Raw genomic sequence first — 50420 nt, 5'->3', positions numbered from 1 at the left:
GGAGCGCGTCGGCGGTCTTGGGCGTCGCCGCCCGCTTGTCGCGCCAGCCCAAGAGGAACGGCCGGGCCTTGCGACTCTCCAGCGCCTTCACCTCCATGTTGCCCAGTTCCGTCCTGACGGTGTCGAGGTGGGCGCGTCTGTCCTTCTTCGTGCGATCGGCCAGCTTCTGGTTCTGGGCCATGGCGTCGAGATAGCGGGTGATCAGGCCATAGATCGTCACGCTGTCCGAGCCCTTGCGGGTCTTCTCGCGGTAGGCCTCCAAGGCCGCCGGAGCCAGGCGCCCGACCTCTCGGGCCAGCGCCTTCTCATTCGCCGCGGAGGCCGACAGGATCTGGGGACCTCCCCTCCACGCGTACCAATACTCGTAGACCCGAGCGCCGGCCGATCGGCGGATCCTATGCAGACCGGGCAGGTTCATCGCGAAGGAAGCGGTCAAAGGCGGCGTCCGGGGTGTCGTCGTTGGCGGATTGGGAGGCCAGGCCACTGAGCGCGTCAAGGTGCGCGTCGAGGGCCCGGCGGTCGTAGCGGACGTAGCGGCCGAAGGGGACGCGGCCGATGCCCTGGCGGACGATCTCGGCCTTCGGGATGCCGAGATACTCGGCGGCCTGGTCCTCGCTCAGCAGGCGGGGCGGTATCGCTCGAGGTTCAGCCATCCGCTGCCTCCTGGCGAGAACTGCCGGCGGCCTCGGGCTCGGTAGGTACGGAGGCCGCAGGCCGTAGTGCACCCCCTCCCCCAACTATAGAGAGGGCTGCTAGAGCGCGGGACAGTAGTTCGCGAGCATGGCCGGGGATGCGGTGCGACGGGTTCTCGATGGCCAGCAGCGCTGTGATCTGGTCGATCAGCGCCCCATCCCGGCTATCTGAGGCTGGGTGATCGTAGAGGGGCTTGGCGTAGTCGTCGTCGCGTCCGATTTGGACGAGGGCGCGGACCTCCGGCTTGCCGAGCGCCAGCAGTTCGAGACCCTTCGGCGAAATCCAGCATGCGGGCTCCCCGCTACCCCCCTCACCGGGTTGGGGGGAGGCGGACAGGGCGGCGAGGATGGCTTCCAGATCGGAAACCGACACGTCGATCGTCCATTGGGACGGGTCAGACGCCCCCACCATGACTTCGTGTTCAGCCCGAAGATCGGTGATGTCGCCTCGGATGCGCTCCAGGACCTCCCTATCCACTCCTACCGGAGCCGTGGGGGCTGACAGGGCGGTTGCCATCTGCTCAAGGAGCCCGGCCAGATTGCTGCCCTCGTGCATGGCTGCGGCGTTGGCGCGGGCGCACCGGATCAGGTCGGCGACGGTCATGGTCTCGCGGTGCATGATCTCTCCGACCGAGACGCCAGCTACAGGAGCCGTGGGGGCCGACAGGTCCGCTTCCATGTCGCCGAGCATCCGCCGCACGTCATGCGGAGCGATCTCGGGGCAGTCGTCCCAATAGCCGCGCTGGCGCATCTCCTTGACGAACTCGTCAACGACGGCCTGGGCTTCTCCCTCACAGGGAGCGGTTTGGTTGGTCATTGAAGGGCTCCAGAGACAGAGGCCGCGTAGGCTTCCCATGTTGGCTTTGGGGCTCGAAACACGCCCGCTTCATCGACATACGAGGTCACGACGCGGCAGATGCGCTCTGCTTCTGACGGAGTCAGGTCGTGGGGCAGGTAAAGTTCAACTCGGCAGTCCGAGCGAAGAAGGATCGGAACCAGGATCACGACGCTCTCCCTGCTTTTGTTTCGAGGGCTTGGCGGGCTGAGGCGTGGAGGCCTTCGGCCCACTCGGCGAACATGATGAAGGTGTTTCGACCGTCGCTTGCCTCGGGGTAGAAGCCAGCCCACTGACGCGCCTTCGGGCCAACCTGGGACAGCGCCGCATCCTTCCGGGCGAGATCAGCGCGAGCGGTGTCGAGTTCGGCTTGCTGTTCTGCCGACCACTCATGAACCTGCCGCTCTTCCAGCAGGAACTTGACGCATTGCTCGACGGACACCGTAGCGGCCACGCCGGGCACATCCTCGCCGCCCAAGATCGCAAGCCGAAGCGCATCCCGTTCAGCTTCGGGGGTTGTTTGCACTCCCTCGCCTGACGGCTCGTCCGTACCCACCTGCTCGGCGGGACTGATGGCGGCCAGCCTCGGCGACCAGTCGAAGGCGCGGTAACGGAGTGACCCAGCGCCGTCCGGGCCGGTTCGTAGCTGATAGACCGTCCGCCCGTGGGACAGAAAATAGACGTCCTTGCCCGAGGCCCGCGCGTGTTCGATCTCGCGCGCGGTGCTGGCTCCGATGTAGCCGCCGGGATTGATGACGACGACGGCGTGAGAAGCGTCGATCTTGGCGAGATGGATTTGGTCGAGGCGCGATTTCTCCTCGTCGGTGAACACGTCTCCCGAGTGACCAAAGCCGCTCACGGAGTAGACTAGGAACCCGGCCAAGGTCAGCCGCTTGTTCCAGAGCTCGTATTCGTCGCGAAAGCGGGTAGAGCCGCACAGCGTGATCCGCATAACCTCGACGGTCTCGCGGACGGCGCAAACCAGGGGCTCGTGGTGAAGGGCGAGAACCGGCTTCCCGGCCTGCTCGGTGGGTAAAGCCGAAGGCTTTGAACCAAGCCCTTCTCCATCAGGGGCGGAGTCTTCCCGGCAGTCGCACTCTTTGAACCCGCGCGAACACGGCAGGCAAAGCTCAGGGGCGGAGTCTTGTTGAATGGTCATGCCGCTGCTCCAAAGAGGTCTTGTTGATCGGCCGGCGCGCCCCGCTCTTTCAGCCAGGCATCCAGATCCACAGCCGCGCAGTCTCCGCAGACGCCCTCTCTCCAGTCCTTGAAACCAGAGGAACGGGCGCGTTGCTGGGCGATATGGCAGGGGGCGCAGGTCATGCGGCCACGCTGACGTTGGCGAACATGCCCTGCTCGCTGGCGATGCGGTTGCGCGCGATCTCGGCGTACTCGGGGTTCAGTTCGATGATCGTGCAGTCGAGGCCCATGCGGTCGGCGACCAGGGCCGTGGTTCCGGCGCCGCCAAAGGGATCGAGGACAGTTCCGCCGGCAGGACAGCCAGCCTTCAGGCAGCGCTCGGCAAGCTCTGGCGGGAAGGTGGCGAAGTGGGCCTCCGAGAATGGGCGGGTCGCCATCACCCAGACCTCGACCGGCGCAGGCTCATAGTTGCGCAGGCTCCGTCCATTGGACTGCTGCTCGGCGCGGGTCATGCCGTCCCAGCGGCCCGTGAGGCCTTCGTGCTCGCGAGCGTGGCCGCGCAGGCGCTTATTGCCGCGGACCGTCCGCTTGCCGGTCGTGCCGTTGTCCGTCTCGCCGCCGACGTAGGACCCGCCGCGGAAGATCACGGCGTCCTCGTCTGACGTGCGCTGCTGGCGGACGGACGCAGCGTCGTAGGCGTAGCGGGGAGCCTTCGACAGCAGGAAGATCTTCTCATGGCTCGTCGCTGGCCGGTCCGTGATGCTCTCCGGCATCGGGTTCGGCTTTGCCCAGATGATCTCGCTGCGGACCCACCAGCCCGCCTCCTGCAGGGCGATGGCTAGCCTGTTCGGGACCATGCAGAGGTCCTTGGGCTTCAGCAGCCCCTGGATCGTGCTGAAGGGCTTGTCGCGGAAGGTTCGGTCATCGGTGCCCGCGGCCTTCGTATCGGCCGCTGAGCGTCCGTTGGGGCTGGTCGCATAGCAGTCGCCGTAGTTGACCCAGAGGGTGCCGCTCGGCTTCAGGACGCGGCGGACCTCCTCGAACACGTCCACCATGACGGCGAGGTGTTCGGCCAGCGTCGGCTCAAGGCCGATCTGCCCGGCCACACCGTAGTCGCGCAGGCCCCAGTACGGCGGCGAGGTGACGACGCAGTCCACGGAGTCCGCGGGCATGTCCCGCAGACGGTCCCGCACGTCTCCGATCAGGATGGAAACGCTCATCGCCCACCCTCCCCGCTGTCGGGTTGGGGGCGGTCCTTTGGTGCATTCGCCTTCGGCTCATACCCAGCCAGCTTGTCGCATCCGCCCTCGGCTTGCCTTCTGGCGGCCTTGGTCAGCGAAACCTCGCCGTTGAACTTGCGCGTCCGGTCGCCGAAGCCGCGGCCCTGCAGCTTGCGGGCGGGTTCGCCGGCGCAGGTCTCGCCGCGGAGGCGTCGGACCTTGTCGTTGGCGGAGCGGTCCCACTTGGTCTTGTCCTGGGCGCAGGGCTTCCGCCACAGGGCGCGGTTGGCGAGGTCGTTCGTCCCGCCCAGCGTGAGAGCGAGGACGTGTTCGTCGATCACGCCCTCGGAAAGGGCGTCGAGCCTGAACCCGCAGCCGCAGCCGCACCGGCCGCCCTGGCGAACGGCAAGCTCGATGGTCTCGCGGCGGGTCAGGGGCCGGCGGGCCTCGATCTCCACGTCGGGGCGCTCGGGCATGGCGGAGACGGGCGGATTCATGCTGCAGCCCTCTCGGCGAGGACGACGGCGAACGGGCGCGGGTCGGCGGCTTCCAGCGGCGTCGCACCGGACTTCTTGCGCCAGTACAGCCGGGTAGTCTCCAGCGAGCTGTCGACCAGCTGGTTTGCCATCAGGCCGACGTGGCTTTCGAGAAGGGGGCGGAGGTTCACGCGGCCCTCCGCTCGAGCTCACGGCGGGCGTTCCACTTCAGGTCCGCTTCCATGTCGGGGACGCCGAGCATCCAGTTGAGGAAGCCGGCCTCGACCTCAGCCCAGGCCTTTCCGCGGAACTTGCCGATCGGGCAGGTCGGCAGGAGGCGGGGCTCCTTCGTCCAGGCGACCATGTCCTTGCCGGTCGCGCCGGCGGCGAAGAGCGCCTTGAGGATGTGGGCGGTGACGTAGGCGTCCGGGCCCGCGCGGTGCGGCGGCATGGCCGTCGCGTGGTCGAGGGTCAGGAGGCCCTGATCCTCCAGCCAGTAACGCAGGACGCTGTTCGAGTGGCCCGGCGCGTCCGGCCAGACCCGGAGGGCGGCCTTGTAGGTGCAGAGCATCGGCGCCGCGCCCTCGACCTGCAGCCATTTCGCCTCGAACTCCATGTTGTGAGCGGCGAGGACGGCGCAGTGGAAGGCGCTCTCAAGCAGGGCGATGGGGTCATAGGCCGGCTGGCCGGCGCAATCGGCGACGGTGATGTGGTGGACGGCGCGGGTCTCCGGCGGGATCGCGGCGACCCCGCACAGGTAGGCCGACGGGCGACCGACCGACCATGCGCCGGTGTCGTCGCGCGTCAGGTCGCAGAACCCGACCTCGACCACTTCGGCAGGCGGCTCGATCCCGGTCGTTTCGAAGTCGATGACGCGGATGACGGTCATTGGGTGCCGTCCTTGGCGCTGTTGATCGCCTTCTCCAGCTCCTTGGCCTTCGCCAGGTCCGTGGCGCGCAGGACGGCGAACTTCGCCAGCTCCTTGCGGTTGGTCTCCAGCGCCGCGACGGCGTCAGGAGTCACGAACGGCAGGTCGCGGATCAGCGCATCCGCCCACGCGATGACGTCCACAGCCAGGCCCGACCCTTCATCGGCGTTGGCCTCAGCGGGCCCGGCTGTGGTTCCTCCATCACCGGGGAAGTCACCCTCCCCTGCCGGGGCATCCTGTTCGGCAAGGGAGGGCTCATCCGACGCGGCCGGAGAACCAGCGTCGAATTCGAGGATGTCGTCGTCGCCCAGCGCGTTGTGGACGGAGAAGCCCTCGGCCGGCGCGTCCTCAGCCTTCGGCGCGGCGAGGCGGGCGGCGAGGTTCGGGGCCTGGCGCGGGGTGACATCGCGGACCGGCTGATAGTCCTCGACCTCCTCGCGGACCTGGAAGCCCCGGAGCATGTCGGCGCAGCCATCGCGGAGAGCCCAGGCGCGAGCGCGCATCTGGAGCATGCGGCGGGGGTACTGCTGCCACGGGCCGGTCTTGTTCCAGAGGCCAGCCTTGCGGGCGTCCGCGACGGAGAACTGGCGGTCGATCTGCTCGCCCGTGTCGGGGCGCACGACGGTGCAGTAGGCGATCATGTCGTCGCCCTCCCCTTCGATCGTCTCGTGGGCCTTGATCCCCTGAGCGCGAGCCACAGCCATCAGGCCGTCGCCCCAGAGGGTCGGGCGTCCGTTCACGACGGCGAAGGACTGCAGCGCCTGGAATGGCGCGAGGCCCAGCTCAGCGCCGGCCATGATGGCGACCATGATCTGCTCAGGCTTGTCGAGGCCGCGGGGAGCCAGTCCCGAAGAGGCGATGGCCTGCGAGACCCGAAAGGCTTCGTCGAGCGACTGCGGAACCAGGGCGGCGACCTGACCGCCCGCCATGATCGGAGGCTTCGGCGAGGTGGTCGTGACAGCGTTGCTCATGATCAGGCAGCCTTCGGATGGGAGTGATTGTCGTTGGCCTCGGCGGCCTGCAGTTCGAGCTCGCGGTCGATGCGCGTCGCGGCCCAGGCCGGGAGCTCGAGGTATTCGGCGTCGGCGCGGTCGCCGCCGGGGCCCGGCCAGCGCCCGGTGTCGAGGCAGCGGGCGAACTGATCGATGGCGGAGCGCAGCTGCATGCGGCCGCGCTCGATGTCGGCGCCCGTCAGCACTGTCACACGGACGCAGTGCGGCGGAGCCTTCTCCACCCAGACGAGGGCGAACTCCTCCATCGGGCGACCGAGGACGGCCTCGGAGGCCATGCCCACCAGGGCGGCCTGCATGTGGTAGCCGTAGGAGGCCAGCGACCGGGCCAACTCGTCGTCAGCCACGCTCGCCGTGGTCTTGAGGTCAGCGAACAGGCCCGAGGAGTTCGGGATGACGTCCGGGCGGCTCTTGAGCCACACGCCTGTCTTGGCGTCCTGCCAGAGCAGCGACCGCTCGACGAATCCGTCCAGGATGCCCTGCTCGACCAGAGGATGCGTGGCGAGGCTCTCGGCCATGCCCGTGACGGCGGCGAGGTCGGCGTCGGTGATGACGGTCTTGCCGGCGAGGACTTGCTCGTCGCGCCAGACGCGGGCTTCCTTCGTCCGCCAGTCCGACCACTGCTCCGGCCGGGTCACGAACTCCTCGGCCAGGCCGTCGGTGCCTTCCAAGAGCAGCTTGTGCGCCAGTCGGCCGACCGCGAACGCAGGCCGGTCCTCCCCCGGAGCGCGGTTCGGGTTCAGGGCGCTGTCGACGTAGTAGTGCGCCGGGCTCTGCTGCCAGATGGTGCGCAGCCCGCTGGAACTGATCGACGGGCCGACCGTCGGCTGGCCGTGATACACCTCGATCGGCAGAGCGTAGACGCCGGGCTGGTTGATCTTGCCGGAAGTCGGCATCGGGAGCGGTTGGTGAAGGGTCACGGCTTCCTCCGAAGCGGGATGGAGAAGATGGCCAGCAGGCCGACGGCGATCGCGAGAAGGCTCAGGCCCATCAGGCGGCGCAGGGCGGGATGCCGAACTCGTCGTTGGCGGCGATCAGGACGAGGCCGTCCTCCGAGAGGACCGGGCGCTCGGCGTGGTCGATGCGGAAGGCCTTCGCCTCGCCCGACAGTTTCATCGACTTGGCGCGGCCCCAGGCCATTTCCGTCGCCCGGCGAGCTGACCAAGCGGCGTGTCGCTCGGATTGCTCATTGCCGGCGGCGTCGACCCAGCGAAGGCGGGCGGTGTGTTTGATCAGACCTTGGGCGATCATTGCGGCGCCTCCGGCCAAACCGGCAGAGCATCGTCAGCCGGGTTGTCGAGCATCGACTGGATGGCGGCGATAGCGTCGGCACGGGTGTAGCCGCCGTCCTCGAAGCCGGCGGGCTCGAAGAGCTCAAGGCCCTGAATTTCGCTCAGGTCGAGCGCTTCCATCGCGCTGCCGCTGTCGAACCCGCCCCAGATCGAGTTCGCCCATCCGGCGATGCATGCGGCCGTGCCACAGCGCCCGAGGAAGGACTGTGCATCCTTCCGCAAGCCCTCGTTCTGACCATCCTCGTTGGTCAGCAGGTGTCGAATGTCGAAGCGCTCATCCGAAACTTCGGACAGGCGGCGACGCAGGATGCTCAGCCGATCGCGGTTCATTTCTCGCTCCTCTTCAGCCAGGCCGCGACACCAAGGACGACGGCCGGCACGGCGCAGACGGTGGCGAGGCTCTGAATGAGGACCGCCAGCTCGGTGTTGGGGATGGCGCTCATGCTGCGAGGTCCTGCTCGACCCGGGCGGCCTCGACCTCCCGGATGTGCTTCACCTCGCCCTCGCGGACGGAGATCTGGACCTCGTTGGCCTGCAGCTCGATCAGGGTCCCGAGGATGCGCTGCGTCTTGGCGTACTCTTCGGGGTCGTTGACCTTCATGTGCGGACCCCACCGGTCGACCCACTCGCGGATCTCCTCGATGGCGGTGTCGACGGCGCTCATGGCCGTGCACTCACGAAGCTCGTTGATGCAGGAGAGCCGGGACGCGACGCCCTCAAGGGCGCGGGCCAGCGGTGCTGAGACGTGTTCCATCTCAAGCCGCCTTCTTCATCGAGAGGGCAGCGAGAGCTTCGTCCCGGCGCATCGTGTTCAGGTGGGTGACGACGTCGCGGTCGAACGCGTCGTTGTGGCCCGGCTGGTTCACCACCTCCAAGGCGGCGGCGGCCGAACCGAAATGCGCGGCGTAATAGCGGGCGCGGTCAGCGGCGGCGGCGTTCACAGCGCGCCCCGCGACAGGGCGGCCAGAGCCATCAAGCGCTGCGCTTCGGCAGCGACGGCCAGGTCACGCACAGCAGCCTCAAAGGCGGCGGCGCGGTCACGCTGGGTTTTGGACTTGAGCGACATGCGGTCTCTCCGGTTGATGGAGAGAGTATGTGCAGATCATACTTTTGGACGCAAGGGAAAATATGTTGACAGCATACTTTCCCGCCAAGCCATGCGTCAGTTTTGGTCGCACCCCTCAGTAGCGGGACTCGACTCCGGGCCACCTACCGATGATTCGTTAACGCGAGAGGAGACGAACGATTGGCTCGAAAGACGATCTTTTGCGCACAGGCTTTCTGGATCCGCCGCGGGCGGCTTCAGGGCGGCCAGGTGCATCAATTCCTAAACGAGGAGCGGGCGCGTGAGGGCGCGGAGGTACTGATCGCCGGTGCGGACGGCGTCGCGGTGTTCTCGGTCGAGGGGCATCCCGACGAGGATCTATGGGAAGAGCCGCGACTGATCGCGACTTTCGGGCAGACGCCGACGCCCACAGAAGAGGCTGCAGACCCCTGGGTCGACGACGCCGCGTAGAATGTGGACCGTTCCGCCCCCGTGCGTTGAGCGAGGCGCCCAACCCGCTACGGTGCGCAGATGGACGTCGGTGAATGGAAACGATTCCTCCAGAGCGGACAGCGATCGGAACGGGTCGTTGGCCGAATCTCGGCCTACCTCAACGGCTACCTAAATGCGTCGTCCCGTGAGATCAGAATGGCCCACGAGTACGCCCGCAAGGCGCTCGACAAGCATGGCCTCGAGGTCCCCCATCTTGAGATCGTTGGAATCGCCATCCGCAACGGCGAGGCTTTCCACGACCGGGCGCGGCACATGACCTTTCTGTACTGGTCAGAACAGTTCCAGCGCTGGTTTCAGCTGACCGTGAAGTGCTGTGCGGAACGGCGGCGGCTGTTCGTTGTGACCTTCCACGCGCTCGGCTCGGACGACGTGAAGCGGAAGCGGAAGCGATTTCAGCGCGTGTGGCCGCTCGAATGAAAAAGGGGCGGTCTCCCGCCCCTTCTTGCGCGGTGGGGACTCCGTTTTCCCCCACATTGCACCCGTCCACTTGCCTTAAAACGAACTGGCTACGGCCCGGAGATTCACCGTGTCGCGCGCAGTTGCATAATGCACGAGTCGGCCATTTAGGTCCAGTTAACAGGCCCCGCCGCCCCGAACCGCGCTCGCTGGCCTAGTCAAATGTCCGAAGGATGCGATACCGGATCTCGGTGTTGTCGGCGCTCAGCACCTCGATCCGAGCGCCGCGGAAGCCAATGGTAGTCCCGTCCGCGAGATCGTAGGTCGCTACCTGGGTGAACGCCGGCCGCGCCATGTCGCCGGAGAACTCCCGATACTCGAGGGAGACAACCCCGCGCGAAATGCCGGTGAAGGCGAGCTGCCGTGTCAGGCTGTCACGCGGAACTGAGACGCATTCCGTGGGCGCGGTGCGGAAGACGCCCTGAGTAATCTGATGGCGCTCCTTGACCCAGCCCCAGGACACCCTGGCGACCGGGTTGCCGCTGCCGTCAGGCTCGAAATGGACCGCGGTGGGCTTAGGGCCTTGACCGTTGAAGACGTACCCCCTCGCGCTATACCCGGCCGGCTCTTCGACGATCCCGGTGCCTACAGGGATGATCAACGTAAAGGGTGCCCGGCTCGTCGTGCCAGAGATCACCAGCGGCTCGCTAAGAGTCAGTCCGGCATCACGAACCTCGTAGCGCGACGCGACCAGGATCGGATCACCGACGTCCGATGCGCGCTCTTCACCGATGGCGGGCGCCGAAGACTCGCCGCGCCGGACCAGGCGCTCGTGATAGGCAATGCATACCGGGATATCCCTCGGCAGCTCCGCGCTCTGGACGAGCAAAGCAAGAGCGAGCGTGATCATCCGTCGGTCCCCGTGCGGCGGAAGCCCCACAGCGCGCGAATGGCTGCTGGCCGGTCTTCTTCGCTGATGTCGCCCCAAATCTCCATGACGTCGGACGGACCCGTCGATTGGATCGCCAGGGCGGCGATGTAGGCAAGCATGCGGCTCTCCCCCGAAAGGCCGGTTAGTTTTCTGCCGGCAGCTTGAAGGCTTCCGGATAGTCCAGCGTGAGGTCGGCACAGCCCTTTCCGAAGTACTCAGCAGCCTGATCTTCCCGCTGTCGGCGACGCGCGGACCCGTCGTCGGGCCCGAGGTCCATCATGAGCGCGACTGCTTCCTTCTCGCGCTGGATACCGGACTGCAGAGCGCCGTCTAGGACAGGGCCGTCGGTTCGCGCGATCGTGGCACGGCGTATGAAATCGTCAGCCAGGTCCTGCAGAGCGCCCTCGTCGGTCTCCACGATGCCCATGCCGGCGCACACGCCGCCCAGGTAAGCCGCGCGGCCAAGCGCTTCGGCCTCCTCCATGAACTGAAGGTACGGAGGCGCTGATTGGAGGGCCAGCGCCGCGAGGATAGCGATCATCCGTCCGTGCCCGTTCTCTTGAAGGCCTTCAGCACTTCCAGGGCCTTCGGCTGATCTTCCGACGGGATCGAGGCCCAGGTCTCGAGGACGCTGGTGGGAAGATCGTTCGGATCGTGGTCGAGCAGCATGCCTGGCGTCGTGCCGAGGACGGGCGCGATCTTGATCAGCCACTTCTGCGACAGCGACATGCGGCCGACCTCGAGCTGTTGAACAGTGGCCTTGGTCGAGCCGATCGCCGCCGCGACCTCGTCGAGCGTCAAATGGCGGAACTTTCGCCAGGCGCGAAGGTGGTTGTGCTCCATCCATACATTGTGCGCGTTCGCGCCAACGCTGTCGTTTCGCTGAGAGCATACTTTTTCGCTTGCCGAGAAGTATGTCATTCGCATACCTTCGGCGTCATGAAAGCCGCTCTCGACATCAAGGCCGCCGATCTCCAGCGCCTCGGAGTAAGCAAGCCCTACTCCCATCAGCTGCTCGCCGGAGGCAAATCGCCTTCGCTCGCGCTGGCCCTGAAGCTGGAGCGAGAGCTCGGCATTCCGGTGAGCTCCTGGCCCCTCCCCGCCAAGCGCGCGGCCAACGACGACAACTCCCATGACGAGGCTGCCTGAATGTCAGCCTCCACGACATCGCGCCGCGGTTCCCCCCAAGCCCGCGTCGTGACCCCCGGCGGGGTTGACCCCCATTCCTCACGCCCCGCCGGGGCCGTTCTCTTCACCGGAGGCTTCCGTGGCTGCTGATCAGGCGCAGGTGATCGCGGTCGCGCGCCGGCTCCAGCGTCGGGGCGCTGTCCTGGGCTCCCAGCGCGTCCTCTTCAACGCCGCGGTCGCCGCCCAGCGTGAGGCCGCAGAGCGTCCGGACCTCCCGCAGCGCCCAGCCTTCGGCCTCCGTGTCGAAGCCGCTGAACATCCTGCACCCGCGAACGACCACGCCCCCGCCTCCCCCGAACTTCCAGCCTCCCCAATCCTCTGAACGCTCGCCCCGGTCATCCGGAAACGCCCGAGAGACATCCAGTGAACAAGCTCAGCCATCGCGAACACTCCCGCCTCGCTGGCGAACTGATCGAGGCCTGCGGGGGCCTGGAGGAGGCTGCGCGCGCCTGCCGGGTGAAGAAGTCGGCGCTCTCCGGCTATCAGAACCCGCACGACGCCTCGACCATGCCGGCGGACGTGATCGCGGACCTTGAGGCGTACATCGCCCGCCCGATCTACAGCGCCGCCCTGTTCGATCTCTGCAAGGCCAAGCCGATCACCGGCTGCCTCAAAGAGCTCGCCTTCGACCTGGCCCAGGAGAGCATGGACGTCGTCTCGACTGTCCGCGAGGCCCTGGCCGACGGTCGCCTCTCCCCCAACGACATGGACCTGATCGCTGCCGCCGAGCGCGACGCCGAAGAAGCGCTTGAGCGCGTCCGCGGTGTCCGCCGGGCGATCGAGGCCGCCACCCCTTCGCCGCTTCGCGCGGCGTGACCGGACGGGACCGACCGCCCCGCTGAGCGGTCAGCAAGGAGGCCAGCATGGCCCGACAGTTGAAGAGTGAGCCGGAGACTCCGGAAGCCGGGTCGTCGCCGCAGATCCCGAACGCGAACGAGGAAGCCAACTTCCTCTCGCACCTGAACAAGCTACGGACCCAGCAGAACCGGGTGGCGATCAAGAAGGCCGAGCTCGACGCCGAGCGCTCAGTCATGAACGACATGTTCAACGAGGCGAAGGGCGACGGCTTCAAGCGCAAGGAGCTGCAGGCCATCCTGGACGACGGCAAGGCCAGCGTCCGTGACCTAGTCGCCGAGGAGGAGCGCCGCGCCAAGCTCCGCCGCTGGGCTGGCCTGCCCGCCGGCGCGCAACCCGATCTGTTCGGCCTGGGCGATGGCGCCCGGGATGCCGTCGACGCGGATGCTGAAGGCTACGCCATGGGTCGCCGCGGTGAAGACGAGGTCCCGCCGGACTGGGTCTCGCCGGCCCATCATCCCGACTTCTCGCAAGGCTGGCGTCGGGCTCAGACCGAGATGGCCGCCGCGTATGCCAAGACGCCTGATGCGGCCAACGACGCCTCCGAGCAAGAGGCCGCCGCCTGATGTTGCTGGCGCTCGACCTCGCGACCCAGACCGGCTTCTGCTTCGGGCCCGCCGACACCGGCGAGGTTCCGACGCTCGGTCATGTCGTCATGCCTTCGACCGGTCCCGACGTGGGTCGGTTCCTGTGTGCCTGGCAGGACTGGCTGGAGCCCAAGGTTCGCGAGGTCGGGCCCACTCTCATCGTCATCGAGGCCCCGATCCTCGCTGGGCAGACCCAGATCGCCACCACCCGCAAACTGCAGGGGATGGCGGGCGTCACTGAGATGATCGGGCACCGCCTGGGCATCGAGGTCGCTGAGGTCGCCACCAGCCAAGTGAAGAAGGCCCTGACCGGCGACGGACGGGCCGACAAGCAGCTCATGATGGCTGCGGCCCGTCACTACAGCCTCACCCCCATCGTCTCAGACGAAGCCGACGCCTTCGGTGTCTGGCTCTGCGCCCTGCGCCTGCGCTTCCCGAAGGAGGCCGGCCGCTGGGACCCCATGAATTTCAGGAGCGCAGCATGACCACCACCAAGCCTGTCCGTCCCTGGCCCGAGCGGGACGTCGAACTGCGCAAGCACCACGCTCAGTTCAAGACGAGCGGCCAGATTGCGGAGGCTATGAGCCTCACGCGAAACCAGATCATCGGACGTCTGTCGCGGCTGGGACTGAAGCACTCGCCCGAAGTCATTCAGGCTAACCTGGCCTGGGCGAACCGGATGAACGCCGCTGCCAGGCAGAGGTCGATTGAGGCGTTGCAACGTGCGAACGCGGCCCGCAGCGCCCGTGCTCTCGCCAACCCGCACCCAAAGACCAAGCGTCAGCCGGCAAAGCAGGGCCCGCACTTGAAGCCCGCCGCGGTGTTCGGGAAGGTGGGGACGGTCAACGCCGCTGAGGCCCAGCGGCGCTCAGAGGAACACGCCATCTACGGCAGGAGCGTCCTCGCTCGCTTCGCCGCGCCCGCCAACGACGATGCCGTGCTGTTGATCGCTCGGCCCTTCGGTCGTTGCTCCTGGCCCGTTGGCGAGCCCGATCGGCCGGCGAACCAGCTCTGCTGCGGCCAACCTGTCCCCGAGGTCTCGAACAAGGCCGTCGAGACCTACTGCGCTGAGCATGCGCGCCGCGCTGTCTCGCGGTCACTCCTCGGCAACAAGCCCGACCCCAAGGCCTATGAACGCTCATTGCGGAGATACGCCGCATGAACGCCGCCGCTGCTTTCGAGGCCGCCGCTCGGGGCATCCAGCGGGCCGACAACATCGCGATCGCCCGCGCCCGGCTCGCTGGGGCCATGCGGACGATACGAGACCTAGGCGGCATGGACGCTGTCCGCGCCATCACCGCCACCGAGATCGAGCGCCTGACGCTCTCCGCCAACGACAATGGGAGCTGGATCGGATGACGATGGGGCTCACACGGCGGCAGGCTGACTGCCTGAAGGCGATCGAAGATCTGACCGTGGACGGCGTGTCGCCGACCTACAGCGAGATCGCCGATCGTCTCGACATCGAGGGCAAGAGCAGCATCCACCGCCTCATCACCGCCTTGGAAGAGCGCGGCCTCGTTCGGCGGCTGGCGAACCGTAGGCGCTCGCTGGAGGTGATCAGGCCCGCGCCCTCCCCTCTGCGGGCCTCTGAAGTCGCCGACGGCATCTGCGCCTCACTGATCCGCGCCAAGGCCCTCGAAGGCGATCTCCCCTGGCCGCGCGTCCGTCAACTTGTCCTGGAGTGCCTGCGTTGAGCCGCAACGAACGAGTCATCGTCGAGAAGATCGACCGCCGGCGGGAACGTGAGCAGTCTCGCGTCGACCGGACCGCTCGACAGAAGGCACTGGACGCTCGCGCCGCCTCCCTGGTCGCCTGTGAGATCATCGACCTGCCGGAGGAAGACCGCGCGGACTTCGCGCAGTCACTCGCTGGAGCCGTTCGGGTTCAGCTCATGGCCTTGCACGGCAACCCAACCGCTTCCTCGATCCTGAGCCGCGAAGCCTACGAGGCCGGCCGCGACATCCTCCCGCGCAAGGTTGCTGCGGCCGAGGCAGAGCGCCTGTTCGCTCGCCTGCCGAAGGCCGCCAACGACGGGGACGAGGCATGAACCGCAACGACATCGTCGACACCGAACTCCACTACGCCCGCCTGATGCGCCGTGAGGCCAAGTCGCGCGAGAAGCGCTACCCAGCCGTCGCCGAACAACTGCATCGGTTCGCCGACGCCGCCCTATCCCGCGTCGAGGCCATCAAGTGCGGCCCTCTCTTCGATCAGGAGAAGGCGGCGTGATGGACCCGCGAGACTCGCAGCCCGCGCTCCCGGTCAACATCGAGGCCGAGCAGTCCCTCCTGGGCGCGCTGCTGTACGACAACGCCGTGTTCGAACGGCTGCCCGAGAAGCTGCGCGGAGCCCACTTCTACGAGCCGTTCCACCAGCGCCTGTTCGACGCGATCACTGCGGCGGCGGCCGGCGGGCGCTCGGCTGACCCGACCCTGCTCGCCGACAACTTCGCGAGCGACCCGGGCTTCACCGATTTCGGAGGGCTGGCCTACCTCTACCGCCTGGTCGACGCGGCGCCGCCGCCATCTCGGGCCCCTGAGTATGCCCGGGCCGTCTATGACCTCGCAGTCCGTCGCGACCTGATCCGCATCGGAGGCGAGATCGTCGCCGAGGCTGCCGACCCAGCCATGAGCGCCGAGGAGCACGTCTCCAAGGCCGAGGGAGCCCTATTCGGCCTCGCCGAGGCCGGTGAGCAGGCCAAGGGGGTCGCCACCTTCGCCGAAGCCCTGGACGGGGCCCTTGCCCAGGCCGAGGCCGCCTACAAGCGCGACGGCCAGCTGACTGGCCTTGCCACCGACCTGAGCGACCTCGATCAGAAGCTTGGCGGCCTGCATCCCTCCGATCTGCTTATCCTCGCCGGCCGTCCGTCGATGGGGAAGACGGCGCTGGCGACCAACATCGCCTTCAACGTGGCCCGCTCCTACAAGGCCGTGGTTGATCCCGAGACCCAGGAGCGCCGCACCGTCGCCGGCGGCCGGGTGTTCTTCGGCTCGCTCGAGATGTCGAAGGAGCAACTGGCGCTCCGCATCGTCTCCGACCGCGCCGGCGTCTCCAACGACAAGATCCGCAAGGGCCTGATCAACGAGACCGAGTTCCGACGCCTGAAGGACGCCCAGGCCGAGCTTCGGGACATCCCCCTGCACATCGACGAGACCGGCGGCATCAACATCGCCCGGCTCTGCGCCAAGGCCCGCCGCCATGCCCGTAAGCATGGCCTGGACCTCATCGTCGTCGACTACCTGCAGCTGATCACCACGGACCACTCCAAGGGCGGAAACCGGGTTCAGGAGGTCAGCCAGATCACCGGCGCCCTTAAGGCCCTGGCCAAGGAGTTGAACGTCCCGATCATCGCCCTGTCACAGCTCTCCCGCCAGGTCGAGAGCCGCGACGACAAGCGCCCCATGCTGTCGGACCTTCGGGAATCCGGCTCGATCGAGCAGGACGCCGACTGCGTCATGTTCGTGTACCGCGAGGAATACTACCTCAGCCGCTCGGAGCCCAAGGAAGGCACCGACGCCCACATGAAGTGGATCGAGGCCCTGGACCAGTGCCGCAACCAGGCCGAGGTCATCGTCGGCAAGCAGCGCCACGGCCCCATCGGCACCGTTCGCCTGTCCTTCGACAGCGACACGACCCGCTTCGGAAACCTCGCCCGCGAGCAGGACTATCCCCGCGGCGAGCGCTTCTCGTTCGGCGGTGACGCATGAGCGCCCCCTTCATGCAGCTCTACGTCGCCGACTACCTGGGCGACACCCGCCACCTGACCACGGAGCAGCACGGGGCTTATCTGCTCCTCCTGATGACCATGTGGCGGTCTGACGGACGCTTGCCCAACGACCCGAAGAAGCTCGCCCGCATCGCCGGCTGCTCCCCTTCGCGGTGGGCCAAGATCGCCGACGAGGTGCTGGAGTTCTTCACCGTCGAGGGTGCCGAACTGACCAACCATAGGCTGACGATCGAGCTCGAAAAGTCTTCCGAAAAGTCGATCAAACGTGCCGTTTCCGGTTCACGAGGTGGGAAGGCTAAGGCGCTGAAAACAAACAAGACGGACGTAGCAAATGCTACCGTTTTGCCAGAGCATTCTTCAGATATCAGATATCAAACCCCCTCTAGTCCCCCAGGGGGGACGAAGAGTCCGAAGGCGACTTCGGATCAGGTTGAGGCGATCTGGTCGCAGTGCCCACCGAAGGCCCGTGAGCGATCGAGCCGCGCCGACGTCGAGCTCGAGCTGAACTCGGCGCTTCGTCGAGGGAAGTCGGTCGACCAGGTGCTCGCTGGCCTCCTCGCCGCCTACCGCTCCGACACCTACGCCGGCGACCGGGCCAAGGGCATCCACCGCCTGATCATGAAAGATCGTTGGGCCAGCTTCACCGAAGCGGCGGGAAGCCCCTCGGACGCCCCAGCCCGGACCTTCGACGGCCCCCCGGAGCTCCGCGCCGCCGTCGTCCGCGAGCGAGACGAGGACTACGCCCGCCGGTGGATCGACCACTACTGCCGCTGGCGCCCGGCGGATCGGACCCTGCTGGCCAGGTCAGCGACCGTGGCCGCCGCCATCACCCGCGACCTCTCCGCCTGGCTCGATCGGGCCAAGGTTCGGGTCGAGGTCGACGCCGCCAACACCGACACCCCCCTGGTCGCCCAAGGAGACGCAGCGTGACCGAACCAACCGCAGGAGAAATCGAGCGCGTGGCGGTGGCCATCGCCTCTGCGGAGATGCGTATCGCTGGCTTCAGTGAGGTGGCGGTGAGTATCGCCGAAACCTACGCCCGGGACGTAGCTGTCGATACTTACGGGCCGGCCGCCCGAGCCGCCATCATCGCCATCAGGGAGACCGTTCAGTGAGCAAGGCCGACCGTCAGAAGAAGCGCGACCAGCGCCGCCACCGCTACGGCAAGCCGTCGCTCCCTCGCGCGATCGGAGCCAACGACAACGTCGAGACGGCCAACGACAACGCCGTGCCGCTGACCATCCGCGGCGTGACCCTGACCGAGGGCCAGGCCTATCGCTTCGCTGATGCTGAGCAGAAGCTGGCTTCGCGCGATCTCGCCGCGCGCCGCGCCGGCCACGCCATCCTGGATGCTCTGGATCGGGAAATCCAAGCCCGCCTCAACAGCAGGGAGGCCGAGGCCAACCTCAAGGAACTTTCAGCCCTAGAGGCCCTGCGCGGCCGGATCATCGGGACCTCGAACTTCCCAGGAGCCAAGGACGCACCGCGCGCCGACCGGGATGGCCTCGAGACACTGATGACCGCTGGGTCGCTGACGACCACGCAGCATGCGGCCGGCCTCCGCTTCCGGGCCGACTACGAGCTGTTGGACCCAGAGAAAGGCCTGACCCCTCCCCCGATCGACCAGACCCGCAAGATCGTCCGGGGTGGCGAGGGCTTCGCAGAGAAGAGGGCGGAGCGCGAGATGTTCATGCGCGACTTAGAAGCCATGATCCAGGAGGAGGACCGGAGCTTCCGCGGCGCCCTCGGACGGAGCGAGGTCGAGAAGGTAGGCCGGGCCGTCTGGGTCCTGCGCGAGGTGGCCGGAAAGGGCTCCAACCTCTCCAGCCTGTCCAACAGCGGCTCTGTCCAGAAGCGCCTGTCCGACGCCTTGCTCGTCGGGCTCGACTGTGCAGCTATCGCGTACGGGCTGGAGTGACGTTTGTGACGATGACGGATCTTTTCAAAGAAAAGGCGGCCCGACTTGAGGGCATCAACGCCGAGGCGCGGCTAAAGTGGGTCACGACGTTAGCGGTCGGCAACGGCGCCGCCCTCTTCGCTGCATTCAGCCTCGGCCTGAAGGACGGAGATCTCCTGTTTCCGGCAGCTACACTAATCTCAGCTTGGCTGTTTCTAGTGGGCGTTGGAGCAGCTTCCTTCGCGCACCTGTGCGAGGCAGCGCTAATGCACCACATGGAGATGTACTGGCGCTGGTCTTCCACCGAGAAGGTGTACGAAGGCCTGAATGACGTCGATGAGCTCGCGTCAGTCCGAGCCGACCTGAAAAAGGCTGATGAGCAAGGAGACCATGCAGAAATCGGGGTAGCGTGGGCATCCGGAATTTCCAGCCTGGCGTTCGTTCTGGGGGTTGCCGTGCCCCTTGTGATGCTTACCGCAAGGCACCTGTCTTGACAGCGGAGAGGTAATCCCGGACACACGTCATAGGTGCTCTTGCGCCCGGGAGGCCCCAGACCTTGTGTCTCGGGGCCTTTTTCGTGCCCCGATCCATGTCTGCGCTGCGGCAATGGCTGGCTTCGGGAGGGCGCGGAAGCCCCGCCACCGCTAAGCCGGGAGGCCGAATGCCTGCCCTTGAAAATGCTCGCCACGAACGGTTCGCCCAAGAACTGGCGAAGGGCGAGCCAGCCTCGACCGCGTACGTCACCGCCGGCTACGAAGCCAACGACGGGAACGCGATCCGGCTGAAAGGAAATGAAAAGGTCGAGGCGCGCGTCGCTGAGATCCTTTCCAGAGCCGCCACCCGGGCCGAAATCACGGTCGCCGACATCTCCGAGCGCCTGCTCAAGATCGCCGAAAAGTGCGAGCGGACTAGCGAGGCGAACAAGCTCGGCGTCGCCCGCCAGACCCTAATGGACGTCGCCAAGTTGAACGGCCTCGTGGTCGACAAGCGCGAGATGTTCGGCAAGGGCGGCGGGCCGATTGAATACGCCAACCTGACGGAGGCCGAGATTGATGCTCGCCTCGCCGCTCTCTCCGGAGAGGTTGAAGAGCCTCCCCCTTCCCCAGAGGCGTGAAGCCCTCGCTCTCCTTGAGCAGAAGGCCCGCCTGAAGCGGGAGCGGGAGGAACGGGAGCGCATCGAGGCTGAGGCCGGCGGGTGGGAGGCCGAGAAGGCCCGCTGCGCAGCCGACCCGCTCTACTGGTTCGACAAGTACGCATGGACCTACGACCCCCGCCTCGTCGGCAAGCCCGGCGGCGCGTTCGTCCGGTTCCTGCTATGGCCCAAGCAACGCGAGTTCATCACTTGGCTGCTGGCCCGGGTTGAAGCCAGCGAGGAAGGGCTCGGGGAGAAGAGCCGGGACGTCGGGGTCACCTACCTGTGCGGCGGCTTCGCTCTCTGGGCGTGGCTGTTCCGCCCCGGGTTCAAGTCGACCTTCGGCTCCCGCAAGGTGGACTACGTCGACAAGAAGGACGACCCGGACAGCATCTTCGCGAAGATCCGGATCATGCTCTACCGGCAGCCGTCGCAGTTCATGCCGGAGGGCTTCAACCGGTCTTCGCACGACAACTACATGCGGATCACCAACCCCGAGACGGGTTCGGTCATCACGGGTGAAGGCGGGGAGGACATGGGCCGGGGCGGACGCTCCTCCATGTACGTGGTCGATGAGGCGGCCTTCGTCGCCAACGCCGAGACAGTCGAGAAGGCCCTGTCCGGTAACACCGACTGCGTGATCTGGGTCTCCTCGGTCAACGGCATGGGCAACCTCTTCGCCCGCAAGCGCCACTCGATCCTGAAGCCCCACCAGATTTTCCGCCTCCACTGGCGCGACGACCCTCGCAAGACCGAAGAGTGGGCCGCGGCCAAGGAAGCCAGCTTCTCCGACCCGACGACCTGGGCCTCGGAATACGACATCGACTACTCGGCCTCGGTCGAAGGTATCTGCATCCCGGCCGTGTGGGTCGAGAGCGCCAAGAGGCTGGCTCAACTGGAGCCAAGGCTCGCCCCATCCAACCAAGGCGTCACCGGCCTCGACGTCGGCGCCGGCAAGTCCAAGTCGGTCGCCATCACCCGTCGGGGCCCGATCGTCGCCAAGCCGCAGTCACGCGGCGAGCCGGACACGACCGAGACCGCGCATTGGGGCCTCAGCGTCGCGAAGGAGCACGGGGCAGCGTTCCTCAACTTCGATGCTCCGGGCGTGGGCGCCGGCGTCGCGTCGACGCTGAAGCACAACCAGGTCGCCGGGCTGACGGTCTCCGCGGTCAACACGGGCCTGCCGCCCAGCCAACGCCGCTGGCCTGATGGACGGACCTCCGAGGAGATGTTCGGCAACTCTAAGGCCGAGGTCTGGTGGCTCTGCCGCACCGCCCTGCAGCGCACCCATGAACACGTCGCGTTTCTGGAAGGCCGCGAAGGCGGCATCGAGCACCAGGTGACCGACCTCCTCGCCCTGCCGTCCGGCGACAAGGACAGCGACGCCCTCTGCCTCCAGCTCTCGCTGGTGAAGTGGGGCCGGAACGAGAAGGGCAAGATCGTGATCGAGACGAAGGAAGCCCTGAAACGCCGCGGCATCGCCTCGCCTGACTACGCGGACGCCCTGATGCTCAACTACGTCGACCCGCCCGAGGGGCCCAAGGTCGCGATGTTCCTGAAGCGCCGCCGCTGATGAGCGCCCGTCAAAGCCTGCTCAACACGGTCACCCGCTCTCTGGCGACCATGTTCCCGGGCTACTTCAGCACCGCGAAGCACAACCACTACTCGGACTTCGGCTTCCCCGAGGAGGTCACCTTCGAGCTGGCCTTCCACGCTTACACCCGCAACGGCATCGCCCGGGCCGGCGTGGACAAGACGGTAGGAAAGACCTGGCAGGACAATCCGTGGCTTCAGGAGTTCGCCCGGGACGACGGCGACGACACGCCGGAGACCAAGGTTGAGAAGGACATCCGGGAGCGCTTCGCCGATCTTCGCGTCTGGCAGCAGCTGGCCGAGGCTGACCGCCGCGGACTCGTCGGGGCCTATGCCGGCGTCATCCTCCGTCTGGCGGACAGCAAGCGCTTCGACGAGCCGGTCGATCGGGTCTCCGGAGGCCTCCTCGGTCTCGTCGAGGTCATCCCCGCCTGGGAAGGCCAGCTGGAAGTCAGCGAGTGGGAAACCGACCAGACCTCCGAGCGCTACGGCCAACCGAAGATGTTCCGCTTCAACGAGGCGTCGGTCGATCGGTCCAAGACCCAGCCCCGTCAGTTCCAGATCCACCCTGACCGGGTCCTGATCTGGTCGAAGGACGGGACGGTCAACGGGCGCTCCCTCCTGGAGCCCGGCTACAACGACCTCCTGACGCTGGAGAAGATCAGCGGCGCCGGCGGCGAGGGCTTCTGGAAGAACGCCAAGTCCGGCCTCAGCCTGGAGATCGACAAGGACGCCAAGATCGAGGACATGGCCCGCGCCATGGGCGTCCCGGTCGGCGAGGTCGTCGATCGCATGGACGAGCAGGTCGAGAACTTCAACCGCGGCTTCGACAAGTCGATGCTGCTGCAGGGCATCACCGCCAAGCCCATGCAGGTCTCCCTGCCCTCGCCCGAGCACTTCTTCGCCGTGGCCCTTCAGTCGTTCGCCGCCTCGATCCAGATGCCGATGAAGATCCTCGTTGGCTCCCAGACGGGCGAGCGAGCCAGCACCGAAGACGCCGAGGAGTGGGCCAAGACGGCCATGTCCCGCCGCACCGGCGAGGTGATCCCCAACACGATGGACCTGGTTCGCCGGCTGGAGCGCTTCGGCATCCTGCCCGAAAGGGACTGGAACCTCGACTGGTCCGACCTCACCGAGACCTCGATGTCCGACAAGGTCGCCCTGGCCGACAAGATGGCCGACGTGAACGTGAAGATGAAGGACACCGGGGAGTTCGTCTTCACCCCGGAAGAGCTGCGCTCGGTCGTGGGCAAGGAGCCCCTGACTGACGCCGACAAGTTCCGCGAGCCGGCCGACGAGGAAGACGACGAGGGCGCGCTGACGCCCGAGGAACCCGCCGAGGCCTAGGGTCCGGCGCAGCACCACAGGACAGCCATGAACGCCAACACTCGCCGCCCCCAGGCCGCGACCGCACTCGCGCGCGTCCCGCTGGTCAACAACGCCGTCGAAGATGCCTCGCAGGTTCGGATCAACATCCGTTCGGTCGCGAATGCCTCCAAGGTTCGCCGGGAAAAGCGCAACGGCCGCGATGTGATCATCGTCCCGGCCGCCACGCTCCCCGACAACGTCGTGATGAACGGGATCCTCTACCCGGCCGACGAGATCGAAAAGTCCTACGCCGGGCTGGAGCGCACACCGGCGCCGCTGGGCCACCCCACCCTGAACGGCAAGTTCGTCTCGGCCCGCGATCCCGAAGGCATCAACATCGGGTACATCGGAGCCTGGAACGAGAACGTCCGTCGCGAGGGCGGGCGCGTTCTGATGGACAAGGTGATCGACGTCGAGGTCGCCAACCGCTGCGCCGGCGGGAAGAAGGTTCTCGCGGCCATCGAGGCCGGAGGCCCGATCCACACCTCGACCGGCCTGCTCGCCAAGCTGTCGCCGGTCGCCAACGCGACGACCCACAAGCAGATCGCCCGCGACTACGCCTTCGACCACGACGCCATCCTGCTCGACGAGCCGGGCGCGGCGACCCCTGACCAGGGCGTCGGCATGCTGGTCAACGCCGAGGGCGAAGAACAGGAAATCACGGTCATCAACTCGTCGCTGACGGAGATGGCCGACCAAGAGATCGACTTTGCGGGAACCCGCTTGGTCGAGGCACTGGCGCGCAGGGAAAACCTGGGCCGCTGGGAACGTCTGAAGTCCGCGATCATCGAGGCCGTCGTCGGCACCGAGCGGGAAACCTCACTCAACAACCAGGAGAACGACATGTCTGTCTCGAAAGAGCAGTTCGATGCGCTGTCCGCAGAGGTGAAGACCCTCTCGGAGAGCATGAAGCCCGATGCGCTGGCCACGGCCATCGGCAACGTCTTCGACGCGAAGATGAAGCCGCTGACCGACCAGCTGACCGCCAACGCGGCCGAGCAGAAGGCCAAGGACGAAACCGAGCTGACGAACCTTCGCCAGAAGATCGTTGCCGCCAACCTGATGGACAAGGCCACGGCCGGCGAGCTGACGCTCAACGCCGCTCGCGCCCTCGCGCCGAAGACCGAGCCGGGCAAGGCCGCCCCCCTCGCCAACAGCGGCTTCAAGCTGCCGGGCTCCGGCGACAAGCCCACGTTCCAACTCCCGAAGGCGGAGGTGAAGTAAGATGGCCCGCGCCAACAAGATCTACGCCGGCCCGGTGACCGAGGTCACCCCGCAGGTTCGCGAGGCTCCGGCCGCCGACGGCAACATCAAGCCCGGCAACCTGATCGTCCTCTCCTCGGGCAACTTCACCCGCGCCGCGGCCACGACCGTCGGCAAGGTCTGGATCGCCCAGGACAACTACCTCGCCGGCAAGGGTGTCGAAGACGCCTACGCCTCGGGCGACGTGGTGATCGGGATGGAGCTGCTCGATGAGCAGTTCTTCAACGGCCGCGTCGCCACCGGCGTCAACATCTCGGCCGTGGGCACCGCCCTGACGCCGGGCGCCAACGGCACCCTCGCCATCGCCGCCCTGTCGGACCTGGTCATCGGGTACGCCGAGGAAATCTACAACAACACTTCGGGCGCTGATCAGCTCGTGCGGTTCCGTGCCGCCACGAACGGCCAGCTGACCGCGGCCTCGTAAGGGAGCACCAACGATGCGCTATTTCGACGAACAGCTCGTCGCCAACTCCCGCCCGCACCAGCAATGGTGGGGCGAGGTGTCGATGGCCCGCGAGCACTTCCACCGCAGCGAAGACGTTCACGCCAACCTCTACGGAGAGCTGAACGGCATCGCCAACGCCTCGGCCGTCCTGCCGCGCGACGCCTGGCTGGACCTGGACACCATCACCCGCACCGTCCTGCGTGACGACGGCGGCGAGGTGTACATGAACGACCTGATGGCGCTGGCAAAGCCGGTGCACATCGGCAAGCTCGTGCACCTGAGCCGCGTTGCCTCGGACTCCGCCAACCCTGTCATCCGCTCGATGACCGGCCAGGTCGCGGTTCCGATGGACAAGGTGGTCTACGACTACCGCGGCGCTCCGGTCCCGATCTTCTCGGCCGGCTACGGTCGCGAATGGCGGGAGTGGAACACCCTGCAGTCGGAGAACTTCGACGCCCTGGCCGACGATCAGGAAGCCGCCGTCGACAAGCTGAAGCGTGACCAGGCGGCCTTCGTCCTCGACGGTGACGCCACGATCACCTTCCAGGGCTACGGCGCGAAGGGTATCCGCACCTCGACCCTGTCCAAGGCCATCAACCTGGGCTCGGCCGTCGGCGGCGCGAACATCGACCTGACGGCTTCGGCCACCACGGCCGACGCGATCGACACCTTCTTCACCCAGACCCTCGGCGCCATGCTCGACGCCAACCTGATCACCGGGCCGGTGAACATCTACGTGTCGCCGGAGATCGCCCGGAATCTCGACCGCTCCTACTCCTCGGCGGCGGGCTACAAGGACGGCTCGCTCCTCGACCAACTGCTGAAGAACCCCCGGATCAACAAGATCGTCCGGACCTTCAAGCTGACGGGCAACCAGTTCTTCGGGTTCGTGCCCAAGGCTGAGTTCATCCGTCCGCTGGTCGGCATGGCGGTCAACACGACCGCGATGGCCCGCCCCAACCCCACGGACAACTACCAGTTCCTGGTGATGGGCGCGCTCGGCATCGAAATCCGGGCCGACTACAACAACAAGTCGGGCGTCTTCTACTCGACCGACGTCGACTAACCCGGCGGGGCCTCGGCTTCGGTCGGGGCCCTTCCCCTTTCACGGAAGGAAGCGCGATGCGCATCAGAATCTCGCACCCGGGCATCTTCGATGGCGCCGGCAAGGAAATCGAAGTCGGCACTGAGGTCGACGTCACGACCGAACCGAAGGGCTGGGAAGGCCGCTACGAGGTCGTCTCGGGCAAGATGCCGCCGCCGAAGGACGCCAAGACGGCCGTCACGAACCCGGCCAAGGCCAAGACGGCGGACACCACCCTGAAGGCCGAGCACCACGGCGGCGGCAAGTTCCGCATCACTCAGGGCGAAGAAGTCCTGCTGAGCGACCTGTCCAAGGCCGACGCCGACGCCTTCAACGGCCTGTCGGACGAGGACAAGGCCGCGTTCGTGGCCGACCAGAAGAAGGCCTGATCCATGGCGGGCTACGGGGACGACGCGGGCTTTGAGGCGTGGCTGACCGAGAACGGCTACACCCTGCCTGATGGCGCTCCCGAGCCCGCCGTGCTTCGCCAGCGCGGGGCCGGCTACATCGACGGGGAATACGGGGCGCTGTTCACCGGCGTTCCGACCGGCGGTTTCGCCCAGGAGCGGGCCTGGCCGCGCACCGGCGCCACCTACTACGGCTCGGCCATCCCAGATGACGTCGTTCCTGACCAGGTCATCAAGTCCAGCTACGTCGCCGCCCTGCACGAGGCCGACAACCCGGGCTCGCTAGCGGTCGCCACGACCCAAGCAGCAGCCGTGAAGCGTGAGAAGGTGGACGTGCTCGAGGTCGAGTATTTCGCAGGCTCGGGCGACGCCGTGAAGGACGCCACCGTCGTCCTGTCGCCCGTCGAGGGTCTGCTCGCTCCCTTCCTGATCGTCGAGACCATGGGCGGTCTCGGCCTCTGGGCCATCGGATGAGCACCTTCAACTACGCCGCCTCCGTCGCCACGGCGAACCGGCTGATCGAGAAGTTCGGGCAGGACGGGGCGATCCGTCGCGAGGGCCCGAAGACCGGCACGGCGTACGACCCCGACGACGGCCAACCCCAAGACATCCCCGCCCGCTTCGTCATGGTCGGCTACCGGTCCAACGAGATCGACGGGACGCGCGTCCGGGCCAGCGACAAGAAGGTCCTCATGGCTCCCGGCTCCTTCACGGTCGAGCCTGGGCAGGAGCCGTTGGACCCCGACACCAACACCGCGCCGACCACCTCAGACCTCCTGGTTGAAGCGAGCGGCACTCCGTGGAACATTGTCGGCGTCGACACCCTGCGTCCGGCAGAGACGACGCTCCTTTTCACGCTCCACTGCCGAAGGTAACCCTTGATCATCTCCGACGAGCACAAGGACGCTTCCAAGCTCGCCACCGGAGCGATCATGGACCTGATCTCGCGCGGCCATATGATGCAGGCAGCGGTGATCCGCGGGGCGTCGCCGGAGGAGATCGAGACCATGCGTAGCGAGGCTCACTCCGTGCTGGACGCCTTCCTCGACCACACCACGGCGGCGGCAACGCACGTCCGGGCCGTCCTCAAGACCTAGACCCCATGGCCAGAACCCGGGCGCAACAACAGGTCTTCATCGACCTGCAGGAGCGCTATGGCCAAGAGGTCGCTCAGGCCTTCTTCCGCGCACTGGACGACCTCAGGAATGCGGCCCGGGTCCAGCAGATCATGGCGGCCTACGCTGCCGGTGACGTTGAAGCGGCCCTTGAGGCGGTCGACATCGACCCTGCCGCCTTCAACGAGATGCTCGACAAGATCCGGGAGAGCTACCAAGCGGGCGGCAAGGCCGGCGCAGACGTCCTCCCGAAGCGCGGCCCAGACGGCACGGCCATGTCGGTCCGCTTCGACGGTCGGAACCCCGACGCCGAACGCTGGCTGCAGAGCCACTCCTCGACCCTGATCCGCCGCATCACCGACGACCAACGGGCAGCCGTCCGGACCTCGCTGCGGGAGAACATGGAGCGGGGCGTTAACCCGCGCACCGCCGCCCTGGACGTCGTCGGGCGCATCAACCGGGCCACCGGCAAGCGCGAAGGCGGCATCCTCGGCCTGACGCAGGTCCAAGAGAGCTACGTCCGGTCGGCCAAGGACGAACTGGCCTCGGGCGACCCGGCCAGCCTCCGCCACTACCTGACCCGCACCCGCCGGGATAAGCGCTTCGACAAGGCCGTGAGGGCCGCGATCGAGGTCGAGAAGCCCGTCCCCGCCGAGACCTTGGCAAAGGCCATCACCGCCTACGAGCGCCGGCTCCTGAAGCTCCGGGGCGACACCATCGGCCGGACTGAGGCCCTGACGTCCCTGAACGCTGCCGCCTACGAGGCCCTTCGCCAGGCCGTCGCATCGGGCAAGATCCCGGAGACCTCCGTCCGCCGCGTCTGGCGCTCGGCCGGCGACCTCCGCGTCCGCCACACCCACATGGGCCTGAACGCCGACACGGTCGGGCTCAACGAAGCTTTCCGCAGCCCCTCCGGCGCCATGCTCCGCTATCCGGGCGACACGCTGCTCGGCGCCCCCGCCTCAGAGGTCATCGGCTGCCGCTGCATCGTTGAGGCCCGGATCGACTTCCTCGCCAACATCAGGTGATCAGATGGAACCGCTGACCTACGCGAAGGTCGACGGCCCGCCGAGTGACTGGCAGGGCCTGAAGGTCATCGACAGGGCGACCGGGGGCGAGGTCTCGCGGGTGATCGAGGTCAACACCGTTGAGGGCTGGCTGATCCGCTATCGCCTGAATGAGCGCGGACTCATCTTCAGTGACCCTGATCGGCCCGACGAAGCTGCGACGGAACGGGTCGAGGGCGACTTCGAAATCCGACGTCCCTGATGGCCCAAGGCTCCTTCGGCGCTCAGGTCAGCAGTTGGGTCCGCGAGACCAAGACCAGAACCGAGTTCGTCTATCGGGAGAGCGCGCAGCAGGTCGTGGCGGTCATGCAGACGCCTCGCGGAGCCGGCGGAAACCTTCGGGTCGACACCGGCTTCCTGCGGGCCTCCTTGGTCGCCACGACAGGCGCACTCCCCGTCCAGACCACCAAGCCCGACGGTGACGGCGCGTTCTCCTACAGCCCCGCGCAGATCAGCCTGGTCATCGCCAACGCCGAGATCACCGACCCGATCTCGATCGTCTACACGGCCAACTACGCCCGGTTCCGCGAATACGGGGCGAACGGCCAGCCCGGGGACCGATGGGTGGCTCTCGCGGCCCAGCAGTGGCCCCGCATCGTCAACGAAGTCTGCGCCGAGGCCCAAGCCCGCGCCGGAGGGTAACGAATGGCTGATCCGGCAGACATCGCCACGGCCCTGCTCGCTCACGTCGCCAACCTGGTGACGACCCCGGCCCCGGCCCTGCTGGTCTCCTACCCGGACGTGCCGTTCACCCCGCCGGCCTCGGGCAAGTACTTGGACGTCTCGATCTTCTACAACCGCCCGGCCTGGGAAGGCCTCAGCGAAGGCCGCCACGACCAGGGCCTCCTGCAGGTCTCCGTCGTCTGGCCCGAGGGCAAGGGCATCGTGAAGGCCATGGAGGTCGCCGCCCAAGTCATGGCGCACTTCCCCAAGGGCCTGAACCTCGGAGACGGCGTGAAGGTCTCCGGCCAGCCCTACGCCTCCTCCCCCATCCTCGAGGACGCCTCCACCCGCGTCCCCGTCACCATCCCCTGGACGGCCTGACCGCCCACGGATCGCCCTAAGCCGAGCTGGGCGCCGGCTTCGTCACAACTGAAGGAGCCTCCCATGGCCATCTCCGACGGGATCGGAACCACGATCGCAATCGGTCCCTCCACCGCGTCCGACGACGCTTCGACCATCACCGCCCTGACGCCCTATGTGGACATCGCCAAGGTCGAGACCATCCCCGAGTTCGGCCCCTCGGCCGCGACCATCACCTTCACCGGCCTCGACGGGAAGGTGATCAAGCGCAAGGGCGCCCGTGACGCGGGCGACATCGTCGTCACCTTCGCCAACGTGCCGGGCGATGCCGGCCAGGAGGCCATGATCGCGGCCGAGGCCTCCAAGCTGAAGTACGCCTTCAAGATCACTGCGGCGGACGAGCCGGACGAGGACGGCACCCCCTCCACCTTCTACCTGATCGGCCTGGTCAACACGAACAAGGTCAACGTCGGCCAGTCCAACGCCGTCAACAAGCGGTCGTTCTCGATCCTGCTGGACGACGTGCACGAGGTCCCCGCTGAGCCAGGGCCGTAAGAGCCCCCAGCCCTCCCAACTCCCTCCTCAACTCTAACGCCGCGGTCGCACCCGGCGTCCTTTTCAGGACATCATCATGGACCTTTCCGCACTCAAGGCCGTCAACTCCAATGACCCCGCCTTCTGCCATTTCGCCGGGCCCGACGGCATGCCGCTGCACACCGACGAGGGCGAGGCCGTCGGCGTCTGGATGCTGGGTCCCGATAGCGACGATCTGACGAAGATCATGAACCGTCAGACGGACCGCTATCTGAAGCAGCGTGTCCCCGGAGGCGGCGTCTCGGCGGCGTCGGCGCGGGCGAACGAAATCGAGGTTCTGGCCAAGGCGGTGACGCTATCGGGCAAGGGCTGGACCGGCATCGCTTTCGACGGCGAGACCTGGCCCTGCGACGACGAACACGCGGCCCAACTGTTCCGTGAAGTGCCTCTGTTCCGTGAACAGGCCGGGAGGTTCGTGGCTGACCGGGGAAACTGGCTGAAGGTCTCGCCCAAGACCTGATCACCTACGCGGGAGCGGTTCAGGGCGAGATCGAACCGCTCCCCCCCTTCCCCGAGGCTCTGGCGCACGTCTGGGCCTGCTTCGGCAGGCTGGCCGGCACCCGCCAGCCGGCCCAGGTCGTCGCCCCGATCACCTATGTCGAGATCGAGGCCTTCGACGCCGGCACGTTCTCAGGGCTGACCGCCTGGGAGAAGGCTCTCATCCGACGGATCGACGATCGGGTTCGAGCGGTGTCCCTCGGTCTGGTCGATCCCAATCCACAGCCCCAAGGCGGCGGCCTGACGTCCTTCCTGAGGGCAAAGGCCGAAGCGAGCCGGAAGCGGAAGGAGAAGGCGAATGGCTGACCTCGCCGAACTCGGCATCCGCGTCCGCTCCGAAGATGCGGTCGTCGCTTCCGACAACCTGGATGATCTCACTGCATCCGCAGTCCGCGCCGAGACTGCGACCGAAAGCCTTGGGGCCTCCTCGCAAACAGCGGGCGCCCAGGTCTCGACCATGGCCGTGGCGGTTCGTCAGCAGAATGCTGTCCTGGCCGCGTCTCGCAGCAGCATGGGGCTGACCACTGCCGAGGGCCTGAACATGAGCCGGCAGATGGCGGACATCGGCGTTCAAATGGCGATGGGCATGTCGCCCTTCATGATCGCGATCCAGCAGGGTCCGCAGCTCTTCGACATCTTCCAAGGCGCCGCCATCCGCGCCGGGACCACAATCCGGGCCGCCATGGTGGCGACCGGCATTGCTGTCTGGACGGCGCTGGCCCCGCTGATCCCGATCATCGCGGGCATTGCGCTGGCGGCTGCGGGAGTCACCGCGGCCTTCGCGATCTTCTCCCGGGAGGCATCGAAGGCGGTCGGCGACGTTACGGACGAGCTCAACCTCACGGAGGCCCAACTCAAGCGCCTTGAAGAGCAGGGCGTCACCACGACGGCGACCATGGGCGACGTGTTCCGGGCGTACGGCACGACCGTGAAGGAAACCATCCAGTCGACCATCGGTCCGCAGCTTGAGTGGCTGCAGGAGAAGTTCGGCCAGGCCTACGACTGGACGGTCAAGAACGGGATCGCGGCGGCGAAGGCGATCACCGGAGCCTTCTGGGGCTCGTTCTATGCCATCCGGGCCGTGTGGAGCGACCTCCCCGCGGTCATCGGCGACCTGGCCATCACGGCAGCGAACCGCGTGATCAACGCTGTCGAGGACATGGTCAACGGCACGCGCGATCAGATCCAGAACCTGATCGACGGCTACAACATGTTTGCAGCGCTCACTGGCAAGCCTGTCGTTCCCATTGCGCTACCTCGTGCGGATTTCGGCGACATCGAGAACCAGTGGGCGGGCGCGGCCCGATCGGCCGGCGCCCGCGCCGGAGCGGCCTTTTCCGAAGGTTTCGCCGCCGCCGACGAGCAGATGGACGCAAGCTGGAACCGCTTCCTCGGCAACCTGGGAGCGACGACCCGCGCCCGCGTTCTCGATGCAGCGGGCGACCCCGGGGCAGAGCGAGCCGGGTCTGCCGGCCGCGCTGCGCGTCAGGTTCAGGAGCGCCTGACCAAGATCGAGGACATCAACCTCGAGAAGCCGCGCGGAGCCTTCATTGAGCTGACCAGCCTGCTCGAACTGACGGCGCAAGAGCTTCGGCTGGTCGACGAACTGGCGCTCGATACCGCCGACGGCCTCTCGTCTGCTTTCGGAGAGACGGGACGGGCCCTCGGCGACCTGCTGACCGTGATGACCGGCTATGAGGCCCGGATTGCAGACATCAATCGGGCGGAAGAGCAGCTCGCGATCACCAGGGACCAGGCCGACCGGCACCGCGCCCAGGCCCAGATCCAGAACTACGGTGACATGGCCGCTGCGGCCCGCGGCTTCTTCAAGGAAGGCAGCGACGGCTACGAGATCATGCTGGCCGTCGAGCGCGTGTACCGCGCCCAGCAGCTGATCGGCATGATCCAGGAGATGACCTTCGGCAAGCAGGCGACCGCCGAGTCCATCGCCAACAGCATCGCCAAGGGCACAGCCTCCATGGCGGCCGGTGCAGCGCGGATGTTCGAGGCTCTGGGCCCGTGGGCATTCCCTGCCGTTGCGGCGATGCTCGGCCTACTCGCGGGCCTAGGCCTGAGCAACAGCGGCGGCAGTTCCAGCGCTCCGGCTGCAGCAAACGACAACACAAGCCCCGACACCGCCACGGCTGCCGTTCGGGGCTTCAACGCGCGCGACGCCGTCTCCAGGGATGCTGCAGCGGCCTCCATCGCCTCGCAGGTTGACGTTCGGGTCTCGGCCGACCGGGACGGCCTGAACGCCTTCGTCACCGGCAAGGCGGTCCAGGTCGCAACGCCCCTCGCTACCGCGGCTGGCGGGGCTGCTTACAACGGCGCCCGTCAGACCGTTCCGGCTGATCTCGCCAAGAACCGCCGGTACACGCGCTGATGGCGGTCCAGGTTCTGCCGTCGAGCCCCGTGCCTCAGAGCATGCGGATCGGCATTGTGTCGGCCAAGAACACCCTGACCCCGGCTCATGGGGGTGATGATCAGGAGTTGCTGCGGAAGGGGACCCGCTACGCCCTGACCTATCGGCTGAACATGGACTACGTGACGTCCATGGACTGGTCTGGGCTCGCGGTAGAAGGCGATCTCGTCCGCATGCGTGTCCATCAGCCGGGCTTCTACACGGGAGCCCACGGCTTGCCTGTCGTCGACGGCGGCGGCCAGGCCGGGACAACGCTCGCGGCCCGAGCCCTCACGCCGCATTCGGTCATCCGGCGCGGGCAGTTCCTCAACCACATCACCGCCAGCGGCCAACACTTCCTCTACCGGGCCAAGAGCGAGGTCGTCGCCGACGCGAATGGCGAGGCTCCGATCCTGCTCCAAACCATGCTGCGCCGCCCGCCGGCCGATGGGGACCGCATCGAGCTTGGGGATCCGATGGTTGAGGGCTTCGTCCGCGACATGGAGGACTGGGAGGTCGACGGCAACTGGACCGTGATGCTGCAGTTCACCGTCCGGGAGCGTGAATAGTGGACGCGGCGCATGTCGCGGCCCTTCAGGCTCCGGCGCCGACGAAATGCACCCTGGTCCGGTTCGACCTGCCGGGCGGCGCGCTGCTCCTCACCGACGGCGGCTTCGTCGAGTTCGACGCTGGCGAGGGTGAGGGTCCGGAGACCTACGTCGGCCGAGATCCGACATACGGCACCCTCGACACCGTCCCCTCGATCAAAGACGGGGCCGAAGCCCAGACGACGCGCATCGACATTGCGCTCTTGCCCGCCTCGGACACCGCGGTGGCGGCCCTCGCCAGCCCGACGCTGCAGGGCGTCCGCGTCCAATGGTGGGAAGGGGCGATTGACGACGCCACCGGCCAGTTGATCGGCGAGCCCGAGCTTAAGTTCGACGGCGAGCTGGACAGGGCCCGGTTCAGTGTCGGGGAACGCTGGGGCCTGGTCATGGAGTGCGGCACCCAGGCTGAGCGCCAGTTGGAGCCGAACGCCGACTGGCGACTAAACCACTCGTTCCATTCGCTGATCTGGCCGGGCGAGAAGGGCCTGATCTTCGTCGATGGCGTCACCCGCAAGAAGGAGTGGCGCGAGCGTCCGGAAAACCCGGGCGTGGTCAAGCGCTTCCTGCGCTCGCTGACCCCCTGGAGGGATCAAGGCTGATGCACCCCATGCTGAAGCGGGCGGCGGCGACGCAAGCCTGCATGGACCGGTTCGCCTTCAAGCCGGTCGAGCCGGGGGTGCGCGATTGCCGGGACCTGGGGGCGCACAACCTGCACCACATGGGGCGGTCGGCGAAACTGCTGAACGGTTGGAAGGGCAAGACCTGGGCGTCGGCCCTCCGGTACATCCGCAAGCAGGGCTGCACGGATCTGCCCGCCCTGATCGACAAGATGGGGCTGGAGCGCATTCCGCCGGCTGCCGCACTGCCCGGCGACCTGATTGGCCTGCCGACGGAGAGCGAGGGCTTCGGCTGCTCTCTGGCGGTGGCCTTGGACAACGGCCGGGCGCTCGCGCTCAACCCCGCCACTGGCCTGATTGAGCCGGTGACGCCCAAAGCTTTCGTCGCAGCCTGGAGGGTCTGAATGCCGTTCGCCTCCCTGCCGGCCATTGTCTCGACCATCGCTTCGACGGCGCCGGCGGCGATCTCAACGACGGCCACGGCGGCACCCGGCCTGATGTCGACCCTGTCGACGGTGGCGGTGAACACGATCACCAACCTGGCTCTGTCCGCGGCGCTCTCGCTGCTTCAGCCCCAGGTTGGCCAAGGCGGCCGCACCTTCGAATGGGTCATTGATCCCGACGGCCCGATCCCGTTCGCGGGGGGCACGGTGGGCGTGGCTGGATCCATCATCCACCGGGACACCTACGGCCCCGACCTCATGTACTACGGGGTCCCGACGGTTCTCTCCGGCGCGGGCCCGATCGACGGCTACGTCAGCTACCAGGCCGACGAGGAGACCGTCACCCTCGACGGCAATGGGATGGTGACCTCCGGCGAGTATGCGGGAGAGCTCTGGTTCAAGACGACGCTGGGAACCCAGCCCGACACCGCCCTCGCTAACCCGACCGGCCTGAAGAATAGCGCCACCCTCCCCGGCTGGACGAGCGCGCACAAGCTGTCAGGCAAGGCCGCGTTCCTGCCCGTCATGGGCGAGAACTCGAAGCAGACCGCCTTCCCGACCGGCGAGATCAAGCCGCTCATCACCTTCCGGGGCCTGAAGCTCTGGGACCCGCGTCTCGACAGCACCTGGCCAGGCGGCTCGGGCGCCTGTCGCCTCAATGATCCGGCGACCTGGGTCTATTCCGACAATCCGATCCTGTGGGCCCTGAAATGGTCGCTGGGTCTCTGGGAGGGTCCGACGCTGAAGGGCGCGCCAGCCCACGGCTCGAGCACGGACTACCAGGTCGGCGGCATCGGGGCGAAGCTGTCGGGGATCGACGTTCCTGCCTTCGTGTCGGCGGCCAATATCTCGGACGCCAACGGCTGGACGGTTTCGGCCTATCCGAACACCGACGACGACAAGGCGCAGGTGCTGGACGCCTTCCTGCAGGCGGGCGGGTGCATCTACGCCCAGCGCGCGGGCAAGATCTCGTGCATCCAGCGCGCCGCACCGCGGACCAGCATAGTCACCATCTCGGCGGCCGATACCGCTGGGCCCATCGAGATCGACACGGCGTCGAGCCGCATCGACCGCATCAACACCATTCGGCCCCGCTACTGGAGCCCGGATCACCGCTGGCAGATGACCGCCATGCCGGAGATCAGCCCGGCTGCCTACGTGGCAGACGACAACGGGGAGAAGCGGCCTCGGGGCGTCGACTTCCCGTTCGTCTCCAACTCGACCCAGGCGGGCCAGCTGGCGGCGCTCCAGATCGCCAACACCCGCGAGGGCATCGCCGGCACCATCCCGCTCAAGCCCCACCTGCAGCGCATCAAGCCGGGCGACGCCTTCACGATCGACGAGGAGGGCTTCGTTCTCGATGGGCTGAAGTGCCTTTGCCTCAACACCGACTACGACCCGGCGACAGGCATCGTGCGGGTGTCGTTCGTCAGCGAGACGGACGGCAAGTACGCCTATGCGCTGGGCCTGACGCCTGATCCGCCAGAGACGCAGGTCCTGACCCCGACCGACTACACCGTGAGCCCCCCAGCGGTGGGCGAATGGACCTCGGTTGGAGGCTCGATCACCGGCGACGACGGAGCCGTGGTTCCTGCGGTCGTCCTGACCGGCGCCGTCGACAACGACACGGCCGACCTGGCCATCTTCGAGTATCGCCGCGTCGGTGCGACCGACTGGACGCCGGCCGGAACCGAAAGCCCGGAGATCGAGCGCAAGCAGCTGATCGGGCTGGCCCCCGGCGATTGGGAGGTGGCGGTGTCGTACCGGCGCGATCGCCGAACCTCCGCCCGGACCATCCTGGACCCTGTGACCCTCGGTCCCTCGACAGCCTCGACCTTCGTGGATCAAGGCGACCTCGCCGTGCTGGACGAGGCCGACACCGCCAACATCACGCCGAACGCGGTCACCAACTACGCCGCGACCTCGACGATGGGCGCCCAGACCCTGACCGGCACGACGCCGAAGAAGATCGGCCAAGTCACCTACGTCAGCCTGGGTGGTCGCCTCGAGATCAAGCCCAACTTCTTCATGACGATCTGGCACCCCACGGCCGGCGGTATCGACGCCACCATCGAGATCAAGCGGGGCGGCGGCAACATCTACAGCCAGACCTTCAACGCCATCAACGGCGACCTGCTGCAGGGCTGGCAGACCCCGACCGTGGTCGAGACCTTGGCGGCCGGAACCTACACCTATGAGGCGTGGGTGACGCTCAGCAACGGCGGTGCAGCCGCTCAGGAAGTCTCGTCCTTCACCATCAGCGTCCGGGAGGAGAAGCGATGATCGACCGAGCCATCGTGATCGATGACGTCACCGGGGCCATCCGCTGCACGGTCATCGCTCCTCCCGAGATGATCGCGCTGCAGGTGACTGAGGGCGAGAGCCTGTTCGTCATCATCGAGGACGATGGGTTCTGCATCGACGACGGACACATCGTGGTCGGCGAGAGCGGGTCTCTGGAGCGAGCACCAGGCGCGCCGGAGAGCGTGACGCCTCCGGCCTATGACCTGGCCTACGTCGCGATCTGACGGAGAGAGAGCATGCCAAGCGTTCGGCCCGAGACTCTGAGGGCCCGGCGAAACACGCCGTTCGTCCACGTCTTCACCGTCACGGACGCGGACGGCGAGCCGATGGACCTGACCGGCCACACCGCGGGGATGCAGGTTCGGCTGTACGGCATGCAGCCCGGAGAGCCGCTTCTGAACCTGGAGACGGTCACGACGGAGCAGACTGACGGCCTGCTGATCTCAGGCTCGACCGTGACCGCCTACGTCAACCGCATCGACTTGGCGTTCATGCCGAGCGGGAACGTCGAGGGCCGTGACGACAGCTTCGTTTACGACCTGATCCTCACGGACCCGACCGGCTACTCGTGGATCGAGCGCTGGGGCCCGTTCGAAGTCACCGAGGGCGTCACCGCTGACGCCGAAATCTTCCTCACTGCAATCGACGGCCGTCTGCTGACGACGACTGTCGGCGCTTACCTGGAGACCGCCTGATGGTTGACGTTGTTGCGACCAATGCCCTGCAGACGGCCGTCGCGTTGACCGATGCCGACGAGGTGGTGCTGAACCAGAGCGGCATCACCAAGCGCGGCCCGCTGACCCTCTTCGCCGACTATATCGCGTCGAAGCTCTGGGGGGCCTACACGACCTACGTCCCAACCGTTACGGCCTCGACGCCGGCAGGGTCGGGCTTCACCCATTCGCTCGTCAATGCTCGCTACAAGAAGGTGGGACGCAGGGTCGAGGCCATCGTCGACATCCAGATCACCAACATTGGTTCCGGCCCAGCCGCGACCGGCACGGTGAACGTGTCCCTCCCGGTCGCCGCCGCCTACCGGTCGACCTTCGGCCACGGCAAGGAATACGGCTCCACGAACAAGGGGCTCACCGTCAGCGTGTCGGCTGGTGCATCCCTCGCCATCATCTCGTTGGCTGATGCGAGCGGTGTCGCCATGGCGACCGGCCGTTCCTACTCGTTCGGCATCATCTACGAAGCCGCCTCCTGATGCAGCCTCAGCGCCGCGACCTCGCCGGATGGTCGAACGTCCCCCTGCCCCGGGACGTCATCACGATCCTGGTCAACAAGGTCCCGCTGAACCTGACGGGCTGCACCGCTCGGATGCAGGTTCGGACGTCGGACGGGACCAAGGTCTCGGACATCACCGGACCTTCGGCGAGCGGCATCGAGTTCGTGAACGACGCGGCCGGGCAGATCATCCCTCACGTCGAGTGGCCGGACATGATGTCGGCCTGGTCCGCGGCTTCGCCAAAGGCCGGCGCCGATGCCGTCCTGTCCTACGACCTCGTCATCACCGACGCTGACGACCTGGAACAGGCCCGGCTTGAGGGGGCCTTCACCGTTAAGGCCGGAACGACCGTCCCGGGCGGGTATGCCCTGGCCGAGCCGCCCTTCGGAGACGATGCGGGCGACTTCTCGACGATGGTCCCGAACACCGCTCAGCCCGTGGTGGCGATGCGGACCCCGGACAACGCGCTCGTGGTTCGCTGCCTGACCGACACCGGCATCCTCGAGGAGTTCACGGTCAAGGACCCGGCGGGATACCAGGGCGTGGCCGGCGGCTATCAGCGGGTGGCTCACCGGGCCTTCGTCGGGGGCCGGGTCTACGAGTGGCTGATCCAGCCGGAAGCCGACGGGTCTCGCTCGATCGAGGAAGGGGCGATCCGGATCCACGATGCGGCCTACACCTACTCGACCGGCTCGGACAGCACCGGCGGAGCCTTTGGCGGCTACGGGCACGGCCATTGGCTGAACACCCCGACTGACAACCAGATCACCATGACGGACGGGCCTGCGGGCAACCTGCAGTCCTTCCTGGCCTGGCCAGCCGGGACGGTCATTCGCGGGACCGCGCTCGTCCTTCGTGTGCCTATGCGACAAGTGTTCTACGGCACCTCGACTGAGGCGGTCTCGGTCATCATCGACTCGGTGATCGACTCGCAGGGCATGAGCACACAGCTAACGATGCAGGCCCTGCGCAGCGACGTGAAGTGGCAGGACAGCTACGTCCCGATGTTCGCCGCGACCTGCAACGGCCAGGTCAACCGGGCCAAGCTGGCGGGCTATACGGCCATCACCCTCGTGGGCGAGACCGTTCCGGCCAATCAGCAGAAGGGCAACTGGAACGCGGTCGCCGGGCTGCCGATCATGCAGTTCTACCTGGACACCGACGACACCGTCATCTGTGAGGACCGCGTCACCCTCGGCCCGCCGATGCGCAAGAATGGCGTGGACCTCAACTGGGACCTGAACATGTACGGCCGGGTCCACGTGACCGACGTGGCGGGCTCCGGCGGCAATCCGAACTACGCCAAGTTCCGGGTCTTCATCAACTCGTCAGAACAGATCCCGCCGCGCACCTCGTGGGCGATGGATCCGGCCGACGTCTACACCTCGGTCAATCGCCGGCGGACCGTGATCCGTCCTGGCGGCCCGCTCTAACTCCCCCGTCCCTGCCCTCAGTAGGAGTTGCCAGTGTCAGCAGGCGACGAGTTCATCATGCCGGTCCTGAAGCCGGACGCTGTCGCGGAGATGCACCTCCATGCGCTTCGACAGATCAGCGACAGCCTCTCGGCGACGAACAACAGCCTGGCCACCCTGGCGAACGACGTGAAGGACGTCCGCGAGCGCGTCATTCGGATGGAGGGGGAGGACGTCAAAGGCGACCTCCGCGAGGTGAAGGCCGACCTCCGCGCCGCCTGCAAGCGCCTCGACGACCTTGAAACCATCCGCGACCGGCAGGCCGGCGCCCTGAGCGTGGGCGGCTGGCTGTCCAAGTATTTCCCGTGGCTGTTTGGCCTGGCCGCCACCGCGGCCGCCGCCGTCGGCTGGAAGACCTGAGGCCTGCAATGACCGACACGCCCGTCCAGCCCCCGGTCGGCAGGCTTGAACGCCTCAAGGTCTTCATCGGCGACCTTGCTCGGCCCTACGTCCTGATCGCTGTCGGCACGGCCACGGCGAAGGTCATATGGGTGGCTGCTCCCGAAGGCGTCATCTTCGCTGCTGGCGGCACCCTAGCCGTCCTGTACGGCGCCAAGGCTGCGGAGACGGCCTTCGGAGCCAAGAAGGCTGCTGACGTCGAAGTCGCCAAGACCCCCACCCCCTAACCAACCCCACCTCTGACCAACCCCAGCGCGGCCTCGGCTGCGAGCTTCTGCATGGAGACTCCTCGTGGCCCTGACCTACTCGACCGCCATCGCCAACGCCCGCCTCGACGCCGTCGAGAGCACCATCGGCACGTCCGCCATCCTGCGCATCCGCACCGGCGCGGCCCCGGCCACCGTCGCCACCGCGTCGTCGGGGACCGTCCTTGCAACCTGCACCCTGCCCTCCGACTGGATGGCCGCTGCGTCGTCGCGGTCGAAGGCCAAGAGCGGCACCTGGGAGGACACGTCGGCCGATAACGCGGGCACCGCCGGCCACTTCGAGATCGTCGCCTCGGACGGCACGACCGTTGGTCTTCGCGGCGACGTCACCGTGACCAGTGGCGGCGGCAACCTCACCGTCGACAACGTCGTCTTCGCGGCCGGCCAAGCGTTCTCGATCACCTCGTTCACCCTCACCGCCGCGAACTGATCCCGGTGCACTGCCCTGGCCTGATCAAGACGGAGGGCTAGGGCATGGCGTGGGAGCTGGTCGCGATCGGCAGCGCGTCGAACTCGTCGGGCGGGGCCTGCACCCTCGCCATGCCTGCGGGTATCGCGGCGGGCGACCTCCTGATCGGCTACATCTCCTACCGGGACAGTCCTGCCTTCACCGTCCCAGCCGGCTGGACGCTCATCGAGCAGGAGAACACCGGGGCGAACACGGACACCGGGGTCACGACGTCGATCCCCGGCGGCCTCATGGCCTACATCGTCAGGGGCGGGTCAAACCCCTCCGGCATGTTCACCCGGACGGGCGGCGACGCGGCGGTCGGCCGGATCATCGCCTATCGCAACCCCGACGGCTTCACCTTCGACGAAAGCTCCAAGGCGGTCACGGCCACCAACGTCACCGCGGCAAGCACCGCGGGCCTGACGGTTGCCGCGGGCGCGCTGATCGTCGCCGTGGCCTGCGGGGGCCGCACGGGAGCGGCGTCGGCGTTCCTGGCGACGGACCCCTCGACCAGCAGCGGCACGACGACGGACGCCACGACCGGAGCGATCAGCGCCAACGCCTGGCGGCGACGCGTCAGCACCAACACTCTCAACGGGGCGGACTGCTCAATCGGTGTGGCCGATGCCGTGAAGTCATCGGCCGGGTCGACAGGGACCATCCAGTCCACCAACGCCCTGGCTTGCGCGCATGTCATGATCGCGGCGGCGTTCAGTTCGAACGCGCCGGCGGCCATCGCCGGCGCGGCGGCGGTGACCGAGGACGCGGACACCGCGGGCGCGGTCGGGACGCTCGCGGTGGCGGGCGCAGCCTCGATCACCGAGGCCGCCGATACCGTCGGCGCGTCGGGCGCGCTCCCGCTTCGGGCGAGCGCCGCGATCACTGAGGCCTCGGACACCGCCGCCGCTGCGGCCAAGCTGACTCTGTCGGCCGCTGCTGCGATCACGGAGGCCAGCGACACCGCGGCGGCCGCGGGCGCCCTCAAGCTCGCCGGGCAAGGCTCGGTCACCGAGAGCGCTGACACGGCCGTCGCCGCCGGGGTCCTACCGCTTGCCGGCGCGGCGGCGGTCAGCGAAGCGGCGGACGTCGTCTCGGCCACCGGCATCGCCCCTCCGATCGCCGGCTCAGCCGCCATTACGGAGGCCGCCGACACCACGTCCTCGAACGGCGCGCTGGCCCTCAAGGGTGTGGCTGCGCTGACCGAGGCTCCGGACGGTGTTGCAGGCGCGGCCGCCCTGGGGATCATGGCTGTCGGGCCCGTCACGGAGGCGAGCGACACCGCCTCAGGGTCTGCGACCCTGGCCCTGCGGGGCTCGGTGGCCATCACCGAGGGGCCGGACGAGGTTTCGGCCTCTGGATCGCTCGCTCCTCTGGCCGGGACCGGCTCGGCCACCATCGCCGAGAGCCCCGACAGCGCATCCGGCTCGGGCGTCCTTGCTATCCGCGCCACTCTGGCTGTCGCAGAGGGGGCTGACACAGCCGCCGGCCAGGCAGGCGGTCAGCCGAGCGCCGTCCCTCCCGAGCGCCGCGTAGCCGTCCCAGCCGTGTCCCGTCTGGTCCTCGCCCCCGTCACCCTCCGTCGCACCTCCACGCCCGCCCAGGCGCGGTCTGTGGCCGTTTCCGCCCATTCCCGCTCCGCCTTCCTGCCCGCTCAATCCAGAAGAGTGACCGTCCCATGATCCTCAGCTGGCCCGCGAAGTTCGGTGACGAAGTCCTGGACTATGAGATCGACTGGACCGCCGCCCTGGACGGCGACACCGTGACCACGGTCACAGCGTCGCCAGTCGGCGGCATAGTGATCGACGAAGAGGACACGGTCGGAGCCCTGACCACCCTGCGCATCAGCGGCGGTGGAACCCGGGCGACGACCACGCGGGTGAACCTGCTGGCCGACACCGCCGCCGGCCGCAAGATCGGTGCTCAGGTGAAGCTCCCGATCCTGGGCCGCTAGTCCATCAGGCTCCAACCCACGATCGCGCCGAAGATCACGAACCCGGTCACGCCGAGCCAACCGAGCCGATAGACGAACAGCCCGACCCGCTCGAACGGCGCCGGCTCACGCTCCGGCTCTGGCTGCGACCACGGCATGGCTCGACCCTGCCACAGCAAAGCATCCCCCGACAATCTGGAGGCCGACCATGAGCCGCAAGGAGCTGTTCGACTGCATCCGCCTGTTCGCGCCCGAGCAGAGCTTCAGCCAGGAGCAGGTGAACTTGATCGACGCGCTGGCCGACGGGCTGGGCTTCCCGCGTGAGGAGGGCGAGCCCGACCGCATCACGGACGCCCAACTGATCGAGGACCTGAAGCGCGATGAAGGCCTGAGGCTGAATGCCTACCCCGATCCCCTGTCCGGCGGAGACCCTTGGACGATCGGCTACGGCGCCACCGGCAAGGACATCCGCAAGGGGGTCGTCTGGACCGACGCCCAGGCCGAGCAGCGCCTTATCGAGATGGCGGAGGACCACGCCCGCCGCTTCGAGGAGCGCGCGCCCTGGGCCGCCAAGCTGGATCCCGTCCGCCGGCGCGTCCTGCACAACATGGCCTACAACCTCGGCGTCGAGGGGCTGCTCGGCTTCAAGAACACCCTCGGCTTCGTCCAGACCGGCCAGTACGGCCGCGCCGCTGACGGGATGCTCGCCTCGAAGTGGGCCCGTCAGGTCGGGCAGCGCGCCGTGCGCCTGGCTCAGCAGATGAGGACGGGCAAGTGAACCCCCTTCGCGATCTCACCCGCGCCGGCTGGGTGGCCGTAGCCGCTGTCGCCCTGCTCGTCGTCGTCCTGGTGCTGTTCGCCCTCACCGAGGCCCGCAGGAGCCGCGAGAGCGCCAACCTCAACCGGGCGACGGGGGTTCAGGCCCAAGGCCAGGCCGCGGCCGGCAGGGACGCCGTAGCCGTCGTCAGCGGCGCCGCCAAGCGAGACGACCAGACCGACAACCAGACGAAGGAGAACCGCGATGCGATCCTCAACGCGCCGGGCGCTGACGTGCGCCTTGATCCTGGCCTCGACGCCGCTACTCGGCGGGCTATCTGCCTGCGCCAGTCATCCCGTCGCGATCCTGAATGCGTCGCCCTGCTCGACGCTCGTCCCCGCTGACTGGCGCGACGGTGTTCCGGCTCCCGCTCTTCCGTCGGGCTCGACGGCCGGCGACTGGTCGGCCTACGCCGACGCCGCGGTGGGTCAACTGGATAAGGCAAACGGCAGGGCCGCGGATGCGCTGACCATCGTGGAGCGCTGTGAGGCGCGGGACGCCGAGGCATCAGAACGACTCAAGCCGAAGCCCTGGTTCAAGCGCCTCTGGCCGGGCTAGTTCGGCACCACCCACAAATGCCCGCCAACACTGGACGAGAGCGGCGAAAACCGCCCTTTCGGCACCAGTTCGGCGCCAGCGCCCGAGAGGCGTCGAGGCCCGCTTCCGGTTCGCCGGGGTGGGCCTTTCTGCTATAAGGATGTCGCGGGCCCGCTGGGCGGTTCCTTCAGCCGGCGAACTGGGCATTCGTCGGGCGTATGTTCCCCCGGCCGCGACGTAGCTTACCGTACCGCGACGGCCCGTCACTCCTTCGGGGGTGGCGGGCCTTCTTCGTTCAGGATGGCGTCGATCATGGCGGTGAAGGCCGCGACCGGATGGGGGTTGTACGGCGACGCGTCGGTATCGGACTCCACCACCTTCTCGCCCCATGCCCAGTCCGGCTCCCGAATAGCCATCAGGGCTGCGCGGGCCAGCTTCTTGAGGTCCACGGTTCCGTCAACCTTCACGTCGTCGAAGTACGTGGTGTCTTCGATCCAATCCGAGCGAGGCATCGCCTCGCCGCCTTCGAGCGCCCGATACATCGCCTCGGCGACCTTCTCCAACATCGTCATGACGCAGCCTCCGCCTTCTTTCCCTTCGGCTTGACCCTCACTCCGGACATGGTGCGGCTCGCCTTGATCTTCACCGTCTCGCCCCCGCGCTCGAAGTTCAGGTATTGCCGCGCGGCCAGCCGCAAGAACGTCGACCGGTTGTCGATGCCTGTACGCTCGCCGAACCGCTTGATCTGGGTGAGCAGCGACTTCGGCAGGTAGACGTTGACGCGCTCGCCGTCGTCTTCGACCTCGGCGGTGATCGCGGAATAGATGAACCTCCCCGCGGGCTTGTCGAGATCCTTGTCGACCTGATCCATTGAGCGGGCCTCCGGCGGCTCCTGGCCGTCCTCGATCATCCCGTCCAGGTGCAGCGACAGGGCCTCGACCGCATTGGTGCAGGCCTCGTCCAGGTCATCGCCGGCCGAGACGCAGCCGGGCAGGTCAGGGAACCAGACCCCGTAGCCGCCCTGGGACGACTCCTCGACCACTGCGATGTAGGTTCGGGTTGCCATGTGACCCTCCTTGGTCTGGCGCGGTTGGACTCCGGTTCTCACCGGAGCCTCACGCCGCTCTGTTGTTCGATGCTCTTCAAGGTCCCGGTCGGGAAGTCCTTGCGAGGGTGGACGATCGTCACCCGCCCCGGTTTCGTCGGGTGCCTGTACTGCTGGTGGCTGCCCTTCTGGTTCACGAGGAACCATCCGTCGGCCCTCAGGAGGGAAATGATCGTCCGGCTGTCCATGGGTGTGTTATTGCACACACTCTGGCGGGAAGCAAGGAAAAGTGTGTAGCGAAACACACTTTCTCCCATCGGAACGGATCAGCGCCGCGACCGGTTGGCGGTTCCATGGCCGCCCCTTGGATCAGATGCCCGACCTGCGCGCGGATGATCGACATGCGCAGCCTCAGCCAGGTCATCGCGCACGAGGAGGTCCGCCCATCGAACGGCGCCGTGCCTCCAAGACGCCGGGCTTCAGCGGAGCCGGCAGCTCGACCCGCCCGTCCATTCCTGGCGCGGTGATGGTGATCTCGATCTGCGCCCGGTTGCCGCACGGAGGTTGCTGGCCGTCCTTGCCCCGCCATCCGCACCGGAGCTTGGCCTCGGTCTGGATCAGCGGCACGTCGGGAAGCGTCGCCGGGTCCAGGTCCCGCGAGTGGAGGCAGCGGACGCAGCGCGCGATGATGCGCGTGGTCTCCGCGACTTCGCTCGGCCGGAACCAGAGGCGATCTTCCATCATCCATCCCTCGGCGGGGAGGAATACCGGAACAAGAACGGAACGAGAACTGTAAAAACCGGTGTAAAAACGGGCCCGCCCCGGAGGGGATGACTATCGCTCAAATCCAGTGGAGGCGGATGGCTGGGGAACTAGGACTCGAACCTAGAATGACGGTACCAAAAACCGGAGTGTTACCATTACACCATTCCCCAGCAGGTCCGGCGCGGCCCCGCCCTGCGGCGAGGAGGCGGTCGGATACGACAAGGTCGCGCCGGACGCAAGCCCGGTTTTCGCTTTGTGCGAGGTCTCTTTCAGCAGGCCGTCAGACTATTTTCGATCGACCCAATTTCCGCGCTTGCGACCCCCGAAACCCATGGCTATAAGCCCGCTCCTCAAGTCGGAGTGTGGCTCAGTCTGGTAGAGCACTGCGTTCGGGACGCAGGGGTCGCAGGTTCGAATCCTGCCACTCCGACCATTTATTTGAGAGGCTTCCCGAGCCTACGAAAGAGCGCCCCTCGGGGCGCTCTTTTCGTTTCAGCCGCTGGCTTTGGCGGACACGGCGGCCAGTTGCGCGCCCACCGCTTCGATGGTGCGCTCGCCGAGCGCCTTGCGCCGCGCCAGCAGTTCGGGCGATCCGGCGTCGTAGTCGGCCATCAGCTTGTCGACGAAGGCGCCCGAGCGGACCTCGGCGAGAACCTCGTCCATGGCCGCGCGCGACGGCTCGCCGATGATCCGCGGGCCGGTCAGGTAGGCGCCGTACTCGGCGGTGTTGGAGATTCGTCCGAAGGCCCCGGCGATTCCCCGCTCGAACATCAGGTCGGTGACCAGCTTCAGCTCATAGAAACATTCGAACCAGGCGACCTCGGGCGGGTAGCCGGCCCCGACCAGTTTCATGAAGGCGGAATCGACCAGCTCGGCGACGCCGCCGCACAGCACCACCTGCTCGCCGAACAGGTCGGATTCGCACTCGTCCTTCATCGTGGTCTCAAGGATGCCCTTTCGGCCGCAGCCCAGCGCGGCCGCGTAGGACAGGCCGAGCGCATGGGCGCCCCCGGTGGCGTCCTGCTGCACGCCGAACAGGCAGAACACCCCCTGCCCCTCCACATAGAGGTCGCGGATGCGCGGCCCGATTCCCTTGGGAGAGGCGAGGATGACGTCGAGGTCGGCGCGCGGCTTCACCAGCTCGAACCGCACCGACAGGCCGTGGGCGAAGATCAGCGCCGCGCCCGGCCGGATGTTGGGCTCCAGCTCGTCGCGCCACAGGTCGCGGTGGGCCTCGTCCGAGACCATGACCGCGACGACGTCGGCCTGCGCCGTCGCCTCGCCGGCGGTCATCACCGGGAACCCGTCGGCCTCGGCCTTGGCCCGCGTCGCCGACCCGGTCTTCAGCCCGACGACGATGTCGGCGACGCCCGAGTCGCGCAGGTTCAGCGCATGGGTCCGCCCCTGGCTGCCGTAGCCGATCACGGCCACCCGCTTGCCGCGGATGATGGAAAGATCGCAGTCGCGGTCGTGGAAAGCGGGGAGCGGCGTAGCTATCTGCTGGGTCATGAGCGCAGACATAACCCCTTCCGACGTCGTCGCCTTCTGGAAAGAGGCGGGTCCCTCCAAGTGGTTCGCCAAGGACGAGGCCTTCGACGCCCTGTTCCGCGAGCGGTTCGAGGGGGCTCACATGGCGGCGGCGCGGCGCGAGCTGGATCACTGGGCGGAGACGCCGGAGGGGTCGCTGGCTCTGCTGATCCTGCTGGACCAGTTCCCCAGGAACGCCTTCCGCGGCACGGCCCATGCCTTCGCCACCGACCCGCTGGCCCGCCATTTCGCGGTGATGGCGCTGGACGAGGGTCAGGACCAGGTGCTGGAGAACGACCTGCGGCGCTTCTTCTACCTGCCGCTGCAGCACGCCGAGGATCTGGCCCTGCAGGACCGGCAGGTGACGCTGTTCCAGGGCATGGAGCGTCCCGCCGACGACCGCTGGGCCGAACACCACCACGGCGTCATCGCCCGCTTCGGCCGCTTCCCGCACCGCAACCGCATGCTGGGGCGAGAGACGACGCCGGAGGAGCAACTGTTCCTGGACGAGGACGGCTGGCGGGGGTGATCCATGGTCCTTCTCCCCTTGCGGGAGAAGGTGGCTTTCACGGCGTCCACAGCCAGCACGCCAAAGTGTCCACCGTCCGCGTTGGGGATTCGCGAATCAGCGTCCAACCTCGCGGGATGAACGCCGCCGTCGCCCTCGCTGACCTGCAGGCCCGCACCGGGGCCGTCCCGGCTGATCATCCGGAGTGGCAGTACCTCAATCTGCTGCGCGACATCCTCGACAACGGCGCGGTGCGGGACGACCGGACCGGCACGGGCACGCGCGGCGTGTTCGGGCGGCAGATGCGCTTCGACCTGTCGAAGGGCTTCCCGGTCCTGACCACCAAGAAGCTGCATCTGCGTTCGATCATCGTCGAGCTGCTGTGGTTCCTGCGCGGCGAGACCAACATCGGCTGGCTGAAGGAAAACGGCGTCAGCATCTGGGACGAATGGGCCAACGCCGAAGGCGAGCTGGGCCCGGTCTACGGCAAGCAGTGGCGCAGCTGGGCCGCGCCGGACGGTCGCGTCATCGACCAGATCGAGAAGCTGATCCACGGGCTGAAGACCAACCCCAACGGTCGCCGCCACATCGTCTCGGCCTGGAACCCGGCGGACGTCGACGACATGGCCCTGCCGCCCTGCCACTGCCTGTTCCAGTTCTTCGTCGCCGACGGAAAGCTGAGCTGCCAGCTGTACCAGCGCTCGGCCGACGTCTTCCTGGGCGTGCCGTTCAACATCGCCTCCTACGCCCTGCTGACCCTGATGATGGCGCAGGTGTGCGGCCTGGAGCCGGGCGAGTTCGTGCACACCTTCGGCGACGCCCACCTGTACCTGAACCACATCGAACAGGCCGAGCTGCAGCTCAGCCGCGAGCCCCTGCCCCTGCCGACCATGACCATCACGCCGAAGGACGACCTGTTCGCCTACCGGCTGGAGGACTTCGTGCTCGAGGGCTACGCGCCGTGGCCGCACATCAAGGCGCCGGTCGCCGTCTGACATGGCGCTCGACCTCAAGGCGCTGCAGGCCGACGTCCTGCGCATCTCCGACATCTATGCGCGCGAGCACGGCATCGAGCGCTCGGCCGACTGGGCGCTGCTGAAGGTGCAGGAGGAGCTCGGCGAGCTGACCGCTGAGCATCTGCGCATGAGCGGGCGGGCCCGCGGCGCCGCCGACGCCGGCAAGCTGGGCGACGAGGCGGCCGACGTGCTGGGCATGCTGCTGATCTATTGCGACACGGCGGGGATCGACATCGAGCAGGCGATCCAGCGGAAGTGGCTGCACTGGCTGGAGAAGAAGGCGTGATCGGACTTGCCGTCGCACTTTTGATTCAGCAGGCCGCGCCGCTGACCATCCCGCCGGTCGCGCAGCCGCCTGCGCCCGCCGATGTGCCAACGTCGGTCGAGCGCCTTTTGAAACACTGTCGCGTCGCCGTGGAGGCCCGACAGCGCTCCACGGCGTTGGGCCATCGGATGACGACGGCCAGAATGATGCTGAACTATGATCGCACCGTCGACGGCGCGACCACGCGGCTCTGGGCAGACCCGTCGGGTTGCGAGATCGTTTCGGACCGGTGGCGGCCGGAGGGCGACCGGCTGGCTGAGACAGTGCGGGCGAACGTGTCCAACTGGCCGCATGCGTTCAGTGTGACCGCGTGGCGCGATGCGAAGGACGGCGCGCCCCGCCCGACAGTCTGGACGTCCCTCGAACAGCGCGACGCCGACGGGAGAGTCATCGCCGTACTCGAGCTCATCGAGCCCGCGGATGGCGCGATTGGGGAAGCGAAGGTGACCTACCGATTGGTCGCGTCCTGACCCGCCTACGTTGCGTCCCGCCTCCGGGTTCCACCGGATAGGCCCTTCCCCCCACGGCGCCAGAATGCCCGCTCACTCACGGAGGCGGGAATGCTGAAGAAATTCTCGGCGGAGTTGGTCGGCACCCTGGTGCTGGTGCTGTTCGGCTGCGGCGCCGCGGTGTTGGGGCCGGAGCCGTTCGACCAGCTGGCGGTGTCCCTGGCCTTCGGCTTCGCCATCGTGGCCATGGCCTACGGAATCGGGCCGGTGTCGGGCTGCCACGTGAACCCGGCGGTCAGCCTGGGAGCCTTCGTGGCCGGGCGAATGCCGGCCAAGACCATGCTGGTCTACTGGCTGGCCCAGTTCGCCGGGGCCCTGGTCGGGGCCTTCATCCTGTCGCTGATCGCCAAGACCGGCACGGCCAACCTGGGTCAGAACGGCTGGGGCCTCGGTTTCCTCGGCGAATATCCGCTGGCGGCGGCGCTCATCTTCGAAGTGGTGATGACCGCCATCTTCGTGATCGTCATCCTGGGCGTCACCGGCGACAAGGGCCACGGGCCGTTCGCGGGCACGGCCATCGGCCTGACCCTGGCGGTGATCCACATCGTCGGCATCCAGGTCACCGGCGTCTCGGTCAATCCGGCGCGCAGCTTCGGCCCGGCGGTGCTGGCCGGCGGCCAGGCGCTGAGCCAGCTGTGGCTGTTCCTTGTCGCGCCGGCGGTCGGGGCGGCGCTCGGCGCCCTTCTCTTCCGCTTCGGCGTGCTGGTGGCTGACGATGAAACGTAGCGAACAGGAACGGGCTATCGGCTTGGCCATGCTGGAGAGCTGCGGCTTCCTGAGCTTGCCGCGCTGGCCTAAGCAGAAGGCCCTGTCGCCCCCGGATAGCGGCGCGCCCAAGCCGCCGCGCAAGACGGACGGGACGGCTTGAACCTTCCGGCCTGAATCGCGCAAACAGACGGGGAAAGACCGCCGCGGCGACTCGCCGTGC

The 50420-nt window shown here is 67.3% G+C and carries 81 protein-coding genes and 2 tRNA genes (1 of these 83 cut by a window edge); 56 read left to right on the top strand and 27 right to left on the bottom strand.

From position 1 onward, the window contains the following. The 15 genes from ASC65_RS14605 to ASC65_RS17755 all read right to left on the bottom strand — a co-directional run. Positions 1 to 436: the 5' portion of a tyrosine-type recombinase/integrase gene (locus ASC65_RS14605; protein ID WP_156459687.1), read on the bottom strand. Its footprint begins 698 nt before the window's first position; 436 of the gene's 1134 nt are visible here — the first part of the coding sequence; its start codon is at positions 434 to 436; the stop codon falls past the left edge of the window. Continuing rightward, positions 396 to 653 carry a helix-turn-helix domain-containing protein gene (locus ASC65_RS14600; protein ID WP_056454875.1) on the bottom strand — a complete coding sequence of 86 codons (258 nt, stop codon included), beginning with the start codon at positions 651 to 653 and terminating at the stop codon, positions 396 to 398. Before ASC65_RS14600 ends, ASC65_RS14605 begins: the two co-directional genes overlap by 41 nt. Next, complete coding sequence (locus ASC65_RS14595; RefSeq protein WP_056454872.1) at positions 646 to 1509, bottom strand: hypothetical protein; 864 nt, start codon at positions 1507 to 1509, stop codon at positions 646 to 648. The genes ASC65_RS14600 and ASC65_RS14595 overlap by 8 nt, the downstream gene beginning before the upstream one ends. 184 nt (positions 1510 to 1693) lie before the next feature. Continuing rightward, positions 1694 to 2686, bottom strand: a complete 993-nt coding sequence (locus tag ASC65_RS17495; RefSeq protein WP_200939851.1) for a hypothetical protein — start codon at positions 2684 to 2686, stop codon at positions 1694 to 1696. 160 nt (positions 2687 to 2846) lie between these two features. After that, positions 2847 to 3887 (bottom strand): DNA-methyltransferase, encoded by a 1041-nt coding sequence (locus ASC65_RS14585; protein ID WP_056454869.1) that lies wholly within the window; start codon positions 3885 to 3887, stop codon positions 2847 to 2849. Continuing rightward, the gene (locus ASC65_RS14580; protein ID WP_056454866.1) at positions 3884 to 4384 is read right to left on the bottom strand and encodes a hypothetical protein; all 501 of its coding nucleotides are present in this window, start codon (positions 4382 to 4384) and stop codon (positions 3884 to 3886) included. The genes ASC65_RS14585 and ASC65_RS14580 overlap by 4 nt, the downstream gene beginning before the upstream one ends. Further along, positions 4381 to 4554 carry a hypothetical protein gene (locus tag ASC65_RS17245; RefSeq protein ID WP_156459686.1) on the bottom strand — a complete coding sequence of 58 codons (174 nt, stop codon included), beginning with the start codon at positions 4552 to 4554 and terminating at the stop codon, positions 4381 to 4383. The genes ASC65_RS14580 and ASC65_RS17245 overlap by 4 nt, the downstream gene beginning before the upstream one ends. Beyond that, entirely contained in the window at positions 4551 to 5252 is a 702-nt protein-coding gene (locus tag ASC65_RS14575; protein WP_056454863.1) for a 3'-5' exonuclease, read from the bottom strand. Before ASC65_RS14575 ends, ASC65_RS17245 begins: the two co-directional genes overlap by 4 nt. Then, on the bottom strand, positions 5249 to 6262 hold the full coding sequence (locus ASC65_RS14570; RefSeq protein WP_056454861.1) for a hypothetical protein: 1014 nt from the start codon (positions 6260 to 6262) through the stop codon (positions 5249 to 5251). The genes ASC65_RS14575 and ASC65_RS14570 overlap by 4 nt, the downstream gene beginning before the upstream one ends. A gap of 2 nt (positions 6263 to 6264) precedes the next feature. Beyond that, positions 6265 to 7221 (bottom strand): PD-(D/E)XK nuclease-like domain-containing protein, encoded by a 957-nt coding sequence (locus tag ASC65_RS14565; protein WP_156459685.1) that lies wholly within the window; start codon positions 7219 to 7221, stop codon positions 6265 to 6267. A gap of 70 nt (positions 7222 to 7291) precedes the next feature. After that, positions 7292 to 7552 carry a hypothetical protein gene (locus tag ASC65_RS14560; protein ID WP_056454855.1) on the bottom strand — a complete coding sequence of 87 codons (261 nt, stop codon included), beginning with the start codon at positions 7550 to 7552 and terminating at the stop codon, positions 7292 to 7294. After that, positions 7549 to 7923: a hypothetical protein gene (locus ASC65_RS14555; protein WP_056454852.1), complete on the bottom strand. Its 375-nt coding sequence runs from the start codon at positions 7921 to 7923 to the stop codon at positions 7549 to 7551. The genes ASC65_RS14560 and ASC65_RS14555 overlap by 4 nt, the downstream gene beginning before the upstream one ends. 109 nt (positions 7924 to 8032) lie before the next feature. Further along, positions 8033 to 8347, bottom strand: a complete 315-nt coding sequence (locus tag ASC65_RS14550; protein ID WP_056454849.1) for a hypothetical protein — start codon at positions 8345 to 8347, stop codon at positions 8033 to 8035. Position 8348: 1 nt separating this feature from the next. Beyond that, positions 8349 to 8534, bottom strand: coding sequence for a hypothetical protein (locus ASC65_RS14545; protein WP_056454846.1), 186 nt, complete (start codon positions 8532 to 8534; stop codon positions 8349 to 8351). Beyond that, positions 8531 to 8659 carry a hypothetical protein gene (locus ASC65_RS17755; protein WP_268750067.1) on the bottom strand — a complete coding sequence of 43 codons (129 nt, stop codon included), beginning with the start codon at positions 8657 to 8659 and terminating at the stop codon, positions 8531 to 8533. The genes ASC65_RS14545 and ASC65_RS17755 overlap by 4 nt, the downstream gene beginning before the upstream one ends. Positions 8660 to 8839: 180 nt before the next feature. On the opposite strand from ASC65_RS17755, the gene ASC65_RS14540 reads away from it, so the two are divergent. After that, positions 8840 to 9109: a hypothetical protein gene (locus ASC65_RS14540; RefSeq protein WP_056454843.1), complete on the top strand. Its 270-nt coding sequence runs from the start codon at positions 8840 to 8842 to the stop codon at positions 9107 to 9109. A 177-nt stretch (positions 9110 to 9286) separates the two neighbouring features. Next, a complete protein-coding gene (locus tag ASC65_RS14535; RefSeq protein WP_056454840.1) occupies positions 9287 to 9568 on the top strand; it encodes a hypothetical protein in 282 nt (93 codons plus the stop codon). 193 nt (positions 9569 to 9761) lie between these two features. Here the strand turns inward: ASC65_RS14535 and ASC65_RS14530 are convergent, their stop codons facing one another. From ASC65_RS14530 to ASC65_RS17405, 4 genes are read right to left on the bottom strand one after another with little or no spacing between them, the layout of a single operon-like run. Next, positions 9762 to 10457, bottom strand: coding sequence for a hypothetical protein (locus tag ASC65_RS14530; protein ID WP_056454837.1), 696 nt, complete (start codon positions 10455 to 10457; stop codon positions 9762 to 9764). Next, positions 10454 to 10597 (bottom strand): hypothetical protein, encoded by a 144-nt coding sequence (locus tag ASC65_RS17240; protein ID WP_156459684.1) that lies wholly within the window; start codon positions 10595 to 10597, stop codon positions 10454 to 10456. The genes ASC65_RS14530 and ASC65_RS17240 overlap by 4 nt, the downstream gene beginning before the upstream one ends. 23 nt (positions 10598 to 10620) lie before the next feature. Continuing rightward, the gene (locus ASC65_RS14525; protein ID WP_056454833.1) at positions 10621 to 11019 is read right to left on the bottom strand and encodes a hypothetical protein; all 399 of its coding nucleotides are present in this window, start codon (positions 11017 to 11019) and stop codon (positions 10621 to 10623) included. Beyond that, on the bottom strand, positions 11016 to 11321 hold the full coding sequence (locus tag ASC65_RS17405) for a helix-turn-helix domain-containing protein (RefSeq protein WP_056454830.1): 306 nt from the start codon (positions 11319 to 11321) through the stop codon (positions 11016 to 11018). The genes ASC65_RS14525 and ASC65_RS17405 overlap by 4 nt, the downstream gene beginning before the upstream one ends. Before the next feature lie 96 nt (positions 11322 to 11417). Between ASC65_RS17405 and ASC65_RS17400 the strand changes: the two genes are divergently transcribed. Beyond that, positions 11418 to 11627: a helix-turn-helix domain-containing protein gene (locus tag ASC65_RS17400; RefSeq protein ID WP_056454827.1), complete on the top strand. Its 210-nt coding sequence runs from the start codon at positions 11418 to 11420 to the stop codon at positions 11625 to 11627. 103 nt (positions 11628 to 11730) lie between these two features. On the opposite strand, the gene ASC65_RS14510 is transcribed toward ASC65_RS17400, so the two are convergent. Further along, a complete protein-coding gene (locus tag ASC65_RS14510; protein WP_056454824.1) occupies positions 11731 to 11925 on the bottom strand; it encodes a hypothetical protein in 195 nt (64 codons plus the stop codon). A gap of 104 nt (positions 11926 to 12029) precedes the next feature. Here ASC65_RS14510 and ASC65_RS14505 point away from each other — a divergent pair, with 104 nt between their 5' ends. The 44 genes from ASC65_RS14505 (at position 12030) to ASC65_RS14290 (ending at position 42464) form a co-directional block, all read left to right on the top strand. Next, positions 12030 to 12482 (top strand): hypothetical protein, encoded by a 453-nt coding sequence (locus tag ASC65_RS14505; RefSeq protein ID WP_056454821.1) that lies wholly within the window; start codon positions 12030 to 12032, stop codon positions 12480 to 12482. Between the two features lie 47 nt (positions 12483 to 12529). Continuing rightward, positions 12530 to 13087, top strand: coding sequence for a hypothetical protein (locus tag ASC65_RS14500; RefSeq protein ID WP_056454818.1), 558 nt, complete (start codon positions 12530 to 12532; stop codon positions 13085 to 13087). Then, entirely contained in the window at positions 13087 to 13593 is a 507-nt protein-coding gene (locus tag ASC65_RS14495; protein ID WP_056454815.1) for a crossover junction endodeoxyribonuclease RuvC, read from the top strand. Before ASC65_RS14500 ends, ASC65_RS14495 begins: the two co-directional genes overlap by 1 nt. Next, entirely contained in the window at positions 13590 to 14270 is a 681-nt protein-coding gene (locus tag ASC65_RS14490; RefSeq protein WP_056454812.1) for a GcrA family cell cycle regulator, read from the top strand. Before ASC65_RS14495 ends, ASC65_RS14490 begins: the two co-directional genes overlap by 4 nt. Further along, positions 14267 to 14467, top strand: coding sequence for a hypothetical protein (locus tag ASC65_RS17395; protein WP_056454809.1), 201 nt, complete (start codon positions 14267 to 14269; stop codon positions 14465 to 14467). Before ASC65_RS14490 ends, ASC65_RS17395 begins: the two co-directional genes overlap by 4 nt. Further along, positions 14464 to 14805 carry a LexA family protein gene (locus ASC65_RS17390; RefSeq protein ID WP_162245684.1) on the top strand — a complete coding sequence of 114 codons (342 nt, stop codon included), beginning with the start codon at positions 14464 to 14466 and terminating at the stop codon, positions 14803 to 14805. Before ASC65_RS17395 ends, ASC65_RS17390 begins: the two co-directional genes overlap by 4 nt. Beyond that, a complete protein-coding gene (locus ASC65_RS14475) occupies positions 14802 to 15158 on the top strand; it encodes a hypothetical protein (protein WP_056454803.1) in 357 nt (118 codons plus the stop codon). The genes ASC65_RS17390 and ASC65_RS14475 overlap by 4 nt, the downstream gene beginning before the upstream one ends. Next, entirely contained in the window at positions 15155 to 15340 is a 186-nt protein-coding gene (locus ASC65_RS14470; RefSeq protein WP_056454801.1) for a hypothetical protein, read from the top strand. The genes ASC65_RS14475 and ASC65_RS14470 overlap by 4 nt, the downstream gene beginning before the upstream one ends. Continuing rightward, on the top strand, positions 15340 to 16818 hold the full coding sequence (locus ASC65_RS14465; protein WP_056454798.1) for a replicative DNA helicase: 1479 nt from the start codon (positions 15340 to 15342) through the stop codon (positions 16816 to 16818). The genes ASC65_RS14470 and ASC65_RS14465 overlap by 1 nt, the downstream gene beginning before the upstream one ends. Next, entirely contained in the window at positions 16815 to 17768 is a 954-nt protein-coding gene (locus ASC65_RS16845) for a YdaU family protein (RefSeq protein ID WP_082526069.1), read from the top strand. The genes ASC65_RS14465 and ASC65_RS16845 overlap by 4 nt, the downstream gene beginning before the upstream one ends. After that, positions 17765 to 17953, top strand: coding sequence for a hypothetical protein (locus ASC65_RS14450; RefSeq protein WP_056454788.1), 189 nt, complete (start codon positions 17765 to 17767; stop codon positions 17951 to 17953). Before ASC65_RS16845 ends, ASC65_RS14450 begins: the two co-directional genes overlap by 4 nt. Further along, positions 17950 to 18756 carry a hypothetical protein gene (locus tag ASC65_RS14445; RefSeq protein ID WP_056454786.1) on the top strand — a complete coding sequence of 269 codons (807 nt, stop codon included), beginning with the start codon at positions 17950 to 17952 and terminating at the stop codon, positions 18754 to 18756. The genes ASC65_RS14450 and ASC65_RS14445 overlap by 4 nt, the downstream gene beginning before the upstream one ends. 11 nt (positions 18757 to 18767) lie before the next feature. Further along, a complete protein-coding gene (locus ASC65_RS14440) occupies positions 18768 to 19229 on the top strand; it encodes a hypothetical protein (RefSeq protein WP_156459683.1) in 462 nt (153 codons plus the stop codon). 167 nt (positions 19230 to 19396) lie between these two features. Next, positions 19397 to 19849, top strand: a complete 453-nt coding sequence (locus ASC65_RS14435; RefSeq protein WP_056454780.1) for a hypothetical protein — start codon at positions 19397 to 19399, stop codon at positions 19847 to 19849. Continuing rightward, positions 19818 to 21440, top strand: coding sequence for a hypothetical protein (locus tag ASC65_RS14430; protein WP_056454777.1), 1623 nt, complete (start codon positions 19818 to 19820; stop codon positions 21438 to 21440). Before ASC65_RS14435 ends, ASC65_RS14430 begins: the two co-directional genes overlap by 32 nt. Next, the gene (locus ASC65_RS14425) at positions 21440 to 22807 is read left to right on the top strand and encodes an anti-CBASS protein Acb1 family protein (RefSeq protein ID WP_056454774.1); all 1368 of its coding nucleotides are present in this window, start codon (positions 21440 to 21442) and stop codon (positions 22805 to 22807) included. Before ASC65_RS14430 ends, ASC65_RS14425 begins: the two co-directional genes overlap by 1 nt. Before the next feature lie 27 nt (positions 22808 to 22834). Further along, positions 22835 to 24052 carry a hypothetical protein gene (locus tag ASC65_RS14420; protein WP_200939850.1) on the top strand — a complete coding sequence of 406 codons (1218 nt, stop codon included), beginning with the start codon at positions 22835 to 22837 and terminating at the stop codon, positions 24050 to 24052. A gap of 1 nt (position 24053) precedes the next feature. Further along, positions 24054 to 24515, top strand: a complete 462-nt coding sequence (locus ASC65_RS14415) for a hypothetical protein (RefSeq protein WP_056454771.1) — start codon at positions 24054 to 24056, stop codon at positions 24513 to 24515. 13 nt (positions 24516 to 24528) lie between these two features. Continuing rightward, positions 24529 to 25602, top strand: a complete 1074-nt coding sequence (locus tag ASC65_RS14410) for a major capsid protein (RefSeq protein ID WP_056454768.1) — start codon at positions 24529 to 24531, stop codon at positions 25600 to 25602. Between the two features lie 56 nt (positions 25603 to 25658). Next, the gene (locus ASC65_RS14405; RefSeq protein WP_056454765.1) at positions 25659 to 26009 is read left to right on the top strand and encodes a hypothetical protein; all 351 of its coding nucleotides are present in this window, start codon (positions 25659 to 25661) and stop codon (positions 26007 to 26009) included. Between the two features lie 3 nt (positions 26010 to 26012). Beyond that, positions 26013 to 26501 (top strand): DnaT-like ssDNA-binding protein, encoded by a 489-nt coding sequence (locus tag ASC65_RS14400; RefSeq protein ID WP_056454762.1) that lies wholly within the window; start codon positions 26013 to 26015, stop codon positions 26499 to 26501. Beyond that, on the top strand, positions 26498 to 26902 hold the full coding sequence (locus ASC65_RS14395; RefSeq protein ID WP_056454759.1) for a hypothetical protein: 405 nt from the start codon (positions 26498 to 26500) through the stop codon (positions 26900 to 26902). Before ASC65_RS14400 ends, ASC65_RS14395 begins: the two co-directional genes overlap by 4 nt. 3 nt (positions 26903 to 26905) lie before the next feature. After that, complete coding sequence (locus ASC65_RS14390) at positions 26906 to 27124, top strand: hypothetical protein (RefSeq protein WP_056454754.1); 219 nt, start codon at positions 26906 to 26908, stop codon at positions 27122 to 27124. A 5-nt stretch (positions 27125 to 27129) separates the two neighbouring features. Then, positions 27130 to 28170 carry a hypothetical protein gene (locus ASC65_RS14385; protein ID WP_056454751.1) on the top strand — a complete coding sequence of 347 codons (1041 nt, stop codon included), beginning with the start codon at positions 27130 to 27132 and terminating at the stop codon, positions 28168 to 28170. Between the two features lie 4 nt (positions 28171 to 28174). After that, a complete protein-coding gene (locus tag ASC65_RS14380; protein ID WP_056454749.1) occupies positions 28175 to 28411 on the top strand; it encodes a hypothetical protein in 237 nt (78 codons plus the stop codon). After that, on the top strand, positions 28411 to 28851 hold the full coding sequence (locus tag ASC65_RS14375; RefSeq protein ID WP_056454746.1) for a hypothetical protein: 441 nt from the start codon (positions 28411 to 28413) through the stop codon (positions 28849 to 28851). The genes ASC65_RS14380 and ASC65_RS14375 overlap by 1 nt, the downstream gene beginning before the upstream one ends. Positions 28852 to 28854: 3 nt before the next feature. After that, positions 28855 to 29253 carry a phage tail terminator-like protein gene (locus ASC65_RS14370; protein ID WP_056454743.1) on the top strand — a complete coding sequence of 133 codons (399 nt, stop codon included), beginning with the start codon at positions 28855 to 28857 and terminating at the stop codon, positions 29251 to 29253. A 63-nt stretch (positions 29254 to 29316) separates the two neighbouring features. Next, a complete protein-coding gene (locus tag ASC65_RS14365; protein ID WP_056454740.1) occupies positions 29317 to 29787 on the top strand; it encodes a hypothetical protein in 471 nt (156 codons plus the stop codon). Between the two features lie 76 nt (positions 29788 to 29863). After that, the gene (locus ASC65_RS14360; protein ID WP_056454738.1) at positions 29864 to 30286 is read left to right on the top strand and encodes a hypothetical protein; all 423 of its coding nucleotides are present in this window, start codon (positions 29864 to 29866) and stop codon (positions 30284 to 30286) included. After that, positions 30259 to 30630, top strand: coding sequence for a phage tail assembly chaperone (locus ASC65_RS17850; RefSeq protein ID WP_442854130.1), 372 nt, complete (start codon positions 30259 to 30261; stop codon positions 30628 to 30630). Before ASC65_RS14360 ends, ASC65_RS17850 begins: the two co-directional genes overlap by 28 nt. Further along, positions 30623 to 32707, top strand: coding sequence for a phage tail length tape measure family protein (locus ASC65_RS14355; RefSeq protein ID WP_056454735.1), 2085 nt, complete (start codon positions 30623 to 30625; stop codon positions 32705 to 32707). Before ASC65_RS17850 ends, ASC65_RS14355 begins: the two co-directional genes overlap by 8 nt. Continuing rightward, positions 32707 to 33294, top strand: coding sequence for a hypothetical protein (locus tag ASC65_RS14350; protein ID WP_156459681.1), 588 nt, complete (start codon positions 32707 to 32709; stop codon positions 33292 to 33294). The genes ASC65_RS14355 and ASC65_RS14350 overlap by 1 nt, the downstream gene beginning before the upstream one ends. Continuing rightward, positions 33294 to 33932, top strand: a complete 639-nt coding sequence (locus ASC65_RS14345) for a hypothetical protein (RefSeq protein ID WP_056454732.1) — start codon at positions 33294 to 33296, stop codon at positions 33930 to 33932. The genes ASC65_RS14350 and ASC65_RS14345 overlap by 1 nt, the downstream gene beginning before the upstream one ends. Continuing rightward, positions 33932 to 34354, top strand: a complete 423-nt coding sequence (locus tag ASC65_RS14340; RefSeq protein ID WP_156459680.1) for a DUF6950 family protein — start codon at positions 33932 to 33934, stop codon at positions 34352 to 34354. The genes ASC65_RS14345 and ASC65_RS14340 overlap by 1 nt, the downstream gene beginning before the upstream one ends. Then, on the top strand, positions 34355 to 36676 hold the full coding sequence (locus ASC65_RS14335) for a hypothetical protein (protein ID WP_056454729.1): 2322 nt from the start codon (positions 34355 to 34357) through the stop codon (positions 36674 to 36676). Further along, positions 36673 to 36921, top strand: coding sequence for a hypothetical protein (locus ASC65_RS14330; RefSeq protein WP_056454726.1), 249 nt, complete (start codon positions 36673 to 36675; stop codon positions 36919 to 36921). The genes ASC65_RS14335 and ASC65_RS14330 overlap by 4 nt, the downstream gene beginning before the upstream one ends. A 12-nt stretch (positions 36922 to 36933) precedes the next feature. Continuing rightward, entirely contained in the window at positions 36934 to 37392 is a 459-nt protein-coding gene (locus ASC65_RS14325) for a hypothetical protein (RefSeq protein WP_056454723.1), read from the top strand. Next, entirely contained in the window at positions 37392 to 37904 is a 513-nt protein-coding gene (locus ASC65_RS14320; protein ID WP_056454720.1) for a hypothetical protein, read from the top strand. The genes ASC65_RS14325 and ASC65_RS14320 overlap by 1 nt, the downstream gene beginning before the upstream one ends. Further along, positions 37904 to 39358, top strand: coding sequence for a hypothetical protein (locus ASC65_RS14315; RefSeq protein ID WP_056454717.1), 1455 nt, complete (start codon positions 37904 to 37906; stop codon positions 39356 to 39358). The genes ASC65_RS14320 and ASC65_RS14315 overlap by 1 nt, the downstream gene beginning before the upstream one ends. A gap of 33 nt (positions 39359 to 39391) precedes the next feature. Then, positions 39392 to 39757 (top strand): hypothetical protein, encoded by a 366-nt coding sequence (locus ASC65_RS14310; protein WP_056454714.1) that lies wholly within the window; start codon positions 39392 to 39394, stop codon positions 39755 to 39757. A gap of 8 nt (positions 39758 to 39765) precedes the next feature. Then, positions 39766 to 40023 carry a hypothetical protein gene (locus ASC65_RS14305; protein ID WP_056454712.1) on the top strand — a complete coding sequence of 86 codons (258 nt, stop codon included), beginning with the start codon at positions 39766 to 39768 and terminating at the stop codon, positions 40021 to 40023. Between the two features lie 64 nt (positions 40024 to 40087). After that, on the top strand, positions 40088 to 40492 hold the full coding sequence (locus ASC65_RS14300) for a hypothetical protein (protein WP_056454709.1): 405 nt from the start codon (positions 40088 to 40090) through the stop codon (positions 40490 to 40492). 44 nt (positions 40493 to 40536) lie between these two features. Then, positions 40537 to 42192, top strand: a complete 1656-nt coding sequence (locus ASC65_RS14295) for a hypothetical protein (RefSeq protein ID WP_056454706.1) — start codon at positions 40537 to 40539, stop codon at positions 42190 to 42192. Beyond that, entirely contained in the window at positions 42189 to 42464 is a 276-nt protein-coding gene (locus ASC65_RS14290; RefSeq protein WP_056454702.1) for a phage fiber-tail adaptor protein, read from the top strand. The genes ASC65_RS14295 and ASC65_RS14290 overlap by 4 nt, the downstream gene beginning before the upstream one ends. Here ASC65_RS14290 and ASC65_RS17235 read toward each other — a convergent pair. Further along, positions 42461 to 42601 (bottom strand): hypothetical protein, encoded by a 141-nt coding sequence (locus tag ASC65_RS17235; protein WP_156459679.1) that lies wholly within the window; start codon positions 42599 to 42601, stop codon positions 42461 to 42463. The two genes, ASC65_RS14290 and ASC65_RS17235, sit on opposite strands and share 4 nt — an antisense overlap. Before the next feature lie 50 nt (positions 42602 to 42651). Here ASC65_RS17235 and ASC65_RS14285 point away from each other — a divergent pair, with 50 nt between their 5' ends. Continuing rightward, complete coding sequence (locus ASC65_RS14285) at positions 42652 to 43221, top strand: glycoside hydrolase family protein (RefSeq protein WP_056454699.1); 570 nt, start codon at positions 42652 to 42654, stop codon at positions 43219 to 43221. Further along, entirely contained in the window at positions 43218 to 43604 is a 387-nt protein-coding gene (locus ASC65_RS14280; RefSeq protein ID WP_056454696.1) for a hypothetical protein, read from the top strand. Before ASC65_RS14285 ends, ASC65_RS14280 begins: the two co-directional genes overlap by 4 nt. 456 nt (positions 43605 to 44060) lie before the next feature. On the opposite strand, the gene ASC65_RS14275 is transcribed toward ASC65_RS14280, so the two are convergent. The 5 genes from ASC65_RS14275 to ASC65_RS14255 all read right to left on the bottom strand — a co-directional run bounded on the left by ASC65_RS14275 (position 44061) and on the right by ASC65_RS14255 (position 45777). Continuing rightward, positions 44061 to 44369 carry a hypothetical protein gene (locus ASC65_RS14275; RefSeq protein ID WP_056454693.1) on the bottom strand — a complete coding sequence of 103 codons (309 nt, stop codon included), beginning with the start codon at positions 44367 to 44369 and terminating at the stop codon, positions 44061 to 44063. Further along, a complete protein-coding gene (locus ASC65_RS14270) occupies positions 44366 to 44863 on the bottom strand; it encodes a type II toxin-antitoxin system HicB family antitoxin (RefSeq protein ID WP_056454690.1) in 498 nt (165 codons plus the stop codon). The genes ASC65_RS14275 and ASC65_RS14270 overlap by 4 nt, the downstream gene beginning before the upstream one ends. 38 nt (positions 44864 to 44901) lie before the next feature. After that, a complete protein-coding gene (locus ASC65_RS14265) occupies positions 44902 to 45090 on the bottom strand; it encodes a type II toxin-antitoxin system HicA family toxin (protein ID WP_056454687.1) in 189 nt (62 codons plus the stop codon). 172 nt (positions 45091 to 45262) lie between these two features. Further along, positions 45263 to 45586, bottom strand: a complete 324-nt coding sequence (locus ASC65_RS14260; RefSeq protein ID WP_056454684.1) for a hypothetical protein — start codon at positions 45584 to 45586, stop codon at positions 45263 to 45265. Positions 45587 to 45703: 117 nt separating this feature from the next. Further along, a tRNA-Gln gene (locus ASC65_RS14255) sits at positions 45704 to 45777 on the bottom strand. Positions 45778 to 45963: 186 nt separating this feature from the next. On the opposite strand from ASC65_RS14255, the gene ASC65_RS14250 reads away from it, so the two are divergent. Continuing rightward, positions 45964 to 46040, top strand: a tRNA-Pro gene (locus ASC65_RS14250). A gap of 59 nt (positions 46041 to 46099) precedes the next feature. On the opposite strand, the gene ilvC is transcribed toward ASC65_RS14250, so the two are convergent. Then, positions 46100 to 47116 carry a ketol-acid reductoisomerase gene (ilvC, locus tag ASC65_RS14245; protein WP_056454681.1) on the bottom strand — a complete coding sequence of 339 codons (1017 nt, stop codon included), beginning with the start codon at positions 47114 to 47116 and terminating at the stop codon, positions 46100 to 46102. On the opposite strand from ilvC, the gene ASC65_RS14240 reads away from it, so the two are divergent. From ASC65_RS14240 to ASC65_RS17230, 6 genes are all read left to right on the top strand, one after another. Beyond that, on the top strand, positions 47115 to 47663 hold the full coding sequence (locus ASC65_RS14240) for a DUF924 family protein (RefSeq protein WP_056454678.1): 549 nt from the start codon (positions 47115 to 47117) through the stop codon (positions 47661 to 47663). The genes ilvC and ASC65_RS14240 overlap by 2 nt on opposite strands. Positions 47664 to 47779: 116 nt before the next feature. After that, positions 47780 to 48637, top strand: a complete 858-nt coding sequence (locus ASC65_RS14235; RefSeq protein WP_056454675.1) for a thymidylate synthase — start codon at positions 47780 to 47782, stop codon at positions 48635 to 48637. A 1-nt stretch (position 48638) separates the two neighbouring features. After that, the gene (locus tag ASC65_RS14230) at positions 48639 to 48944 is read left to right on the top strand and encodes a hypothetical protein (protein WP_056454672.1); all 306 of its coding nucleotides are present in this window, start codon (positions 48639 to 48641) and stop codon (positions 48942 to 48944) included. Continuing rightward, positions 48941 to 49453 carry a hypothetical protein gene (locus ASC65_RS14225; RefSeq protein WP_056454669.1) on the top strand — a complete coding sequence of 171 codons (513 nt, stop codon included), beginning with the start codon at positions 48941 to 48943 and terminating at the stop codon, positions 49451 to 49453. The genes ASC65_RS14230 and ASC65_RS14225 overlap by 4 nt, the downstream gene beginning before the upstream one ends. Positions 49454 to 49543: 90 nt before the next feature. Then, positions 49544 to 50218, top strand: coding sequence for an aquaporin (locus ASC65_RS14220; RefSeq protein WP_200939849.1), 675 nt, complete (start codon positions 49544 to 49546; stop codon positions 50216 to 50218). Further along, positions 50208 to 50360: a hypothetical protein gene (locus ASC65_RS17230; protein ID WP_156459678.1), complete on the top strand. Its 153-nt coding sequence runs from the start codon at positions 50208 to 50210 to the stop codon at positions 50358 to 50360. The genes ASC65_RS14220 and ASC65_RS17230 overlap by 11 nt, the downstream gene beginning before the upstream one ends. Positions 50361 to 50420: the final 60 nt, after the last annotated feature.

This window comes from Brevundimonas sp. Root1279, from assembly GCF_001425945.1.
GTDB lineage: Bacteria > Pseudomonadota > Alphaproteobacteria > Caulobacterales > Caulobacteraceae > Brevundimonas.
Note: the sequence above shows the minus strand (reverse complement) of the source record. Positions and strands in the feature narration are given on the sequence as shown.

Coding starts and splice junctions, on each gene's coding strand:
- ASC65_RS14325 (WP_056454723.1), top strand. CDS start 36,934: ATGCCAAGCGTTCGGCCCGAGACTCTGAGGGCCCGGCGAAACACGCCG.
- ASC65_RS17235 (WP_156459679.1), bottom strand. CDS start 42,601: ATGCCGTGGTCGCAGCCAGAGCCGGAGCGTGAGCCGGCGCCGTTCGAG.
- ASC65_RS14510 (WP_056454824.1), bottom strand. CDS start 11,925: ATGTTCAGCGGCTTCGACACGGAGGCCGAAGGCTGGGCGCTGCGGGAG.
- ASC65_RS14530 (WP_056454837.1), bottom strand. CDS start 10,457: ATGATCACGCTCGCTCTTGCTTTGCTCGTCCAGAGCGCGGAGCTGCCG.
- ASC65_RS14295 (WP_056454706.1), top strand. CDS start 40,537: ATGGCGTGGGAGCTGGTCGCGATCGGCAGCGCGTCGAACTCGTCGGGC.
- ASC65_RS14335 (WP_056454729.1), top strand. CDS start 34,355: ATGCCGTTCGCCTCCCTGCCGGCCATTGTCTCGACCATCGCTTCGACG.
- ASC65_RS14555 (WP_056454852.1), bottom strand. CDS start 7,923: ATGAACCGCGATCGGCTGAGCATCCTGCGTCGCCGCCTGTCCGAAGTT.
- ASC65_RS14365 (WP_056454740.1), top strand. CDS start 29,317: ATGGCCATCTCCGACGGGATCGGAACCACGATCGCAATCGGTCCCTCC.
- ASC65_RS14340 (WP_156459680.1), top strand. CDS start 33,932: ATGCACCCCATGCTGAAGCGGGCGGCGGCGACGCAAGCCTGCATGGAC.
- ASC65_RS14500 (WP_056454818.1), top strand. CDS start 12,530: ATGGCCCGACAGTTGAAGAGTGAGCCGGAGACTCCGGAAGCCGGGTCG.
- ASC65_RS14320 (WP_056454720.1), top strand. CDS start 37,392: ATGGTTGACGTTGTTGCGACCAATGCCCTGCAGACGGCCGTCGCGTTG.
- ASC65_RS14315 (WP_056454717.1), top strand. CDS start 37,904: ATGCAGCCTCAGCGCCGCGACCTCGCCGGATGGTCGAACGTCCCCCTG.
- ASC65_RS14230 (WP_056454672.1), top strand. CDS start 48,639: ATGGCGCTCGACCTCAAGGCGCTGCAGGCCGACGTCCTGCGCATCTCC.
- ASC65_RS14490 (WP_056454812.1), top strand. CDS start 13,590: ATGACCACCACCAAGCCTGTCCGTCCCTGGCCCGAGCGGGACGTCGAA.
- ASC65_RS14370 (WP_056454743.1), top strand. CDS start 28,855: ATGGCTGATCCGGCAGACATCGCCACGGCCCTGCTCGCTCACGTCGCC.
- ASC65_RS14525 (WP_056454833.1), bottom strand. CDS start 11,019: ATGATCGCTATCCTCGCGGCGCTGGCCCTCCAATCAGCGCCTCCGTAC.
- ASC65_RS14385 (WP_056454751.1), top strand. CDS start 27,130: ATGGCCAGAACCCGGGCGCAACAACAGGTCTTCATCGACCTGCAGGAG.
- ASC65_RS14415 (WP_056454771.1), top strand. CDS start 24,054: ATGGCCCGCGCCAACAAGATCTACGCCGGCCCGGTGACCGAGGTCACC.
- ASC65_RS17755 (WP_268750067.1), bottom strand. CDS start 8,659: ATGTCGCTCAAGTCCAAAACCCAGCGTGACCGCGCCGCCGCCTTTGAG.
- ASC65_RS14305 (WP_056454712.1), top strand. CDS start 39,766: ATGACCGACACGCCCGTCCAGCCCCCGGTCGGCAGGCTTGAACGCCTC.
- ASC65_RS14285 (WP_056454699.1), top strand. CDS start 42,652: ATGAGCCGCAAGGAGCTGTTCGACTGCATCCGCCTGTTCGCGCCCGAG.
- ASC65_RS14405 (WP_056454765.1), top strand. CDS start 25,659: ATGCGCATCAGAATCTCGCACCCGGGCATCTTCGATGGCGCCGGCAAG.
- ASC65_RS14495 (WP_056454815.1), top strand. CDS start 13,087: ATGTTGCTGGCGCTCGACCTCGCGACCCAGACCGGCTTCTGCTTCGGG.
- ASC65_RS14290 (WP_056454702.1), top strand. CDS start 42,189: ATGATCCTCAGCTGGCCCGCGAAGTTCGGTGACGAAGTCCTGGACTAT.
- ASC65_RS14560 (WP_056454855.1), bottom strand. CDS start 7,552: ATGATCGCCCAAGGTCTGATCAAACACACCGCCCGCCTTCGCTGGGTC.
- ASC65_RS17230 (WP_156459678.1), top strand. CDS start 50,208: ATGAAACGTAGCGAACAGGAACGGGCTATCGGCTTGGCCATGCTGGAG.
- ASC65_RS14465 (WP_056454798.1), top strand. CDS start 15,340: ATGGACCCGCGAGACTCGCAGCCCGCGCTCCCGGTCAACATCGAGGCC.
- ASC65_RS17390 (WP_162245684.1), top strand. CDS start 14,464: ATGACGATGGGGCTCACACGGCGGCAGGCTGACTGCCTGAAGGCGATC.
- ASC65_RS14270 (WP_056454690.1), bottom strand. CDS start 44,863: ATGGCAACCCGAACCTACATCGCAGTGGTCGAGGAGTCGTCCCAGGGC.
- ASC65_RS14220 (WP_200939849.1), top strand. CDS start 49,544: ATGCTGAAGAAATTCTCGGCGGAGTTGGTCGGCACCCTGGTGCTGGTG.
- ASC65_RS17405 (WP_056454830.1), bottom strand. CDS start 11,321: ATGGAGCACAACCACCTTCGCGCCTGGCGAAAGTTCCGCCATTTGACG.
- ASC65_RS14240 (WP_056454678.1), top strand. CDS start 47,115: ATGAGCGCAGACATAACCCCTTCCGACGTCGTCGCCTTCTGGAAAGAG.
- ASC65_RS14360 (WP_056454738.1), top strand. CDS start 29,864: ATGGACCTTTCCGCACTCAAGGCCGTCAACTCCAATGACCCCGCCTTC.
- ASC65_RS14435 (WP_056454780.1), top strand. CDS start 19,397: ATGCCTGCCCTTGAAAATGCTCGCCACGAACGGTTCGCCCAAGAACTG.
- ASC65_RS14330 (WP_056454726.1), top strand. CDS start 36,673: ATGATCGACCGAGCCATCGTGATCGATGACGTCACCGGGGCCATCCGC.
- ASC65_RS14535 (WP_056454840.1), top strand. CDS start 9,287: ATGGCCCACGAGTACGCCCGCAAGGCGCTCGACAAGCATGGCCTCGAG.
- ASC65_RS14600 (WP_056454875.1), bottom strand. CDS start 653: ATGGCTGAACCTCGAGCGATACCGCCCCGCCTGCTGAGCGAGGACCAG.
- ASC65_RS14410 (WP_056454768.1), top strand. CDS start 24,529: ATGCGCTATTTCGACGAACAGCTCGTCGCCAACTCCCGCCCGCACCAG.
- ASC65_RS14570 (WP_056454861.1), bottom strand. CDS start 6,262: ATGAGCAACGCTGTCACGACCACCTCGCCGAAGCCTCCGATCATGGCG.
- ASC65_RS17495 (WP_200939851.1), bottom strand. CDS start 2,686: ATGACCATTCAACAAGACTCCGCCCCTGAGCTTTGCCTGCCGTGTTCG.
- ASC65_RS14380 (WP_056454749.1), top strand. CDS start 28,175: ATGGAACCGCTGACCTACGCGAAGGTCGACGGCCCGCCGAGTGACTGG.
- ASC65_RS14395 (WP_056454759.1), top strand. CDS start 26,498: ATGAGCACCTTCAACTACGCCGCCTCCGTCGCCACGGCGAACCGGCTG.
- ilvC (WP_056454681.1), bottom strand. CDS start 47,116: ATGACCCAGCAGATAGCTACGCCGCTCCCCGCTTTCCACGACCGCGAC.
- ASC65_RS14580 (WP_056454866.1), bottom strand. CDS start 4,384: ATGAATCCGCCCGTCTCCGCCATGCCCGAGCGCCCCGACGTGGAGATC.
- ASC65_RS17400 (WP_056454827.1), top strand. CDS start 11,418: ATGAAAGCCGCTCTCGACATCAAGGCCGCCGATCTCCAGCGCCTCGGA.
- ASC65_RS14265 (WP_056454687.1), bottom strand. CDS start 45,090: ATGGACAGCCGGACGATCATTTCCCTCCTGAGGGCCGACGGATGGTTC.
- ASC65_RS14350 (WP_156459681.1), top strand. CDS start 32,707: ATGGCGGTCCAGGTTCTGCCGTCGAGCCCCGTGCCTCAGAGCATGCGG.
- ASC65_RS14260 (WP_056454684.1), bottom strand. CDS start 45,586: ATGATGGAAGATCGCCTCTGGTTCCGGCCGAGCGAAGTCGCGGAGACC.
- ASC65_RS14400 (WP_056454762.1), top strand. CDS start 26,013: ATGGCGGGCTACGGGGACGACGCGGGCTTTGAGGCGTGGCTGACCGAG.
- ASC65_RS14585 (WP_056454869.1), bottom strand. CDS start 3,887: ATGAGCGTTTCCATCCTGATCGGAGACGTGCGGGACCGTCTGCGGGAC.
- ASC65_RS17395 (WP_056454809.1), top strand. CDS start 14,267: ATGAACGCCGCCGCTGCTTTCGAGGCCGCCGCTCGGGGCATCCAGCGG.
- ASC65_RS14275 (WP_056454693.1), bottom strand. CDS start 44,369: ATGACGATGTTGGAGAAGGTCGCCGAGGCGATGTATCGGGCGCTCGAA.
- ASC65_RS14420 (WP_200939850.1), top strand. CDS start 22,835: ATGAACGCCAACACTCGCCGCCCCCAGGCCGCGACCGCACTCGCGCGC.
- ASC65_RS14425 (WP_056454774.1), top strand. CDS start 21,440: ATGAGCGCCCGTCAAAGCCTGCTCAACACGGTCACCCGCTCTCTGGCG.
- ASC65_RS17240 (WP_156459684.1), bottom strand. CDS start 10,597: ATGCTTGCCTACATCGCCGCCCTGGCGATCCAATCGACGGGTCCGTCC.
- ASC65_RS14595 (WP_056454872.1), bottom strand. CDS start 1,509: ATGACCAACCAAACCGCTCCCTGTGAGGGAGAAGCCCAGGCCGTCGTT.
- ASC65_RS14355 (WP_056454735.1), top strand. CDS start 30,623: ATGGCTGACCTCGCCGAACTCGGCATCCGCGTCCGCTCCGAAGATGCG.
- ASC65_RS14575 (WP_056454863.1), bottom strand. CDS start 5,252: ATGACCGTCATCCGCGTCATCGACTTCGAAACGACCGGGATCGAGCCG.
- ASC65_RS14440 (WP_156459683.1), top strand. CDS start 18,768: ATGACGGATCTTTTCAAAGAAAAGGCGGCCCGACTTGAGGGCATCAAC.
- ASC65_RS16845 (WP_082526069.1), top strand. CDS start 16,815: ATGAGCGCCCCCTTCATGCAGCTCTACGTCGCCGACTACCTGGGCGAC.
- ASC65_RS14375 (WP_056454746.1), top strand. CDS start 28,411: ATGGCCCAAGGCTCCTTCGGCGCTCAGGTCAGCAGTTGGGTCCGCGAG.
- ASC65_RS14550 (WP_056454849.1), bottom strand. CDS start 8,347: ATGGAACACGTCTCAGCACCGCTGGCCCGCGCCCTTGAGGGCGTCGCG.
- ASC65_RS14470 (WP_056454801.1), top strand. CDS start 15,155: ATGAACCGCAACGACATCGTCGACACCGAACTCCACTACGCCCGCCTG.
- ASC65_RS14235 (WP_056454675.1), top strand. CDS start 47,780: ATGAACGCCGCCGTCGCCCTCGCTGACCTGCAGGCCCGCACCGGGGCC.